Genomic DNA, 57,671 nt, shown 5'->3' on the forward strand with positions numbered 1-57,671 from the left:
CACAATAATAGTGGCTTGACCTAAAAAATTTATAAAAAAGGGCAATCATTCCATCTAGAAACTAAAAGTGCAGCTATGATCCCCCCACTGCTAAATCAACATAGTTCATCAATTATAAAAAAGGCCGCTCCTTAGTCAGTTAAACCGACATATGGAAAAACCTACAATTTCAAATAGATCAAATAAAATCTAAACTTCCTTTAAAAATTTATCAATAATTGAGATTTGCTCATTTGTATTTAAAGCAGGTGCATGACCGACTTTAGGTATTGTTTCCATTTGAAACTTCTGTGTTTCCTTCATTTTTAATGCTACATCAAGTGGCAAGACATCTGAAACTTCTCCTCGAATAAGTAAAATCTTGGACCGAATAGCCTCCCAGTAATTCCACAAAGTTAAATCTTCTGTATGCTGAAATTGCAATGCAATTTTAGGATCATAATCAGGGCCAATTCCACCCTCATCTCTTCTACGGCAAGAATTTTGTGTAAAATCATTCCATTCTTCTTCGCTTGAAACACCAAATGAATAATAAATGAACTTATAGTAATTCTTCAATTCAGTAAATGTTTTAAATTGAGGTGGTGTACCAACATAGCTAATAATTCTTTTAATTCCTTCAATATCTTGTGGCTGGTTTTCTGAAGCTCCTGCCCCAATATCATTTAATACTAAATGAGAAATACGGTTAAGATGTTTCGGTGTGCCAGCAAGTCGCATTCCAATTGCTCCACCCATCGAAGTCCCTACCCAACGAACTTGTTCAATTTCTAAACGGTCTAATAAACCAATCGCTAGATTTACATAGTATTCAAAACAGTAATCTTGCTCAGGAGAAGTACTCCACTGACTTAACCCTCGCCCAATCGTATCTGGACAAATTACATGGTAATCCTTAGCTAAATGACGAGCTAAAATATCAAAATCCCTACCATTCCTGGTTAAACCATGCCAGCAAACAACTGTTGGATTTTTTCTTTCTCCCCATTCTGTAAAATGAAGCTCCATTCCATTAATCGATTCAAACCGAGACTCAGGATAAAAAATGTCAATCACTCCATTCATTTTAGTGTCCACTTTATGTAATATTCGATTTTTATAAAAATATCCCTATTAAAATAACTGTGAAAAAAATGAACTATTCGGGTTTAATTAAATAATAATAAAGACAAATACAGCACAATCATAGATATTAAAAAAGAAAATAGAATTGATACAAGAATAATTGAATTATGTGCTGGTATAAATTTTCCATTTTGAATTTCTTTCCGCTTTTTACTGTACTGAATAGTAGCTAATACCCCAGAAATTAAACCAACAACACATGCATATATGCCAAGAAAAATTGCTAATGTATTGATGAACTGGTTATCACTAATTTTAATTGTAAAATGTAGTGATGTTGTTAAAAATCCTACACCAGTAATTGAGATTGCAGTTCGCAACCATGCTAAATATGTCCTTTCGTTTGCTAGATGCTGTTGTGCATATTTAACACTTTCATCTGATAAATCTTTTACTTTACTTAAAGAAACCATATTAAATTACCCCTATCAAAGATTTATAGAATGATAAACTTGTTATATCTAAGTTTTAGTTTAATCTTTAAGATTTAAGATTTAGTAAAATTGGGATTACGTTTTGTTAAAAATTGAATGGGGTAATGTAAACCTATATTTTTTACTTCGAAATTAGCGGAAGGAGAAATTAACAGAAGACTACTATATAAATAGAACAAATAATGTCATTAGACTTAGCTTTCAAAAATAAAACGGTCAAAAAGATGGTAATTCCGTCCATCTTTCTGACCGTTCAATCTAACTATTTTTCTGTTTGTTGAAATTCTTTTTGAACCTTTTTCAAAAGGTTTTTATCGGTAATTAAACGATAGCCCGTTAGAGCCAATGCTTTTGCCCCCGTTACTAAGGCATGATCACCAAGCGGCGATCTCGCAGCTTCACGGAATTCATTCGTATGAGCAATTAAATCATTAGGTCCTATTTTAATATATGCGTGAGAAGTTGGAACAACATGGCTTACGTTTCCGGCATCAGTAGATCCAAGCCCGCCGCTTTTGCCATTCACTACTTCACCCAATAGGCTTAGTTCTTCACCGACAATCTCATCAAGAGATTGATTGATAATAAAATCATGGACTTCATTTTGGAATCTTTCAATTTTCACAGTACTACCAGTTGCAAGTGCTGCTCCTTCGGCAATATTACGAATCTTAGTAGATACTTCCTCCGTACGCTTCCAAGTACTAGCACGGATGAAAAATCTCGCTGAAGCATACTCTGGAATAATATTTGGTGCATCGCCTCCATGAGTGATAATTCCGTGTATGCGAACATCACTAGAAAGCTGCTGACGAAGGGCATTAATGCCATTGAATAACTGGATTACTGCATCTAAGGCATTGATTCCATGTTCTGGTGACCCAGCAGCATGGGCTGCTCTTCCATAAAAATGGAAGTCTAATGGATCTACTGCCAATGATGGACTCGACAAACCTGTTTTGCCACTTGGGTGGAGCATAAGAGCTGCATCAACACCTTCTAGTAAACCATTTTTTACGAAACTCCCCTTCGCACTTCCGTTTGGTCCACCCTCTTCTGCAGGTGTTCCAAATATGATAACCTCTCCGCCAGTCTCAGAAATGACTTCAGCAAGAGCGATTCCTGCTGCTACACTTGTCGTTCCAATAATATTATGTCCGCATGCATGACCAAGACTAGGTAATGCGTCATATTCTGCTAAAAAAGCGATGGTTGGACCTTGCTTAGATGACGTTTTCCTTGCTACAAAGCCTGTTTCGTGGCCAGCAATATTACGTGTTACATCGAAACCAGCTTCTACTAGAATTTTAGTATGTGTTTCAGATGCAAAAAATTCTTGATTACCAATTTCAGGTTTCTCATGAATTTTGTGGCTAATTTCAAGATAGACTTCCTTCGATTCCTCAATACTTTTCACAATTTGTTCTCTTTGTGTTTCAATTTTGACTGTCATTTAAACTTTTCTCCCTTCCATTCTTTTAAATAAGTATGAACTAGCTTTATAGATTTTTAATTTTATCAATTGAAATGACTACTGGAACTGTAGCACCTTTGTCACGTTTAATAATGTAATCATGAACTTCTTTTGATTGATAAGCCTTTACAATCTTTGCAAAGTCCTTGTCATTTTTATTCTTCGTACGAGATGCAATAACATTGATATACGGCATAGCTGCTTTATCATTAGGATCTTCTTTATAAAGTGGATCCTTTGCAGGGTCTAAGCCCGCTTGAACGGCGAATCCATTATTGATGATAGCCGCTGCCACATCATCCAATGATCTAGCTGTTTGCCCTGCAGCAATCGGTTTGATTTTTAGATGCTTAGGATTTTCTTTAATTTGTTCAATACTTCCTTTAGGATCAAAATTATCTACTAAACTAATTAACTTTGAAGATTGTAATAGTTTAAGTGCACGGCCTGCGTTCGTAACATCATTTGGTATTGTAATAGTTGCTCCATCTGGAATATCACTTAGCTTTTTAAATTTATGTGAGTAAATACCCATTGGCGCAATCACCGTCGAGCCAATCGCAGAAATATCTAAATTATGATCACCTTTAAATTGGTTCATATAAGTAATCGTTTGAAAAGCATTTAAATCAAGACTACTGTCATTAAGTGCTGTGTTAGGCTGAACATAATCTGAAAATGAAATAATTTTCAATTTAATGCCTTCACTTTTTACTTGTTTTTGTACAATATTCCAAAGTTCATAGTCATCACCGTTAATACCAATCTTAACTGTTCTCTCCTTTCCATTACCTGATGATGCATTAGAACCACATGCTGATAATACCGAAACCGTTAATAATAATGCTGCAAAAATAGTAAAAAACTTTTTCATCCTCTTTTCCTCCTTACGTATCTTGACCACGTATTTCCTAAACTTTGTATTATTTGAACTATGACTACTAGTAATACAACAGTAATGATAATAACCAATGTTTCAAAGCGCTGATAACCATATGTAATAGCTAAGTCACCTAATCCACCAGCACCAACAGCACCAGCTGCCGCAGTTGATCCAATCAATCCAATCGTTGCTGTTGTAAATGAAAGAATCAACGATGGAATCGCTTCAGGCAAAATAAACTTCACGATAATTTGAAACTTTGTTGCTCCCATTGAATAGGCTGTTTCCAGCACTCCCTTATCTACTTCTAGCATGGAGTTCTCAATCAATCTAGCCAAATAAGGTCCTACAAAGATCGAAAGCGGAACAATTGCTGCTACTACGCCAATGGACGTTCCCGTCAATAATCTAGTAAATGGAATAATGGCAACTAGCAAAATAATAAATGGTACAGATCGAACAATATTAATAATGGTATTTAACAACGTAAATAAAGGTTTGTTTTCCATTATATGACCTGGCCTTGTTACAACTAGGATAATACCTAGAGGCAATCCTATGATTGTGCCAAAAATAAATGACCCTAAAACAGTTAGAAATGTATCTTGAGTTGCCTGCAAAAACTGCGGCCAAAAGAATTCCCAATTAAGCTCCATTTAACTCAACCTCCCTTACTTCTATCCCCTTTTCCGAAATAAATTTAATAGCTTTTGCGCTTTCCTCTTTTGTTCCTTCTAGTGCCACAAGCAAATTCCCATAAGGTCTTTCTTGTAGCTCTGTGATCGATCCATAAAGAATATTTAAATGAATATCGAATTTTTTAAGAACCTCTGATAATAATGGATTGGCCGCCTTTTCACCTCGGAAGACTAATTGATAATATTTTCCCTTTGATAATGATTTCGATAACTTAGATGGCACCTCATTTTGTAATACTGTGTTAACAAAATTCTTTGTAATACTTTTTTGTGGATTCGTAAATACGTCGTAAACATTACCTTCTTCAACAATTTCACCATTATCAATGACGGCCACTTTATCACATAAATCACGAATTACACTCATTTCATGGGTAATAAGGAAAATTGTAAGATTATAGGATTTATTTACTTTCCTTAAAAGCTCTAATACATTCTTTGTTGTTTCGGGGTCCAATGCAGATGTAGCTTCATCACATAGTAGAAGATCTGGATCTGTTACGAGTGCCCTTGCTATTCCCACTCTTTGCTTTTGTCCTCCCGACAAGTGCCCCGGAAATACATCTTGCTTCCCTGTAAGTCCAACAAATTCAATTAATTCCATTACCTTTTCCTGAACATCCCGTTTCTTTTTTCCTTCAAGGTATAGCGGCATTGCTATATTATCAAACACCGTTTTGGCAGAAAGTAGATTAAAGTGTTGGAAGATGACACCAATTTTTCTACGTGTCTTACGTAACTCTTCATCTTTTAATGTCATTAGGTCCAATCCATCAATGAGAACTGATCCTTCTGTTGGCTCTTCAAGTCTATTTAAACAACGGATCAATGTACTTTTTCCTGCTCCGGAAAAACCAATGATTCCAAAGATTTCCCCTTTCTCAATTTTCATATTAATATTATTTAAAGCTTTAATTGGTGGCCTTCCAGGATAAACCTTCGAGACATTTTTAATCTCAATCAAATTCCTTCCCCCCATGCAAGTTATTCCAATCACAATAACCAAGTAAACACATTTGAAAACTAGGATTTATATCTATATTTCCCCCTTTTTCTCCTATGGCACCTCATCAAAAAACCCCCCTTCTTATCCAATAAGACAGATAAGAAGAGGGGTTATAATATATAAGCCACTTTACTTCTTATCTTTCAAATCGCTTGAACGATTTGCAGGAATTAGCACGGTATTTGTTACGAAACAACAAACCCGTTGCCGAGGTATCGCAGGGCCAGTCCCTCCACCTCTCTGGATAAGTAATAGAATTTATTAAGTTTTTAAATTATTGAGTTCATGTTATCTCTCTTTTTATAATCCGTCAAGAATTATTTTTAAATTTTTTAGTAAAAATTGTGTTTTGAAATAGCATTTTTTTTACGAGCACTGTTTGACGCAGGTCTCAGGTCCTTCATATTCAAATCAAAAAACCTATTTCACAAACCCTTTGGAATAGGTCTATATACTTATTTTTTTGTATTTTATTAGTATTTCATTGAAGAGAAGTACAAAAAAGCAGACTAGGCTTCGATAAAAGAAACCTGTCTGCATATTTGTATTGTGCCTACCATAATCCAGGCTTTACAACCATAAACCATAGCATAACCATCAAAAGAACGATGTAAATCCAGATAGAGCGACGAAGCTTCTGAATCAACATTCTATGGTCATAGGTTGGTTCACTGAATTTCCGAATGGTCGGTGAAAAAGCTCTAGCTAGGAAGAATAATGAGCTCACCAAAAGAAGAATAGTCATCACAATCCAAGATGTCTTCCACGACCAATGGCCCGCTAGTACCAACAATACCCCTGATCCAACCAGTACATGCCCAGCATGCTTTGCCAATCTGACAGCAAACCGGAATACATCCAAATAGCTCTGTTGTATCGCGGACTTTGTAGTATGCAGCTTTTTGAGTATCGGAATCAATACAAAAAAAGGACCAATTGATAAGATTACACTAGCAATATGTATGTAAAGAAGCAGTCTATACAGCATGTAAATTAATCTTGGATGAGACGGAACTCATGAACCCATACCCTCATTTTTGGCAGCCAAGGCATTCCAGGATGGATTGACAGGATCGATTGCTTATACTCTTCTACAGTCGAATAGCCTTCCTGCTTAGCATCCTCATCTGTCAATTCACCAAGGGCTTGAGAGTAAACTTTTTCAACAACATACTGATTATTTTGAAGGGTCATAACTTCCCCAACATCTGCATATCTTCCGTTTCGGCGAGTAGCAGTTTTTTGCCCTGCCAATACCTTTTCAACATCCTCTTGAAGCGTAACAAGGCGTTCAATCGTACATGTTTTTGGCGGTAAAGCGTTCGTTTCATTCTGATTTGTCATTTAAATCATTCTCCATTTCAATTTAATTTTGTAGTAAAGGCAATTAAAAAAAACGACTAGTTCCATTTTAATTAAATTAGTACAAAATAAGCAAATTTTATTTAAAAATATTGCAATAAGAAGCAGAGAAAAAGGACCTTACATGTAGCACCATAATAAAGACCAATAAAAAAACAGAAAAACTCCCAAAATAGTTTTTCTGTTTTTTTTTACAGTTAGTCCTCATTCAGCTAATCCATGATTTTATAATCGTAAACCAAATTTTCAAAGCAGTAAAACCGATTAATACTGCCAGAATCCCTCGTAAAACCTGTGTTTTTGTTTTTTTGCCTATTTTTGCACCTAATGGTGAAGCGATTAAGCTTGCAATAACAACAATAATAGTAGGCAATACTTCAACTTGACCAGTAGAGATTTTTCCGATCGTTACACCAATTGAAGAGATAAATGTTATGGCAAGTGAAGAAGCGATTGTCACACGAGTTGGTATTTTTAAGATTGTTAACATGATTGGTACTAACAGAAATGCTCCTCCTGCACCAACAATCCCTGCACTAGTGCCCACAACAAATGCTAGGCCTGCCGCAAGCCATACATTAATTGAAATTTGACCATCTGTTGACATCTCGACGTTTTTTCGAGGAATAAACATTAAAACGACCGCTATCATTGCTAAAATACCATAAACAAGGTTAATCCCATGTTCTGAAAGTAGATTTGAACCAAATCCACCAAGAAAACTTCCTATTAGTACACTTATTCCCATACTTAATATTACTTTTTTGTTTAAATAACCGCTTTTACGATAGCTTAATACTCCACCTAAAGTCGCAAATACTACTTGGACGGCACTTATACCTGAAACTTGATGTGGTGTGAAAGCAGCAAATCCTAATAATGGAGGAATAAATAGGAGCATTGGATAATTTATAATCGCTCCACCAATTCCTACCATTCCTGAAATAAAGGACCCAAAAAAACCAACTAAGAAAAGTACTAAAATTAAGGTCCACTCCATTTAAAGTCCTCCTATAATAGAAAAGGAGATGCGACTCTTAACTCTCCTTTTCCTATTAATCTATTAGCTTAACCTTTTTTAATCCAAAACTTTAAAACATTGTCTTCTTCGGTATAATTTAATAATTCGTGTCCACCTGATTTAGCCCAAGCTGCAAGGTCGTTTTTAGCACCTTTATCAGTGACATGAATTTCTAATACTTCTCCTACTTCAATCTCTGCAATTGCTTTTCTTGTTTTTACAATTGGAATTGGACATGCTAAGCCTTTTGCATCTAATAATTTTGTAGCTTCCATTCTATTCTCCTCCAAGTCTTATTATCGTACTGCACAGCGATTTGGACCAATTTCCATTTCTCTCTGTTTTTCTTCATTTAATTTAATTTTGCCCATATTAACTTCACGGATTTCTTGATATGAGTTTGGTTGTGGTGGTAAGTTTTCAGTTACTAACTTTCTAAACTCACTTTCACTTTCAATGTTCAATCCATGATTCTGATCAAATAAATATCCTAGTTTTTTATAAACACTTCCATCTTCGTTCAATTCACTAATCACCATAAAATGTGATGGAAGCACGATTAATTCAAGCGATAAATTTCGGTATTTTTTATAAAGGGTTTCGCGTAAGTCCCCTACCCAATCCTCTGCCATACCAGCAAGATCAGGTCTTCCAATTGAATCGATAAATAAAATATCACCAGAAAGTAAGAACTTTTCATCAACAACAAATGAAGTTGATCCAATTGTATGTCCTGGTGAATAAAAAGCCTCAATGCTGATTGCTGTTTCACCAATCATTACCTTATTACCATCTTCTAATGGACTATATTCAAAAGTAAGCTCTTTAGCATCCTTTGGCGGTAACCAGTATGTTGCTCCAGAAATCTCTGCAATTTTTCTTCCACCAGAAATATGGTCTGCATGTAGGTGAGTATCAAATACATTTGTAATTTTTGCGCTCTTTGTATTTGCAAAATCAATATAGAAATCCGTCATTCGAGTAGAATCTATTATAGCAGCCTCATTATTTGAGATAACCATGTAGGATAAACATCCCTTACCGATTCTGACAAATTGATACAGCTCTCCACCATTTTTCAAATCTGCAATTTTTACTGGTTCGAGATGTTCACTCCACTCTTTCATTCCGCCTTTAAGATAAGCTACGTCTAGTCCCTCGTCTGAAAGCATCTCTGCAATCATGATAGAAGATCCTTCTTTAGCACACACAACTAAAACATCTGTACTTGTAGGAATCTTATCTAAAATGTCTTCAACTCCATCAAGTAAATCAAAATAAGGTTTATTTAAATGTTCAAAATTTGAACCTTCTATTTTCCAATCATTATAATCATCAGTATTTCTAACATCTAGAATAAATAGTTCTTCTTTATCAAATATTTTTTTTGTAATCTCTTTTGCAGACATTGATGTGACTGCCATCTTTTATACCCCCCATAGTATATTTTCATTCAAAAAAAATTAGATTAACCTTTTATGCTCGTTGTTTCCCCAGACCACTCAGTCATTCCAGGTATGACATTAAACACGTTAGTAAAGCCGCTAGAAACTAGTAATTGAGCAGCAAGATCACTGCGGTTTCCAGTTCTGCAAACGATATATATTTCATTTTTTTTATTTAATTCTGTCATACGGTTCTCCAATTCACCTAAAGGGATTGATACCGCATTTGGTATATGATTAAATACAAATTCTGCTTCTTCTCTTACATCTAAAACGATTATATTTTCGTTTTGTAGCTTTTGACTTAATTGATCGTTTGAAATGACGTTTTCAAATCTTTTTTCAATTGCATTTTCATCTGAAGATTTTCTTAAATAATGAAGTAATACTTCTCCATTTTCGATTGTTCCTAAGTATTGATTTCCAGTGCTTTCCGCCCAAGCTTTAATGTCTGCTTTTGAACCTTTATCAGTCGCTTGAACCTCGATTACTTGCCCATTATCTAAATCCTTCATTGCTTTTCTAGTCTTTACAATCGGCATTGGACAAGCTAATCCTTTTGCATCTAATTTCATGTTTGTTTTAATGAACTCCATATTATGACCTCCGCACTTAGAATACCACTTGGGGTATTTATTTAATCAAAAAAATTATTCTACATTCCCTTCCCAAGAAAGCATTCCGCCTACCATGTTTTTAACGTTGAACCCTTGAGATTGAAGGAATTCTGTTGCACGGCCACTTCTAGCACCTGAACGACAAACCATAATATATTCTTTTGATTTATCTAATTCGTGTAATCGAAATTCGATTAATCCAAGAGGAATATGAATGGCTTCTCGAATTTTCCCAGCTGCAACTTCATCGACCTCACGAACATCGATAATATTTACTTCTTTTTCAGTTTTTAATTCATTTTCAAGCTCGATCGCAGTAATTTCTTTCATGTTATTCAATCCTTTCTAATTAAATAAATAAGTTAACTTGACCTTCCTCTGCTTCACCAATGTAAGCTGCAACACCAGCATACTGAATATTCTCTAATAACTCTTCGGTTTGTAGACCTAACAGGTCCATTGTCATTGTACATGCTACTAAATTTATATCTTGTTCTTGGGCCATTTCAATTAATTGTGGTAAAGGCAATGCATTATGCTTTTTAATAATATCCTTAATCATCTTTGGTCCAAAACCAGCAAAATTCATTTTAGAAAGTCCCATTTTATCCGCGCCTCTAGGCATCATCTTTCCAAACATCTTTTCAATAAAACCTTTTTTAGTTGCTACATGTTCACCTTTTCGTAAAGCATTTAATCCCCAAAATGTATGAAAAATAGTTACTTCATGATCAAAAGCTGCTGCACCGTTCGCAATAATGTAGGCGGCCATTGCTTTATCATAATCTCCACTAAATAAAATGATATTTGTTTTCTTAGTTGTCATATTCTTTCTCCTTATCGTTTCTTATACCCATTAGGGTATATTACAAAACAAAAAAATATATCTTATATATACTATTACCCCTATGGGTATATGATATTAAAAATAAAAAATTGTGTCAAACCTTATATTATCTACTTTTTACAAGTAAATTTACTGCTTCTTTCACTAAATCTTCGGCATTTTGCCCGTTTTCATTCGCATTTCGGACACAATCAACTAAGTTTGAGCTTACTATTACGCCAATCGTACGATCCAAAGCTGATTTAACTGCTGATAACTGTGTAATGACATCTTTACAGTCTTTGTCTTCTTCCATCATTTTTAAAATTCCACGAATCTGTCCCTCAATTCGCTTTATTCTATTTTTTACTGGATCATCATATTTCATTAAATCACCCCTAACTTATAAAACTAAGCTTAACCATTTTTTTAGAATATATGTGTCATATTCTTACTTGTAATATATACCCCTATGGGTATAATGTCAATCATTTAATTTTATATAAATAAGTCTTCATTTAGTAAGTTAAAAGTAGATATGTAAAAAAAGATCACAATAATGTAATCTTTTTTATGCTGTTGAAAATGGCCTTTGTCAATTAATTTTTTCACTGATAAATAAATAAGTTGTGTCGTATGATTTCCACTACAGGGTGCTCTTTTTCCATGGGGCGAGACCTGAGCCTCCTCGGCCCGGCCTGTGGGGTCTTTAGCCTTCCCGCTAATCCCATAGGAGTCGAGCACCCTTTCGTTCCAATCAGCTTCTTAATAAAAATAGAATAATCTTTAAAACAAAAGAATATTCTATCAAACGAATGAATTTCCCTTTATTAATCTAATTTTAAGTGATAGGTAATCCACGACTTACAAATCATTATTAATAGTGATCCTCAAAAAAGAAATTTATAATAATAATGACGTTAATTATGTTGAACTTTTGCAAGTTAGTTAAAAAAATATTATCAATCAATTGTCTCTCAGGTAAGAGACGATAGATAGATCATCATATTTAAAAATATTATAATATCATCGAAAATCATTTATCGTTTGTATTTTTTATATTGACCACAATATATTTCAGCACTCTGAAAAAAGATCACAATAATGTGATCTTTTTTCGCGTTACCTTAAAATTTTAAGATTTTACAGCCATACCCATCTCAAAATAAGTACCTACTTCCATAACAGCTTCGTCTTTATGAATAAAGTCATTTTTCTCTTTAAGATAAATATAGTCTTTAGACCATTCGCCGATGTTTTGAATAATATCTTTTAAAGCGTTTGTGAATATGACTACTTCTTCATTCGTGGTCGTTGGATGGACACTCATGCGAATCCAGCCAGGCTTTACGCTAATATTGCCATTATCGATTTCATCTGTGATTGCTTTAGACATTTCTCTTGTAATATTCAGTAGCATATGTCCATAAGTACCCGCACATGAACAACCACCTCGTACTTGAATTCCATAACGATCATTTAATAATCTAACTACTAAATTATGATGAATATCTTTTAAATAAAAAGAATAAAAACCTAATCGTGGATTACTTGAATCTTCGAGTAACACTACATTTTCAATTGTTCGAAGCTCATCTAAAACGATGTGTGCCAATTCTTCTTCACGATTTAGGATATTCGTTGTACCCATTGCATTTTTCACCTTAATTGCAAGAGCTGTTCTAATTGTTTGCAGAAATCCTGGAGTACCACCATCTTCTCTTTCACGAATATTGTTAATGTACTTTTTCTCACCCCATGGATTTGTCCATTCAACAGTTCCTCCGCCTGGATGATCTGGAATTTTATTTTGATACATTGAAGAGTCAAATATCAAAACTCCACTACTACCAGGTCCTCCTAAAAACTTGTGTGGAGAAAACAGAATTGCATCAAGTTTTTCCATCGGATCACTAGGATGCATATCAATGTCAACATATGGCGCAGAAGCTGAGAAATCGACAAAACAAACGCCATTATATTCATGCATTAGTCTAGCTAGCTTATGATAAGGTGTAATTAATCCAGATACATTAGAACAAGCACTGAAAGATCCAATTAATTTTCGTTTATTTTTATAAAACTCAAGTCGATTTCTTAAATAATTTAAATCAATTACATTATTAGAACAATTAGGTACAACTTCTACGTCACAAATCGTTTCCAACCACGAAGTATGATTGCTATGATGCTCCATACTTGTTATAAAAACAACTGGTCTTTCTTCCTCAGGTATACTTAAACGGAAGTGGAAATTTTCATGTATTTTTAGCCCTAAAATGCGTTGAAACTTATTCATAACGCCAGTCATTCCTGATCCATCAGTTATGATTGTGTCGGAAGCGCTTGCATTAACATGCTCTTTTATGATCTGTAATGCTTCATGATAACAATTCGTCATCGTGCTTCCAGTTATATTTGATTCCGTATGCGTATTTGCAACATACGGCCCAAAAGTTGAAAGTAGTTTTTCTTCAACTGGTCCATATAACCTACCGCTCGCAGCCCAATCTAAATAAATAATTTTCTTTTCACCAAATGGCGATAAGAATGTTTTTTCATTTCCAATAATCTCTTTTCTAAATTGTGAAAAATACTTTTCTAAATTCAATTTTATCGCTCCTAATGAGAATATGGTTTGTGCTTTTTAATAGGAAGTCTCTGTTTAAGGTAATTAAATAAAACCGAGTATTCCAATACCCTATTGGGTATTACAAAAAATGCACTGAAGCCAGTCCGCTCATGACGGAATGGCTTTTTTAAAGTAATTTATCAATTTTTAAACAGAACCAATTAAAAAGAAAATATCTTGCGTCAAAATCTAAATAGAAAACTTATTTACATATACAAATATATGTCAAATTATTCTGTATTGAAAGAATTTTTTCACTTTTAAAATATTAGTAAAATTTTACACTATCTATTTTATTTAAAAAGAGATCCTTTTTGATAGTACTCTTTCATCATTTTTTCCGGGACCATACTACCACCTGTAGCCCAAATGACATGGGTACTATTTGCCATTTTTTTCATTAAATTATTTTTTAATAAGTAATCTTTGCCCTCTTTAAATAATATCATCGGACCGATCATACCAGCTAGTGCTGACGGTTCTAAATAAAGATCCTCAGTATCAACTAAATCTTTTAACATGGTATATAGTTTTTCATCACTTATTGTGTAGCTACCGCTTAAAAAAGGCTCAATAATTTTTCCTACAAAGCCAGATGGTCTCCCTACAGCTAGGCCATCTGCATCCGTTTTATTATCAATGCCAAAATCTTGTACAGAAACTTGATCGTGAAGTCCTGTCATTAATCCAATCAACATACAAGGAGAATGAGTTGGCTCGGCAAAAAAGATATGAACATTATCTTTAAATAATAGTTTAAGACCAAATGCGACACCACCAGGTCCTCCTCCAACTCCGCAAGGTAAATAAACAAATAATGGATGATTTTCATCAATTGTCATGTCTAATTCTTCAAACTGCTTTTTTAAACGTGAAGCTGCTACTGCATATCCTAAAAATAAATCTTTTGAATTTTCATCGTCTACAAAATAACAATTAGGATCTGCTTCTGCTTGAATTCGTCCTTCTTCTACTGCCTTACTATAATCCGCCTCGTACTCAATAACATTTACGTTTTTACTTCTAAGCAAATCTTTTTTCCATTGCTTTGCATCCGCTGACATATGTACCGTTACTTTAAAACCTAACTTTGCACTAATAATTCCAATGCTCATACCTAAATTTCCAGTGGACCCTACAGCAATTGAGTAGTTAGAGAAAAAATCTCTAAAAATATCACTATCTATTTTTGAGTAATCATCTTCAATCGTTAATAGCTGATGCTTTATAGCAAGGCTTTCGGCATGCTTTAATATTTCATAAATGCCACCTCTTGCTTTAATTGACCCTGATATTGGTAAATGACTATCACATTTTAAAAATAATTCTCCTACTATAGTTTGTTGGAAATTTTTCTCTAAAGATTGTTTCATAGAAGGAATTTGTACTAAAGGAGACTCAATAATGCCATTTGTATCTTTTGTTTCTGGAAAAACCTTTGATATATATGGGGCAAACCTTTTTAATCGTTCATCTGCGTCGTTTACATCATCTTGGGTAAGTGGTGACATTTTCATTGCTTTTTGAAACGTCTCAACATTTGGGTTCAACCAAAGGTATTCCTCAAAGTTCATCAGTTTTTTTAGGATTGGATACTTTTCTATATATGCCTGTATATCAATTCTTTCCATCTATATTCCTCCTAGACTTAAACAGTTTATATGTAGTTTATCAGATATTATCACTAGGTCAGTAATATTGTTTTCAAATAGAGTTTTTAGAATAACTTTGATTGTTAATCTTTTGTAAATTCCCATCAAAAGAGATTGGTTTGAATTTTGTTTCAAACTATACTATTTCTATGTATCAGTTGTTGGAGGGAAATATGGATCCTAATCATAAAAATAATAAGTTATCTCTTTTGTTAGAAATACTTATTGTTTCTACTAAACTAGGCTTAACTTCTTTTGGTGGACCGATCGCTCATTTAGGTTATTTTCGTGAAGAATATGTAAGAAGGAAAAAGTGGATTGACGATCAAAATTATGCTGACTTAGTAGCTTTGTCACAATTTTTACCTGGACCAGCAAGCAGCCAGGTTGGCATTGGTATTGGGGTAATACGTGCAGGTGTCTTAGGTGGCATTGTCTCGTTTATTGGATTTACATTACCATCAGTCATTGCACTTATATTATTTGCATTATTACTACAAGACTTGGATATAAAAAATTCAGGTTGGATCCATGGACTAAAACTAGTTGCAGTACCGATTGTTGCACAGGCTATTTTAGGTATGGTAAAGAACTTGACGCCTGATTTAAAAAGGAAAGCTCTTGCTTTGTTTGCAATGATTGCTACACTAATATGGCAAACGACTTTCACTCAAATTGCTGTTATTTTAATATCTTCAATTTGCGGATATTTTCTATATCAGGATAATGAAAATAGTGATAAAACTACATTAGTTACGAATATATCAAAAAAAATTTCCATCATTTGTTTGGCTATATTTTTTATATTATTAGTTTTATTACCCTTAATTAGTTCATTTACATCTTCAAAATGGATTTCTATATTCGACAGTTTTTACAGAGCAGGATCGATGGTATTTGGAGGAGGCCATGTTGTTCTCCCTCTACTTGAACGTGAGTTTGTTCCTACTGGATGGCTAAATAAAGAAACATTTTTGGCAGGATATGGTGTCACGCAGGCTGTACCTGGACCATTATTTACGTTTGCATCCTATTTAGGAACTGTAATGATGGGCTGGCGAGGAGGTTTAATTGCAACGATTGCCATCTTTTTACCTGCTTTCCTTCTTATTTTAGGTACTCTCCCATTTTGGTCTAGTATGCGTCGTAGTTCGAAATTAAGGAGAGCTTTATTAGGGGTAAACGCAGCAGTAGTTGGGATCTTAATTTCAGCTTTTTTTAATCCAATATGGATAAGCTCTGTATTTTCGATTGTTGACTTTCTAATCGTAGCGGTCTTATTTAGTATGTTAGTAATTATAAAATTACCACCTTGGGTTATTGTACTTGTAGGAGCAATTAGTGGGGAAATTTTATCTAGAATTTGAATATATCTGTTCAAACTTTAGGAGAACAACACCTCGCCATTTTCTAAGAAGGGCAAATCCAATAAAAAAAGCAGAAAAACTCATACAATGTTTTTCTGCTTTTTTATTTTCAATTATTTTAATAATATAGCAATATTTCTTGCAGTTCTTTCAATATTTTCAAATGCGTTTTTCATCACATCTTCAATTGGTAAGATTGCAGGAATCGTAGGAAAAATGGCATCGATTCCGTGTTTATACAATTCCTCTATCCCATCACCAATACTACCACAAATTGCAATTACTTTCGCATTAGCTGGGGCACAAGCAGCCGCCCCAACAGGTGCTTTACCATAAATTGTTTGTCCATCCATTCTGCCTTCTCCTACAATTACGATGTCAGCATCCTTACATACTTCTTTAACATTTAATTGTTCAAGAACCAGTTCAATCCCTTTTTTTATTGAAGCATTTGCGAATAACATTAGGCCTGCACCCATGCCCCCACCAGCTCCACTTCCGGGGATCTCTGAGACGGATTTATTTAGATAATGCTCAGTAATCTGATAGAAATTTCCCATTGCTTCATCCATTGTAGCTAATTGATCCGCAGAAAGTCCTTTCTGTGGTCCAAATATATAGGTTGCTCCATTTCTACCAGTCAATGGATTAACAACATCTGCCGCAATAGTGATTTTCACTTTATCTAATAGTGGTGACTTGTTTTCATTAGAAATAGAAGCTACTTTTAGCAATGCCTCACCATTGCATTCAATTTCCCTACCATTTTGATCGAAGAATTGGTAACCTAACGCTTGAGCCATCCCAATCCCACCATCATTTGTTGAGCTACCTCCAACACCAACAATAAGCTCAGAAGCTCCACGCTCAATAGCATAAAGAATTAATTCGCCAACACCAAATGAAGTAGTTTGTAATGGATCACGTTTTTCAAGCGGTACAAGATGTAAACCACAAGCTTCAGCCATTTCTATAAATGCCGTTTTATTATCCTTAGAAAATGCAATTTTAGCTTGAACAGTTTCATTAAGAGGGCCTGTTACATTAATGATTTCTACTTCTCCACCATTTGATGCGATTAAAGCTTGAACAGTGCCCTCTCCCCCGTCGGCCAATGGTAATAAATGATACTCTGCATTCGGGAATACGGAATGAAAGCCTTTCTGAATGGCTTTAGCTACATTCGATGCATCCAAGCTTTCTTTAAAGGAATCAGGTAATATTACTACTTTCATTTGTCCTCCTCAAAGTGAAGCGGTAATTTGATTTATTAAGTTAAATAATTCACCATTAATTTCAATCGCAACTTCTGTATCAGTATCTTTAGTCACCGTTACAGATTCTTGCGTAATTGAAATCTCAAGATTTGTACCTTGCCAATGGAACGGGAAAGAAAGTTTGTCCCAATTTTTAGGTAAGTTTGGATTAATCTTTAACTTATTTGCTTCCACCGTTATGTTTGCAAAACCAAAGATTGTTGCTAACCAATTAGCACCTAATGATGCTGCATGAATTCCTTCATCTGATGACTTCGGATTAGGTCCTAAATCGATTAAACAAGCTTCTTGAAAAAGTCGATAAGCATTTTCTTTTTCGCCACATCTTGCAGCAACAATTGCATGAATCGCTTTACTAAGTGATGAATCATGAATTGTATGCTCCTCATAATAATGCAAATTCTTTTTGACTACATCTTCTTCAAATAAATTTGGGAATAGATATAGTAACATAACTACATCAGCCTGTTTTAAAATCTGCATCTCATTTACTTCTTGTCTTGAATAATCAAAGAGAATTGCCTGGCTACCTTGTGTCTGTTTATAAATTGATAAATCAATCTCAGGTTTTGATAAAAATGTATCATCCTGTTGAATAATTTTGTCTTCGTTTGGTTTTGGTAAGTAAAGTCGATTTAAAAAGTCATTTCCGCTCTTTACTAGGTCTTCTTCAATTTTATTATATTTTTCCATATAACATAATGCTTGTTGAACATTATAATAAGCCATATAGTTCGTATAAGCATTGTTGTTAATATGTTCTGTATATTCATCAGGTCCAATAACATCATTAATTGAAAGTACTTCATTTTCATCAGTCGTACGACTAATCCAAAAACGTGCAGTTTCCTTTAACAATTCTAAACCTTCATTTGCCATAAATACTTCATCAAGTGTATTTTCATAGTATTGACATACTGCAAAAGCAATGTCAGCAACAATATGATGCTCAGCTATAGCTGAAGCAACCTTTTGACGGGTACCAGTTAATATATTAATAGCTGCATATTCAGGAGTTTCTTCCATTCCAGAGTATGCACTTTCCCAAGGGAAAAGAGCTCCCTCATAACCATTTTTAGTAGCCTTATCTTTTGCTTCTTTTATATGAAGATATCGATATGTTAATAATTTTCTTGCTACTTCTGGTTCGGTAAATAAATGAAAAGGTGCAATAAAAATTTCTGTATCCCAAAATACATGTCCTTTATAACCTTCACCAGTTAAACCCTTTGCTCCTACACTAAAACGTTCATCATGTGATGGTGTCATTATTTCAATATGATAAAGTGAAAAGTCTATTGCGATTTGATCAATCTCTTCCTTTGAAGTAATGCTAACGCGCTTTTGTTCCCAAAAATGACTCCACTTATTAACTGAACTTTCTAGTAGACGATCGTATCCAGCTGATCTATTTTCTTGAACAGCTTGAATACTAGCTTGTGCAGGCTCTTCTTCTACTTTATCAATTGAAGTATAGATTGCACTTATTTTTTCTAATTCGAATGGCTGATCAACGGTTATATCTTGTTTAATGATTGCCATAAGTTGACGATTCTTTGCCACAAAAGAAACATCACTAGTACTTGGCACATTACAAGTTGTTGCTAAAGCGATTGTATGATTACTTTCCGTTGTTGTATATACAGCATGCATTACTTTTTTATCGATTACACGAATGTTTTCTTCTAAAAGGTGTTGCTTTCCAAAATTAGAGGTCTGTGCATCAATACCAGTAGTTATTTTAATTGATGCATCACAATCCAAAGTAGTCACAGTAATTTTTGATGCAAGTAAATGTAAATTATCTTTTGAAACAAACCGTTGAAATTTTAAACAAAAACGATTACCATCTTTGTTTTTCCATACGACTTCTCTTGTTAGTTCACCTTTTTGCATATTTAAAATGCGCTCATAAGAAAGGATTTCACCTGTGAGGACAGAAAAAATCTCACCATTTATTTCAATTTTCATACCAATTAGATCTGGTAAATTTACGATTTCTGTAACATCATTTGATGTGAATTTATTATAAACTCCTGCTACGTACATTCCCCGAGTTTGTTCTGAATAGTTTTCTTCATGACTTGCTCGTAAACCTAAATAGCCATTTCCTAAAGCCATAATCGTTGCGTATTTATTGATAGATTGTAAATCAAATTTATTTTCGTTAATTACATTTACTTCTTTCATAAAGATATACTCTCACCTTTTTCAGCTGATTGATAGATCGCTTCAACAAGTTGTTGGATAGCATAACCTTGTTTTCCATCTGCTAACATGACATTCTTCCCTAAACAACGATCAACAAAAGCAGCCATGCTTTTCGAATGACGGTCAGGATCAGCCTCTTCTCTCTTTAAAAGAGTTACAAGCTCTCCTTTTTCATCTGTATAGATTTCCGCTGGATACATTACAGCACCAGCTTGATCCCCACAAAGTTCTACATTCATTTCTGATTTTTCTTTTATATTCAATGCAAAGGATGTTTCTAATTGAATTAAGCATCCATTCTCTAATTCAATATAAGAAAATAAAGAATCTTCTACTTCAAATTTTGAAGGATCCCATTTACCAAATGCACCTTCATCTTTCTTATGACCAATTTTCTTAAACATTTTTGCTGTTACTTTTTTAACTTTCGGATAGTCCAAAACGTACAGTGCAGTATCAAGCATATGGATTCCTAAATCGATTAGTGGTCCTCCACCTTGGATTTCTTTATTAGTGAAGTTACCCCAACCTGGAATGCCATTTCGTCTTAAAGCCTTCACTTTAACAAAATAAATCTCACCTAATAAACCTTGCTCTATTTTTTCTTTTACGATCGAAACATCATCAGCAAAACGGTGATGAAAATCATAGGCAAGTATGCGTCCCTTCTCTAACGCTGTTTCATACATCTTTCTAGCATCTTCAGCTAAGATAGCAGGTGGTTTCTCACAAAAAACATCACAATTATTTTCGAATGCTTGCATAACACTGTCAAAATGATATTTATTTGGAGTACAAACACTAACAATTTCAGGACTTTCTTTTGCATACATTTCAGTAGCGTCAGTGTAATAGTTAGGAATATTATTACGCTCCGCAAAGCTCCTTAGTGATTCCTCATTTACACCAACTACTGCAACAACTTCTAAATCTTCTCTAGTTTTATAGTAAGCAACGTGAACTTTTTCAGCTATTTGGCCCCCGCCAATAATAGCTACTTTCTTTTTAATCACAATGCTTCTCCTTTTATGTTTAAAGCTTCTTTTATATGATGAAATGCTTTAATGTATTCATCTTCTAAGTTATTTCCTCTTACACGACATTCAAATGTTAAAAAGCCTTCGTATTCATCTTCTTTTAGTTGATCAAAATGCTTTTTAAAATCTAGAGATCCGCTTCCTGGTTGGAAACGGTGGTTATCTGCAATGTGTACATGTTCAACTAAATCACGGTTAGCGTGAAGTGCCTCAGAAATACCATCTTCCTCAATATTCATGTGATAAAAATCTGCAATGATTTTGACATTTTTAAACTGATTATCTTCAATATATTTACGTGCATCAGCTAACGTATTTATCATATGATCTTGATAGCGATTTAAAGGTTCTAAGTAAATAGTCGTTCCAGTTTCACCAGCGACTTTATCTAGAAATACTAGTGAGTCTGTAACTGCTTTACGATCTCCATCTAGACTTCTTGGGGAAGACATAGGCGGTAATCGGAATGTAAACATTCCCCATGCTGCTGGTACAACGATCCCTTTTCCTCCAACTTCTTTTAAGGCTTTTAGAATCTCTTCAATATCTGCTAAACCTTTTAAACGACGCTCCTCAATAAAGTCACCGATCCAACCATAGTAACCACCACAAGCTGTCGTTACAGGTAAACCAGTCTCAGCAATTGCTTCTTTAATTTCTTCTAAATTATCAACTAAAAACTTGCCATCGATTTCAAATCCTTCAAAACCAATTTCTTTTAAGTATTTAAATTTTTCTTTAATATTTTCTGGAAAAAATACTTGATTTTGTGTTCCAATTTTCAACGAAATCCACTCCTAACAGAAGGGAGTGTAATACACTCCCATAATTTTAATGATTGATATTCTTATTATTTTTTAAATTGAACACCCATCTTAATGCTTAGCTCGGGCTTTTGATCAACAAATTCCATATAAGATTCAGCTACTTCTTCAAATGAAACAACTGGTTCAATTAAATCTTCACAATTTAAATAACCATTCATTAATAATTCCCAACAAGTATTTTCGATTCGTTTACGTGACCAACGTGGATAATCCGGGTTTGGTTCACTACTACCTCTTGAAAAGACAATTTTAGCATTGTTAAAATGTGCTTCACGACCAAGATTAAATCCTTCTGGGAAAGGTTTAGCAAAAGCTACATAAGAAATTGTTCCACCGTATGCAATTCCTCTTAGTGCTGCTTGCAGTGAACTTGATACACCACTTGTTTCAATGATTGAATCTGCACCTAATTTATTAGTAATTTTTTTAATTTCATATCCTAAATCGCAGTTTATTGGATCGAAGCAATAATCCGCTCCATTTTTTAACGCAATATCGCATCTATGTTGTAATGGATCTACACCAATTACAATACTAGCTCCAGCTTTCTTTGCTAACTGGATAGCAATTTGTCCAATTGCACCAAGACCTACTACTACTACATAGTCACCCGCTCTAACATTTGCATCTCTAACTCCGCTCATTGCAAATTGTGCTGGATCATAATAAACGGCATTCTTCCATGAAGAGCCTTCTGGCATTTTACGTAATTTATAATTATCTACTGCATTAACGATGACAGTTTCCATTATTGGACCATAAGTACAAACTTGATCTCCTAATTTATACTCAGTTACTTCATCACCGATTTCACAAATGCTACCTACAACCATATTTCCTAATTGAAATTCACCAAATACGATTCCACGTGCAGAACCTTCTTCTCGTGGCATAAACATTTTCCACTCTTCATTGAACTCCTCATCAATAAATGGGCTAAGTCCTCTAAAATCAACTACTTCCGTACCATGCTTTGGTGAAGCAAATTCTACTTTAATTTTTACTTCATTTGATTGTACTGGGCGATCTTCGTACTCGACTAATGCTGCAACTCTTGGTTCAACTGCTACTAATTTTTTCATTTTATTTCATCCTTTCAGTAAAAAATTGTTTCGAATTAACCTTTTACTCCACCTTCAGTTAAGTTCCCTTTAATAAAGTGCTCGGATAATGCATACATAATGACTACTGGTAAAGCAGTAACTAAAGATGCAGCCATCATACGGCCCCACACATAATCTGGTGTACTAAATAAAGTATTTAAACCGATTGGTAACGTAAAGTTTTCTGAACTTGATAAGAAAATTGATGCAAATAAATAATCATTCCATGCAATCATAAATGCATATACGAAAACAGAAACGATTCCCGATATTGATAAAGGAATAATAATATAGAAGATTATTTTTAATCGACTAAGACCATCAATCATAGCCGCTTCTTCTAAATCTTCAGGAATTGTATCGAAATAACTCCTTAACATAAAAATCGCTGTTGGAAGAGTCTGCACAATCATCGTAATGATCAATGCCATTTTTGTATCATATAAGCCAAAGCCAGAAATTATTTTGAATAAAGGTACCACTAGTAAAATCCCTGAAAACATATATACAGTGTAAAAACTAGCATTAATTGTGACTCTTCCTTTAAATTTCAGTTTCGATAATGCGTACGCTCCTAAAATTCCAAGTACAACTGATAATGAAGCTGCTATTATTGAAACGATTAAACTATTTTTGAAGTAGTTTAAATATGGGAAAATTGTTGGATTAAAAATGTCAATATAATGCTGGAAAGTCCATTCATGCGGTAATATTGTTGGATTTGTTGCAATTGCTTCTTTTGAACTTTTTAATGACGTCATTAGCATGATAAAGAATGGAAATAACATGATTCCTAGAATTAGAATCAACACAATGTAGAAACCAGTTTTCTTAATAATTTTGTTTCTTTTGCTACTTACTGCTGCCATTTAAGTTCACCCTCTTTCTTGAAACGATAATTACAATGAATAATATGATGAATAATATTACTGAAATTGACGATGCTTTTCCTAAATTATTGAAAGCAAACGCTGTTTCGTATAAATAAATACCTAAAATATTTACTTTGTTTGTTAATAAATAAACATCTGTAAACATGTAGAACATCCAAATAAATCGTAAAGTTACTACAGTTAGTAATACCGGCATAATCGCTGGTAAAGTTACAACTTTAAACTTTTGCCAAAGTGAAGCTCCATCAATATCAGCGGCTTCGTATAATGACTTATCAATCGTTTGCAAGATTGCTAAAAACGAAATAAACGCATAAGGGAAATACTTCCAAATCGCAAAAACGACTACAACTATAAAACTACTAACTGGATTGTCAAACCATAGTGGTGCAGTTTTAAATAGATGGAAAACATCCGTCCCTAAGTAATTAATAATCCCATATGAGTTATTAAACATATATTTCCAAGCAAAAACTAATGAAATAGATGGCGTTACATAAGATAAGATAATTAAAGATCGAGCAGTTTTACGAAACTTAAATGGTCGATTAAAGAATAACGCAACACCAAGACCAACTACAGTACTACCAACTACAGTTAATACTGTATATAGAATGGTAATTCCTAAAGATTTATAAAACTCAATATCTTTAATAACATCCGTGTAGTGAGATAAACCAACAAACTTAGCTGGTAATCTAGGGTTAATAGGCTGATCAAAAAAACTTATTTTAATATTAGATAACATCGGATAAGCAACTAGTAATAATAGTAGGAAAATACTTGGTAAAAGTAGTACCATGGCTAGCTTTATATCAGATTTTTTTCGGACAATCGGTTTCATACTTCCTCCTAAAAAACAATCTATTCTCTTATTTGATAGATTGGTGATAAAAGAAAAGTTGTTTAAAAAGCAACTTAGCTTGCTTTTCAAGCGTTCGTTCTTCTCAAACAACTTTCAGTAATTAAGGAATCAAATAATTATTACTAGGTAAATTGAATTAAAAAGTAATTATTTTATTACACCTTTTAATTTTTCTCCCGCTTCTTTAATAGCAGAATCTACGCTTTTTCCACCAACAGTCACTTCATTAATTAACTTAGCAACTGCTCCTGAACTTGTAACATCACCCATTTTTAAGAAGTTCTTGTTATCAACAAGACCAAATACTTGAATGTTATCAAACGCGCTTGCGATTTCAGTTGAAAGCTCACCAAATGAATTTACAACTTTATTTTCTTTATATTCTTTGCTTTCTGTTACTTCTTTATTTACTGGTTGAGATCCACCTGGAGACATTAATACTAACTTCGTATTATTTTCAGGTTTTGCCATAAACTCTACTAATTTTTCTGCTGCAGCTTTTTGGTCATCATCTAAACCAGAAGAAATCGTGTAAGCAGATACTGTTCCATAAACTGCTTTTGTTTTTTCAGTTGGAATTACAAATCCAATATTGTTTGTTTTACCTTCCTCATACACTGATGGAAGAATATAAGTTGAATAAACTGCCATTGGAGCAGATCCATTCATGAAAGCATCTTTTACTTCTGTAACATCATTAGAACCTGGCATTGTATATTTTGATAATTCTTTATAGTAGTTTAAAGCTTCTTTCATTTCAGGTGTATTTAATGTTAAATCACCTTTGCTATCGAACATATTTGCATTGTTTGATAAAGCGAATTGTGAGAAGGCTTGCTCAGAAAAACCACCTTCAGCAGTTGGAATTGCAATACCGTATTTTTTACTTCCACTATTCGTAAATGCCTTTGCAATCTTTAAAACATCATCCCAATTTTTAGGTTCTGCGAATCCTTTGTCAGCAAGCATTTGTTTGTTATACCAAATTCCTTGTACCCAACCACTAATTGGAACACCAGTATAATTTTTGCCGTCCTCAGTTTTTAAAAGTTTTAATGCACCTTCATAATAATTATCTTCTCCAACTTTAGAGATAATTGATTTAACTGCATCTTTATCAATTAATTCGTCCTTGTCCATAACTTTTGCATAGTCTTGTCCAACTTCAATAACCGCTGGAAGCTTGCCTGAGCTTGCCAAAGTTACAACTTTCGTATTGTAAGAATCTTCCTCAACTGGAACTTGCTTTACTGTAATATTTGGGTTTGCTTTTTCAAATTTAGAAATTAAATCAGTAATTACTGCTAATCTCTCTTGTTCAACAGAAGAATGCATAAATTCAATCGTTACTTTACCACTCTCTTTTTTACCGCCACCACAAGCTGTTAAACCTACAGCTAACATTAAAACCAAGGACATACTTAAAAGTTTCTTCATTGTTCTTCCTCCTAATTTACTGGTTTTAACCAAAGGAATTGATATGGATCTAAAGAAATGTATTCATTAAATTCTTCTACTTCTCCAGTTAAAATATTCATATACTTTCCATGGAAACCGCATATAGTTTGTTCATTTGATAGATTGTGAAGAATGACGATGCTATCATCTGCATCTTTTCGTTTAATAGCGAATACATTTTCATTCAGATCAAGTACTTCCATTTTTACATTCGGATTAAATAGTTTTTCTTCCTTACGTACTTGAATAATATTTGTAAGCCCTGTGAAAATCTTATTTCTTAATGTTCCTACATCATTTAATTCTTTTTCTATTTCAACAAGTGAATATTTTTGGCGATTAATTGAGCGATTCATACCCGTTTTTTCAACACCTGCATAATCATTTCTAGAACCAAGCATACTTTGGATATAAATTGCTGGTACACCTTGGAATGTTAATAAGATTGAGTGTGCTAACAGGAATTTCTTTACGCGCATATCATCATCTGATGTTTGTTTATTTAAAGCATCTAAGTAAGTTACATTAATTTCATATGGACTTTCTGTGCCATCTGAATTTTTCTTATAATTTACTAATGCTCCTTCTACCTTTAAATCTTCTACTAACGAAAGAATTTCTTCTTCAGGGATAATTCCACGAATCGGATTTAAACCAATTCCATCATGTGAAGCTAAGAAGTTGAAAAAAGTTGTATCTTCTCCAGAACCTTCTAGATTTTTTGCCCAATTTGTTAATACACTACCATTCCCTTTATGAAGTGAATATAAAACTAATGGAGGTAGTGGAAATTGGTAAACCATATGTGCTTCATCATGTCCGTTACCAAAGTAAGAAATATTATCTAAATGAGGTACATTCGTTTCAGTAATCATTACTGTACCCTTAGCTGCTTCATCTAATAAATCACGGAATAATTTAACGATTTCATGTGTTTTTTCAAGATGGATACATGAAGTACCAACTTCTTTCCACATATATCCTACTGCATCCAGTCTTACATATTCCGCACCTTGTTCAAGGTAGAAAAGTAAAACATCAATCATATCTAATAAAACTTGTGGATTGCTAAAGTTCAAATCAATTTGATCGTCACTGAAGGTTGTCCAAATGTACTTCTCTTCACCGGTTGCTAATTTGAATTTTGATAGTAATGGAAGTGCTCTTGGTCTAGTTACAGAGCTTAAATCAACCGAAGGATCCATATCAATGAAATAGTCTTGATATTTTGGATCACCGTTTAAGTATCCTTGGAACCATTCACTCTTACTTGAGATGTGATTACATACATAATCAAACATGATTCTTGCTGATTTCGATAAACTTTCAACATGTGACCAATCTCCTAAATCAGGATTTACTTTCTTATAGTCAACTACTGAAAAACCATCATCAGAAGTGTAAGGATAAAAAGGTAAAATATGAACAAGTTCAAATTTATCTACTAAATGTTCATCAAACATCTTTTTAAAAGTTTCTAATGTTGGAATTCCCTCTTCTTGGAACTGATCACCGTAAGTAATTAAAACTACATCTGATTCGTCCCAATTTTGTTTTCTTTTTTTCGTAATTTTTATTTTAGCTTCTTCAATGCGATTTACGATTGCACTATAAAGTTGATCAATGTCTTTGTTTTCATAAATATAGGCTAATCTTTCTTTAATTTTACTCATAAGATTCCTCCTTGTGGTATCGCTCCCACAGAGATTAAAAAAATATAGAAAATACTTTTGGTACCGCTCCCAAATTCAATATATTATAGAAAGCGCTTACTGTCAATTTAAAAAATTTACTTAAAAAAATTTTTTTGTCAAAAGTTTATTTATTTCATAATAGTATCTATTTATTTAATCATTTTACTATTTTTAGCTATTGATACTTTCTTCTATTATCCATATAATTGCCCTAGTATTATTATTTAACAAGTTATTTTTCATATTCTTTGTTCACAGTCTTGACAAATTTTAAAAAAAATCGATACTATCATTTATATTAAGAACAATTTTTTTCGATTAACCGCTCCTAAATTATTATGTGAAAATAACGTTCCAATATACTCTTTTTTATTTCCACCTCATATTTTTTTAAAATTTATAAACTATATAATGTTAACGGTTAATTTCATAAATCGCTTTAAATTAGAAGAGGAGAATACAAATGGGCCCTACAATTTATGATATAGCTCGTGTAGCCAACGTTTCAAAGTCCACTGTATCTCGCGTACTAAATAATAAAGATAATATTTCAGAAGAAAGTCGTAACCGAGTTTTGAAAGCTATTGAAGAATTAAATTACCAACCTAATAAATTAGCTCGAGCTCTTACATCATCAGGATTTGACGCCATTTTGGTAATGTCTCGTTCCACGAAAACAACCGCGGGAAATACCTTTTTCTCTGAGATTATTCACTCTATTTCAACGAGATCAGAAGTAGAAGATTTTGACGTGATTATACAAACATCAAAAAATAGTAAAGATGAGTTAGATAAGTGTATAGAAAAAATTCGTGGGAGAATGATCAAAGGAATTCTAATGTTGAGTTCACCTGCAAATGAGGATTTTTTTAAAGAATTAGATAAATATGAAATTCCAGTAGTCGTTATTGGAAGAGTTGAAGGAAACTATCAACATATTTACTCAGTAGATACCGATAACTTTAATGACAGTTATCAATTAGTTCAACATTTGATTAATCAAGGGCATACAGATATTGCATGCCTTCATTCTTCACTTGATTATCATGTATCAATTGACAGATTGGAAGGATATAAAAAATGTCTACTTGATAACGGAATTCCACTTCGATCTGATCGTATTATTGATAGTGGATATACAATGGAAAAAGCATATGAAACTTCAGAGTCACTATTGAAATCTAAAGATTTACCTACTGCAATTTTTGCAATAGATGACCTGAAAGTGATTGGACTTTATAATACAACTGCAAAGTTAGGAATATCCATTCCGAAAGATGTATCAGTTATAGGATATAATAATGGGATTTTTTCACCATTGTTCTCGCCACCTTTAACAGGGATTGAAATTCCTGTTATGAAGCTTGGTGAAATTGCTACAGACTTACTTTTTAAGCGAATAAAAAATGTACCTAAAAAATCAGAGCACATTATTGTTCCAACAAAGCTGGTCGAACGAAAATCAGTAGCGAAATTAAATTGAATGAAATTATGGAGGTATCATTTTGAAAAAACAAATTGAAGCATTTATTTTTGATTTAGACGGTGTAATTACTGATACTGCTGAATTTCATTATTTAGCGTGGAAAAAGTTAGGTGAAGACTTAGGAATTCCTTTTGATCGTGAATTTAATGAAACATTAAAAGGTGTAAGCCGAACAGATTCATTAGAAAGAATCCTAACATTAGGAAACCGACAAAATGATTTCACTGAAAGCGAAAAAAATGATTTAGCAACAAAAAAGAATGCACAATATGTGGAACTAATTCGCAATATATCTGAAAAAGACTTATTACCCGGCATTGAATCATTTTTAAAGCAAATTAAAGAAGCTGGTATTAAAATTTCAATGGCATCTGCTTCAAAAAATGCATTAATGGTCGTTAAAGCTTTAGGCATTATTGATTATTTTGACCATATCGTTGACGCTGCAACAGTCATTAATTCTAAGCCAGATCCAGAAGTATTTTTAAAAGCTGCCGAAGCAGTTTCTGCTAAACCTGAGAACTGCATCGGTGTGGAGGACGCGGCAGCTGGAGTAGACGCGATTAACTCGGCTAATATGTACTCAGTTGCGATTGGAGATGCTGCAATTTTAGGCCATGCTAACCTAGTTTTATCATCAACTGAAGAATTAGAACTTAATCGTATTATTGATAAGTATTTAACAGTTTAATATCAAAGAGCATTTTGATTAATTAATAATAAAAAAACGAAAACCTGATTTTCATTTTCTAGGTTTTCGTTTTTTTATTATGAGAATATCTCTTCTTGTTTTCCAACCAACTCAATCTCAAATCCTAAATCTTCTAGCATTGCATGGTCACTATTTGTCTCCTGACCTTCCGTAGTCAAATAATCACCTATAAAAATACTATTTGCAGCATACAGTCCTAGTGGTTGTAAACTACGCAAATTTACTTCACGTCCTCCAGAAATTCGAATTTCTTTCGTTGGATTTATAAAGCGGAAAAGTGCTAATACTTTTAAACAATAACGTGGATTTAATTCATTCACGCCTTCTAGTTTCGTTCCATCAATAGCATGTAAAAAGTTTACCGGAATGGAATCTGCATCCAATTTATGTAATGACCTCGCGATCGAAATAACGTCATGTTTTGTTTCCTTCATACCAATAATGGCTCCCGAACACGGAGATATACCTGACTGTTTAACTTTCTCAACCGTATCGATTCGATCCTGATATGTATGAGTTGTCGTAATATAATTATGGTGCTCAGCTGATGTATTTAAATTATGATTATATCGATCAACACCTGCTTCTTTCAGTTCATTTGCTTGTTGATCTTTAATAATCCCTAAGCAAGCACATACTTTCATACCATATAATTCTTTGATTTCCTTTACTGCATCAGTTACTACATTTACATCTCGATTCGTTGGTCCGCGCCCACTTGCAACAATACAATATGTACCTGCTTTTAATTCAAAAGCACGCTTTGCCCCATCAAGAATTTCTTCTTTAGATAGAAAAGGATATTTCTCAATCGGTGCACTAGAAATTGAAGACTGAGAACAATAACCGCAATCTTCAGGACAATAACCACTTTTAGCATTAATGATCATATTAAGTTTGACTTTTTTTCCATAATAATGTTTCCTTATGATAAATGCACCGTGTAAAAGTGAAAGTAATTCATCATCTTCACATGACAATATACTTAAAGCTTCCTCATTTGAAATTTCTTTACCTAAAATAACCTCTTGCGCTAACTTAGTCCAATTCATATGATCACTCACCATTTCATTGATTTTTTGTTAATAATTGTTGAAATTCCAAAATAGATTCTTCCGTAAAGAAGTCCATCTGCTCCGGTATAAGTCCAAGAATGTTATGACCTGTTAATTTTTCTAGCATGACTAAATTATCTTTTTCCATTTCACCCATAACTGATGGTACTTTATTAATTAATAATCCCATTAGATTAATTTCGTGTGATTTTAAATATTCAGTTGTTAATACAGTATGATTAATTGTTCCTAGCTTTAATGATGTAACAAGGATTACAGGTAAGTTTAATAGTTTTATTAAATCAATCGTTCCAAAATTTTCTTTTAATGGAACCGCAACTCCACCCGCTCCTTCAACAAAAACAACATCATGCTTATTTTCTAATTGCTTATATTTTTCTAAAATAACTTGTTCATCAATATAAACATCTTCTAGTTTACTAGCTAAATGCGGCGAGACCGGTGTTTTCATTGTATATGTACTGTAGTAATCATGCTCTTCTGTTAGTTCTAGTTTCTCTTTATAAAAGGCTGTATCTTCCCCTATGAGGCTATTGTTAATATTAACAACTCCACTTTGTATTGGTTTATAAGGTATTGCATCGATTCCTTTGTTCTGTAAGCAATCCACCATTTGGGCAGTAACATAGGTTTTTCCAATATTCGTATCGATACCAGTAACAAAATATCCTTTTCCCATCTTAAGCAGCCACCTTTTTTTCATTTTCTCTAGCTTTTACAAAATGAGAATGTAGGCGCACCGCCAATACTCCTCCAAAAACAGCTAGTAATAAATCTTGCCCAATACTATATACGAATCCCATCATTAGAACTTGTTTTAATGAAACGGGACTATCTAACCAAGTGTTTAATGAAATATATACATATGTAATGCCTAAAATATAAACAATAATTAACCCTATTACATTAGCAAAAATAAAATTCTTAAGTGTTGGTTTCCTTGTTTTTTCAACGATCGATCCAATTACAAAAGCGGCAATAATGAAACCGATTAAATAGCCAAATGTTGGTTTTAAAACATATTCAGGTCCGCCACCTGAAGCAAATACTGGTATTCCGATTAATCCAATTCCAACATACAGTAGTTGACTCATCATTCCTTTTTTACTTCCTAAAAGGCAGCCCGCTAAAAATACAAAAAGAATTTGAAGCGTAAAAGGAATCACTGGTAAAGGAATCTTAATAAAGGCTCCAATCGATGTTAGTGAGGCAAATAATGATATTACTGTTAATGATAAAGTTCTATTTTGCATTGTATCCCCCCTATTAGTTTATAAGTTTGGCAAATTAGCAAAATTTGACAAACTAACAAAATTAAATTAACATGCAATTGAAATATATGTCAACCAAACAATTAAAATAGGTTAACATATAAAACAAGGGGGAACATATATGAACCATGAACTCTATAAAGATTTATCTAAAAAAAATAAACAGTATCTTTGGCACCCTTTTACTCAAATGAAGGATTATATAAACGAAGACCCGCTAATTATTTCACATGGTAAAGATCGAAAACTATATGATGTATTAGGCAATGAATATTACGACGGTGTATCCTCTATTTGGTTAAATGTTCATGGTCATAATATTCAAGAATTAAACGAAGCCATACATGAACAATTAGAGAAGGTTGCCCATTCAACACTTCTAGGAATGGCTAATATACCTGCCATTCTATTAGCAGAGAGACTAGTCGAAATTTCGCCTAACGGTTTAGAGAAAGTTTTTTATTCAGACTCGGGAGCCACCTCAGTTGAAATTGCGATTAAAATGGCCTACCAATATTGGCGAAACAAAGGTAAATCTAATAAAAATACTTTTGTTACGATGAAGGAAGCTTATCATGGGGATACAATCGGTGCGGTATCTGTAGGTGCAATCGATTTATATCATCAAGCATATAATGAGTTACTGTTTCCAAGCATAAAGGTTTCTTATCCACATCTTTATCGTTCAAAATATGTGGGAACTGAAGAAGAAATAATTAATTCCTATGTAAAAGAGGTTGAAAATTTATTCATCGAAAAAGCTAATTCAATTGCGGCATTAATTATTGAACCAATTGTTCAAGGAGCAAGTGGTATTATTGTCATGCCAAAAGGGTATTTAAAAGCAATTCAGGAATTATGCATAAAGTATGATGTATTGTTAATTGCTGATGAAGTTGCAACAGGATTTGGTCGAACCGGTAAAATGTTTGCTTGTGAGCTAGAAGGAGTTACGCCAGACATTTTAACTTGCGGTAAAGGGTTAACCGGTGGCTATTTACCAGTAGCAGCAACTTTAACGACTAACAGAATTTATGAAGCATTTTTAGGGACATACGTAGAACAAAAAACTTTCTTTCATGGTCACAGCTATACAGGTAATCCCCTTGGATGCGCTGTTGCATTAGCGAATCTAGATTTATTTAATAAAACGAAATTATTACAACATGTCGAAACAATCTCAACTTATGTCCAAGAGAAACTAATGCAATTTAATGAGTTAAATCATGTTGGAGATATACGTCAAAGTGGCTTGATGATTGGAATTGAACTAGTAAAATCAAAGGATACTAAAGAAACTTTCCATTGGAATGAAAGAATTGGTGTGAAAGTAACTAAAAGAGCAAAAGAGCTTGGGCTACTCACCCGTCCACTTGGAAATGTTATTGTATTTATGCCTCCATTAGCTTCAAAGGAATCGGAGCTTGATGAAATGTTAGACATTCTTTATCGCGCTATTTCTGAAGTTACGGAAAACGTGATCTAAGCATTCGTTACATTTTGAATTAGTGTAATTTGATAACTGCACAATTAAAGTTTAACCACTTTAAAAAATTGTTCAAAAATAAAGAATCCCCGTATTGTAGACAGCTTTACTGTATACTACAGGGATTCTCCTTCCAATAATAATCATTTATTTAGTTTACGTTTTTAACAATTTTTCCTCACGCATATTCTCTTTTAAAAGCGAAACAAATCGAAACAACTCCAATGAAAATATAATTCCACTTAACCAAACCGAACTGAATACAAACCCAGCAGCAATATCACTAGGCAATAAGTGGTGCAAATAGACACTGCTAATCGAAAATAATACAACAACAAAGATAAAACAAAAGAACATGATCAAATTAAGCATATAAGCTTTGTTGTGCCGAATTAACATAATAATGAAATAACCTAATACTGTTAAAATCAACATAGACTTTTCATTTGGAAAGTTCTTACCTACATTACTCCCCAACATAAAGTTGAATATCCAAGGAATCCCTATAGATAGGATAAGAATCCCAGCTAAACTAGCGATAAAAAAGAGCAATTCAAGCCATTTATTTTTGTTATTTATCAGGATCACTAAGATTGTAGCAAGTGAAATCGTCAATAAAACCTTCCAAGTCGATAATGAATAAATAAAATTCATACTTCCATGCCAATTTTGATTAAACAAATTAAAAACAATGGTCTCGAATATGGAATTGAATTTAACAAATTCATTGCTAATCGTGTCTTGAATTAACCCGACCATTAAGATAAAAAACGTTACGAAAAAAATTAAACAGATTAAGATGATCAATTTTATTTTCATAAAGCTTTTAAATCTCTTGAAACTTGATTCAAAAATTAATAGTAATGACTCTTTAATTATTTCCTTATTTGCTTTAACAACAAAGAAAGCGAGCACGATAAATCCTAATAATATGCTACCTAATACTAACCACTTTTTAATTTCTACTTGATAGATATCCCATTTAGGTCCCATGGCCTGTCCTAACCAAATAAACGTTCCAATCCAAAGAAATACACCTATATAGGAAAAAATAGCAAAGGATCGATATGGTAATTTAATAATTCCAGAAATAATGCTAGCGAAATGTCTAATCCCAGGAATAAAGAAAGATACTAGTAATAATACCTTCCCATATTTTTCATACCATTTTGACATCTTTACTATCTTTTCAGGACCCATATGGATATAGTGCCCAAATTTGCGAAAAAACGGAGTACCAAGTTTATATCCTAACCAATAGGAGATCGTTACCCCAACAATTCCTCCAAGACCAGCAGAAATAATAGACAAAACAATATTCATTTTCCCATGAAAACATAAAACACCTACATAACTCATCAATGCTTCATTCGGTATAGGAACTATAATCAATTCCAACATTAATGATAAAAATAGGATAATATAGCCATATTCATTTAATAAATGGATGATTTCGTTCATATTAAAACCTCAATTTTCAATACTCTGTACTGATTATTTTCTCTTAATCTCATCTAGTGGAAATACTACCTCTATTTCCGTTCCTACATTTTCAACACTTTTTATATTAATCTTCCCATTATGCAAGCTAATTATATTTTTAGCTATTGAAAGTCCAAGTCCAGTGCCACCACTAGTTTCACGGCTACGCGCTTTATCAACTCGATAAAATCGTTCGAAAATATTTTCTAATTCTTCCTCTCGAATCCCAATCCCATAATCTTTTATTGAAAGAATAGCTGCTTCACTACCACAACTAATGTTTATCTCAATTTTGTCTGAACTGTACTTTATTGCATTATCTAAAAAGATAATAATAACTTGTTTAATTTTAAGTTCATTTCCTTTAATAAATATTTTCTGTTTTTGAGCGTGTAAAGTAATTTCTCGTTTATACACATTTTGGAGCTGTATTAAAGTCGAATTACATAAAGCAACTAGTTCGACTGGATCCATTTCAATATTCTTTAAATTTTCCGATTCGGCTAAAGCTAATAAAGTTTTTGTTAAATCTTGCATACGGTTGGCTTCGGAATAAATCGTCTCAATAGCTTCTGTCGCCATTTCCTCATTTTTAAAACCACGTCTTCTTAATAAGTTAGCAAAGCTACTTATAACCGTAATAGGAGTCTTTAACTCGTGAGATGCATCTGATACAAACTGCTTCTGTTTTTCGATGCTGTCTTGTAGCCTGCTGATCATTCGATTAAATGTGCTTGCCATTTTGTGTAATTCATCTTTCGTTTCATTTTTTATTAAAATCTTTTTTGGAACCCCACTTTTTTCAATATCTTCCATCGTAGTAATCATAGAAGTAATTGGGTTCATTATGATGCGTGTTAACCATCTTCCAGCCATCATTGATAAAATTGCCGAAACACCAGTAACAATTGCCATTATTGTTAGTAACAAATCTTTTCGACCTTCTAGTCCTACTAACAACTCCCCAATTTCGAGCGTTCCAATCACTTTTTGGTCCTGTAAAATTGGTACGCGGACGACAATATTTTGATGCTCACTAAAAGGGATTAGCTTCGTTTCTTCTTTTTTAGTGAACTTAGGATTAATACGATTCAGTAGTTTATCATTACTAATCTCTGTCACAATTTTTGAGGTTGGATCTATGATTCGAATATAAGAATGATTAGACATAAATGGATATAATTCCTCTTCATTCATCTTCAATGTGATTGGAATTTCCTGTTTTTTTAAGATTTCATGAGCCTTTTGACTCACAACATGTTCTTCCATATTTACAGTCGTTTTCATAAACAAATAAAAAACTAACCCGTTAATTAAAACCAGAATGATTAAGATCCATGAAGTAATTAGCAAATTTATTTTAGTCGTTATTTTCATCTTAACCCTTCCTCATTGTGTACCCCACACCTCGTATAGTTCGAATTAAAGGAACGTCAAAGTCCTCTTCAATTTTTTTTCTTAAATGCCTAATGTATACATCAACAACATTTGTTTCCCCTTCATACTCATAACCCCAAACGGTTGTTATGATGCCTTCTCTTGTCACAATTTTATTTTGGTTTGTTAATAAATATACTAATAAATCATACTCTTTTGGTGTTAATGAAATGACTTTATCATTCCTCTTTACTTCTCTAGCTTCTAAATTAACAACTAAATCCTCAATCGTTAAAGTGGGATTTTCGTCTTCGCTTTTCTTAAATTCATGAACCAAATTACTTGATCTTAGACACGAACGTATTCTTGCTAAGACTTCTTCGATTTCAAAAGGTTTCGTAATATAATCATTAGCACCATAATCAAGTCCGATAATTTTATCATGTGTTGCATCTCGAGCTGTTAATAAAATTACTGGCACAAATTGATTTGTTTTTCTTATTCTTCTTAATACTTCGATTCCACTCAATTCAGGTAACATAACATCCAATAAAATTAGATCGACATTATTGCTTAAAGCCGACTCTAAACCAGCTTTTCCATTATGTTCGACTAACACTTCATAACCCTCATATTCTATTTCTAATTTTAAAACTCGAGCTATATTTATTTCATCCTCAATAATTAAGATTTTTTTCATTTAACTCACCTATTTCAATTAATAGTTTTAGTATCTAAAAAAACTCTATTCTATTTTTAAGACTGATTCTAGTTTTAGAAGTTCCTTGTTAAATGCCATTATAGAACTTTTGATTCGTATTTTTTTCATTTTAATCTAATTTTAATTGATTATTCATTAAAGTTTCAGTTAGGAATTTTAAAATGACATGGAGTTGATTTATGAAATAATTTTCAATTTAAAATAAAAATCTTAGGAGGTATAAGATGAAAAAATTTATAGAAGGGACCATGCAAAGAGCAATTTTAATGATTGTTTGCGTCGTAATGATCGTAACTTGGGGTGCTATTTCAGCTTACCAAATGCAACGCGATTATTTACCAGGTATAAACAATTCAACTCTTACTGTAAGCATGCGTCTACCTATGTACCAGGCCGATCAAGTAAAACAAAATATTACAAATAATCTTGAAAGTGCTGTAAGAACAACAGAAGGATTACAAGATATTGAAACTAGCTCCTATGATGGTGGAGTTTTTATGAGTCTGTATTTTCCAATGAATACAGATATGAAACAAGCCGAAGTTGATGTAAATAAAGCTTTAGAAAATGCGGACATTCCTCCGACAATTACATCTAAACCTCTAGTTACTAGACTTACAACTAGTTCATTTCCAATTCTAACTTACAGTTTGACTAGTGATAAATTAGATGATAATACTTTAAAATCAGTAACTCAAATGGATATTGTGCAACACCTTAAAACAGTACCAGGCGTATCTGATGTTTCAGTGTTCGGTGGTGCAAAAGACGGATACGTACTAACTGTTAGAACGAAGGACCTAGTAAAATATAAACTTACTTTAGATGACTTAAATAAAGCTTTAGCTGTATCAGTTCCGTCCTTACCTGAAGGAACGATCTTACAAAATCAATTGTCTATTCCAGTTAAATTTGATGGATGGAATTTAAATGTTAAACAATTAAATGATGTAAAAATCAAAAATTCAGATGGTGAGCAAATTCCACTTTCAGCATTTGCAACTGTTACTCACGCCCTAAATGATGTAAAAACGATTGCAAGAACAGATGGAAAAACAAGTGTTCAATTAAATGTTATTAAAACTCAAAGTGCAAACATTACCGACGTAGCAAAAAATGTGAAGGATAGAATTCAAAGCTTACAACAAGTAAAAGACGGTACTGTAAAACTGACACCTCAATTAGATCGTGAAAAAGAATTAAATGATTCATTAAACGGTTTAATTCGTGAAGGTTTACTTGGATGTCTTTTCTCAATGATTTGTGTATTTTTCTTCTTCCGCAATGTAAAATCAACATTAGTCATTGCAATTTCATTACCAATTTCTTTATTAGCAACAACAGCTATCTTAAAATCAATGGGTATTACACTTAATATTTTAACCGTCTCAGGTTTAATTGTTGCAATGGGTCGTATTGTTGATGATTCCATCGTTATCCTTGATAATATGTACCGTAAAAGAGAACAAAATCCTGATAAATCATTACTATTTTCATTGAGTTCAGCAGTTTATGAAATGACACCAGCAATTTTAGCATCAACACTTACAACAATTGCTGTTTATATTCCAATTGCCTTTGTAGGTGGAGCTATTAGTGCTTCATATAGTGGTTTTGCATGGTCTGTTGTTATCTCTCTAATTATATCGTTCTTTGTAGCAATTCTTGTTATTCCAGCACTTGCGTTAATGGGTTGGAAAAATAATACAAAGAAAACAAAAGCTGTTTCTTTAGAACCAATGATGAAACCGATCTTATTATCATCATTAAAGAAGAAAAAACTTACAATTTTCATTTCAGCTTTAATATTTATTTTCGCAGTAGCGTTTGGTTCGTTTTTACCGGTTTCATTTTTACCAAGTGCTAAAACGGGTCAAGTGGCAATTAAACTTGAATTACCTCAAGGAAGTACATTAATGCAGGTAGATTCTGAGGTTCAAAAGGTAGAAAATCAATTAAAAGATAATCCAAAAATAAAATCTTATATAGCTAATTTTGGATCTACTAATACGCCGCAAAGTGATGATGTATTCGACCAAGGCGGTGGTTTCCTACAAAAACCTAATGTTGCGAATCTTTCTGTTGTTTTAAAGAAGGAAAAGGACTCAGACCAAGTCATTAAAGAACTTGGAAAACAATTGCCGCAATTATCTAAAAATGTAGCTTATACTGTTTCAAGTCAAAGTATTGCTGGTGATGATTCATTGTTGAAAGTCATATTTACTGGCTCTGATCAAGCTACACTAGACAAAATTGTAGATCAAATGAGATCAAAACTTGTTAAAATTGATGGACTAAGTGTCGATGGAAAAGTAGATTTAACATCTGGTCTTCCAAAATATAAAATTACATTTAACCAACAAGCAATTGAACAAAATGGAATTCAATTAACAGATATAACGAAAGTAATTAACCGTTATATGTCACAATCTAAAGATGCTACATTTGTAGTTGACCATATAAGTCTGCCAGTTGATATGTATCTTGATCAAATTAGTAGTGGAAATACTCAAGTTCAATTAAATGCATCGCCAGAAGATGTAATTAATTCGCTTAAAAATGAAACTTTCCTAACAAGCAGTAATAAAACCGTCAAACTTGAACAAATTGCTTCTATTACGAAAGATACTGCTCCTTCAACGATTAATGAACGCAATGGAGAGCCTTACTCAATCGTTACAGGTCAAATAACTTCAAATGACATTAGTAAAGTTTCAAAACAAGTTGATGACGTAATTAGTAAACAAGCTCTTCCTAAAGGAGTAAGTTACTCAATGGGCGGTATCACTCAACAAGTAAAAGAAATGATTTTTGATATGTCAATTGCCGTAGCCTTCTCTATACTTTTAGTTATGGTCATTACTTCTTCATTATTTAAAGGATGGAGAGCCCCAGTTTCAGTATTATTAAGTATCCCACTAGCATTAAGTGGTGTTGTTATCTCTTTAGTAATAGTAGGTGGAGAATGGAACTTAGCAGCACTAATCGGGGTCTTAATGTTAACTGGAATTGTAGTAACAAATGGTATTGTACTAGTTGATAAGATTGAGCGTAATCGTAAAAATGGTATGAATACTGAAGAAGCCGTAATTTCTGGTAGTCTTTCAAGGATTAGACCAATCTTAATTACAGCAGCTACGACAATTTTAACACTATTACCACTAGCATTTTCACATCAGGGTGATACTGTTATTTCACAGACATTAGGAATTGTAGTAATAGGTGGGATGATCACCTCTACTTTAAATAGCTTTTTAGTAATACCAATTATTTATCAATGGTTGCATAAAAAACAAGCAAATAAGAAAGTGATTTCAACTGAGGAAGTTAATTCACTATAATTTTTTAAAGGTAACTCTATTTTTGAGAGTTACCTTTTTCATGCTATTGAAGAATAATCTTGTCAATTAATTATCAAATTTTCGTAAAGGAGTAGAGTGATGTTGATTTCCATTACAGGATACTCGCTTTCCATGGGGCAGGACCTTCTCATTGCGATAAAAAAATTACTATTAATATCAACATTAACAATAAATAAGCAATTTCTCGAGATGAATCTAACTCAAACAAAGGCAAAAAAATAGAGTGAAGAAACCTAGTGTTTCTCACTCTATTTTTACTTATTATAATCGTTTTCCTTTTTTATTGAATTTCCTTTTATTTCTTCTAATGAATTAAAATAAATCTCAATTTCACTCATTTTTAGTTGTATTTCTTTAATTGAATCCTCTAATATTTTCGTTAAATCATTTTGTACTTGTATAATAACTTCATCATTTTCTAGACCATCAAATCGGATAATACGTTTAACTTTTAGCTCTTCAAGTGCCATCTTCATTTCGATCTTAGTAACAATCTCTTTCATTAAACGATTGACGTTTTTTTCAAAGTATTTTTCTTTGGCTTGTCCTATTTCTGTAGTAGTAATTTTTTGTTCGAAATTCAATCCATACACACCTCATCATTAAATTATCCACATATCAATATATGCGAAATTTTAAAAAGTGGTACAAGATGAAATTAAAATCTCATCTATTAATTTCAGTAATTATTTTAGTTACCTTAGACGGAAAAAATGTTACTACTTTTTATTTTGTAATAATAAAAATAATTCTTATATTACTAAATTAATGATTTACTTTGTTTCCTATTTTAACTACTATCAAATTAGTAATTGAACTACTCACCACTTAACACCCTTACAGGTTGTTTGAAGTGGGAGATTCTTGGGAACTGAGCATACTTGCTAGTGTATTTCTTTGCCAGCAGAGGTTTCTCTTATTTGCCAAGCTAACCCCGTAGATTCCTACGGTTCTATGATTAATTATGCCAAAGCTAATGTTCGTAAACCTTCAGCTAGAATATTTTTACTGGCATTTATGTCTCGATCGTGATGTTCATGGCAAAAAGGGCAGGTCCATTCCCTTATTTCAAGAGGTTTCTTGCCATCTTGGTGCCCACAATCGGAACATATTTGACTGGATGGAAACCAATTACTCACTTTCATGATTGTTTTACCGTACCACGTAGCTTTGTATTCTAATTTCGTTACAAAAGCAGACCATGATACATCAGAGATCGATTTGGCTAATTTACGATTACGTAGCATTCCTTTTGTATTCAAGGTTTCAATACAGATTAGATCGTGGTTTTTGATGATTTCTGTACTCAACTTGTTAAGGAAATCGTCACGCTGATTCAATACTCTTTCGTGTAATCTAGCGACTTTTCGTTTTTGTTTCTGATAGTTTTTTGCATCAAGAAGGTTAATCCCATTCTTTTTAGCATGTAACGCACGTCTTGAAAGTTTTCGTTGTTCACGTTTTAGTTTCTTTTCCATTTTGGCAGTAAATTTATTGTTATCAATCTTGCTTCCGTCAGAAAAAATGGCAAAATCAGTGATGCCTATGTCGATACCAATCGATGATTCAGCTTTCACCAGTGGTAGTACGTCTACTTCTACAAGAATGGATACAAAGTATTTACCACTCGGAGTTCGTCTAACGGTCGCATTCAAAACACGACCATGTACTTCGCGACTTTTAGCAAAGCGAACAAGACCAAGTTTAGGTAGTTTCATTTTGTTTCCGACAACGGCAATGTTCCCGTTTGTTTCTTTTGTTGTATAGGATTGAACTCGATTCTTTTTAGACTTAAAGCGTGGTGCGTTATTCTGCTTTTTGAAGAATCGTGAATACGAATCTGCGAGGTTTTTCAGTGAGGATTGAAGAGCAATACTGTCAACTTCTTTGAGCCATACTAATTCTTTTTTCAACTTTGTTAATTCAGCAGAACAAGAATTGTACGTTAATCCTTTGCCAGTTTCTTTGTATGTGTCGTTCCATTGTCCTAAAAAGTGATTGAATACAAAACGACTACATCCAATCGTTTTGGCGATTAGTGTTGCCTGTTCTTTAGTTGGATAGATACGGAATTTATATGCTTTATTGACTAGCATTGTTTTCACCTAAATCATTCCTTGATTTTTAATCTTTTTCTTAACTACATTGATGGGAGAACCACCAGTAGTTAGTAAGCAAAAACTTCTTGACCAAAACATTTCTTCCCATAGCTTTTTTCTAATTTGGTGGAAAGGCACGTTTGATCATGATATGATTATTGCTTTCTAATTTCACTTTAATATCAGCCTTTCTTTTACTTAAGACTGAGCATATCATTGAGTTATGAAGCAGACAACAAAAAAGCCTTTAAGCTTACGCACGCCTAACCGACATTCATCTCCCACCTATTACTGGTGTTATCACACCTTCACGAAATTGAGGAAGGAGTCTTCTGTCGAATAATAATAAAAGAAAGGTAGATTTGATGATATTTCATATTGATCCGTCGTTATTATTAACTTTAATTGTATTTGGATTTTTAGCTGCATTTATTGATACTGTAGTTGGAGGCGGTGGGCTAATTACTTTACCAGTATTATTATTTACTGGTCTATCTCCAGCTGCTGCCGTCGCAACGAACAAATTAGCTGGGTCAATCGGCTCTTTAACGAGCACAATCATGTTCTATCGTTCTGGAAAGCTTGATTTGAAATCTGTCTATAAGTTATTCCCACTCACCTTTATTGGTTCCATTTTGGGGGCTTGGACGGTACATTTAATTGACCCTACAGTTCTTAAGCCTCTTATGCTCGTTATGCTTGCAGCAGTTGCAATATATACTATTTTTAAGAAAGATTGGGGAGATACTACTACTAATAAAAATCTCTCAGTTACTCGTATTATTCTGTTTATGCATTTAATTTTTGGTATTGGTTTCTATGATGGATTCATTGGTCCTGGAACTGGTTCATTCCTAATATTTGCTTTTTTAATGATGGGGTTTGATTTCTTAAAAGCTGCAGGCAACGCAAAGTTTTTAAATTTTGGTAGTAATATAGCTGCATTATTAATGTTTATGTACTTGGGACAAATTCATTATGCCTATGGGTTCGCTATGGGACTTGCACAAATAGCAGGGGCAATTTGTGGTTCAAAATTCGCTATTAAAAAAGGCAGTGGCTACGTTCGAATCCTTTTTATTACAGTAACCTTTATCTTATTAGCAAAAAATACTTTTGATTATCTTCATTAAGATAATCCTTAACGCTCAAACCGGATTAGATCGTTGTAAAAAATGGTAAGCAAATTATTGTAGAATTTGCTTACCATTTTCTTTTTAGTTAGATTATACAGCTTCTATGATAATTGAAACTCCTTGCCCGCCACCTACACATAAAGTTGCTAAACCAATTTGTTTCTTTTGACGTATTAATTCATGTAATAAAGTAACTACAATTCTTGTACCTGAACAACCGATTGGATGTCCTAATGCAATAGCTCCTCCATTTACATTAATAATTTCTTCTGATATATTTAATTCTTTATTTACTGCTAGTACTTGTGCAGCGAATGCTTCATTGATCTCTGCCAATTCTATATCCTGTATCGTTAGATTTGCTCGTTGCAGTGCTATTTGTGTTGCTGGAACTGGACCAATTCCCATAATCGAAGGAGCAACAGCAGCGCTTGCTACCGAACGAATTTTGGCAAGGGGTTTTAAGCCATATTCTCTCACTGCTTGTTCAGATGCAACAATAACAGCAGCTGCACCATCATTTAATGATGAAGCATTTCCAGCTGTCACTGTTCCATTCTCTTTAAAAGCTGCTTTAAGAGTTTGTAGTTTCTCTAGACTAGTATTTTTTATGTTCTCATCTTCTTTAAATAAAATGGGACCTTGTTTAGTTTTAATCGTAATTGGAACAATTTCTTTTTCAAATTTGCCCTGTTCCCTAGCTCTAAACGCTTTTTGCTGACTTTCTAAAGCAAAAATGTCTTGCTCCTCGCGCGATATACGATAGTCTTCAACTAAATTTTCAGCTGTAACCCCCATATGGTAACCTTCTATTGCACAGTGAAGCCCGTCATGAAAAATTGCATCTACCGTCCTTAAATCTCCCATTTTTTGTCCCCATCTTGCATTCATTACTAAATGCGGGACATTACTCATACTTTCCGTGCCTCCAGCAATTACAACATTCGAATCTCCAGCTAGTATTTGATGATAAGCTAATGTAATTGCTCGCAGTCCAGATGCACATTGTTTATCAATTGTAATGGCAGGTATAGAAACCGGTAAGCCTGCATTAATTGCGGCTTGTCTTGCTGGATTTCCTTTAAGCCCTGACTTTAGAACATTACCTAATACTACTTCATCAATACAATCAGCAGATAGACCAGATCGTTGCCATACCTCCTTAATAACTGTTGATGCAAGCTGTACAGCACCTACATCTTTTAATGAACCTCCGAAACACCCAATTGGAGTTCTGAGCGCTTCAACTAAATATACATTCTGCATTCACGATCCCTCTCTTCGTTATATCTTAATCTCAAATATGGTACTTACACTTTTTCCTCGATCATCTTTCGGGTATAAGTAGTTACCCACTTCCTTGGCAGTATTCCAACAGATTTTGCCATCAGTTTATTTTTAAAGCCTGGAATGATCACAGTTTTATTTTTCATTAAGCCTTCGTAACCACACTTGGCAACTGCTTTAGGATCCATTAAATTTTTAATGAAAATTTTTGTTCCTGTTGAAGCAAGTCCCTCAGTAAGTGGTGTCTTTGTTGACGGAGGACATAATACACTAACTTGAACCCCGGTACCTTTTAGTTCTTCGGCTATCGCTTCAGTAAAAGATAAAACATATGATTTACTTGCCCCATACATCGACATCCTTGGAGTTGGTTGAAAAGCTGCTGTTGAAGCAACATTTAAAATTTTACCGTGATTTCGCTTAATCATTTCATCCGCTATAAGTCTAGTTAAATAAGTTAAGGAAATCATATTCAGTTGCAAACATTCTATTTCTTTCTTAATATCTAATTCTGTCATTAACCCTAATCCGCCCGCTCCAGCGTTATTAATCAATATATCAATATTGGTTCCTTCCCTTTTTAGGTATGTATACAAGCTCTCTACAGTTTCATGATTACTTAGATCACCGACAAAAGTATGAACCTCTATTCCGTATTCCTTTTTAAAAAAACCAGCTTGATTCTCCAACATCACCTCATCTCTAGCAACTAAAACTAAATTATAGCGATGACCTGCGAAAATCTTTGCAAATTCCAATCCAATACCTTTTGTAGCGCCTGTAATTAAAACTGTTTCAGCTGGCATATTTAGATGAACCTCCTCGTTTTTAAATATTCTAAATTTTAAAAATACTAACTTATATTTAATTATACTCATAAGTAATAGTTAAATAAAATTAAAGAATTTAACTTACAAGTAAGCCTTGCTTATATACAAAAATCTTAAGATTATTATTCATAAAAAAAGAGAACCCTTTCGTCACTGGACGTTTTTAGATTCTCTTTTCATACACTATTTATTAAAATTTAGTCACATCAACAGGTTCGATACCTTCAGCTGCACAATATTCATAGTATCTATTTAAAAATGTTTCCCAATTATCTCTAGCAAGAATTTCACCATTCTCACCGATATAATCCAATGTTCCTTCTACAATATTAAAGGTAATAACATCATCGTCACCTACTGCTGTAGGTGTATGTTTCGATCCAGCAGGCTCATAAACAACGTCACCTGGTTTAGAAATCCAAGACTCTTCTAGATATCTCCACGTTCCTTGAACAGTATATACAATAACTGTTCCAGGATGGAAATGTGCAGGTAGCTGCATTTTCGCAGGTACATATAATAATGTAAGAGTTTGCCCTGTTACAGGGTTTGCTTTCAGTAATTTAAACTTTGAATCTCCAAAATAAGGAATCCAAGGCAACTCATCTACATTAATATTTCCAGCATGGTGAACTACTACTTCTTTTACATCCTTTACATTACTCACTTAAATCCCCTCTTCCAACTAATGTTTTTTTAAAATTCGTCTATCGTAGTCCCTTACATTAGTATGACAACTTAAAACTACTTCGAATTTATTATTATCAGTATATTTATAATTTTCTGTAAAGTAAAATTAGTATTTCTAACTTGCATTTAAGTTTGGCTAATCTACATTACTAGGTTATATTGATAAAATTTACTTAGCACCCAGGCCTCCATCAAGTACTAATATTTGTCCTGTACAATAGTCAGATGCAGCTGAAGCAAAATATAGGGTCGCACCTACTAAATCGTGATCACTACCTAATCTTCTAAGTGGAACTTGAGTAGCAATGAATGGACCTGCTTTATGTACAAGTGTTCCAGGTATTTCTGGGTTATTCATTCCTGTAGTGAAAACTCCTGGAGCAATTGAGTTTACATTAACGCCGTGGCGCCCCCACTTAACTGCTAAGTCCTTCGTTAAAGTCATTACGGCTCCCTTACTTGTTGTATATCCAACAGAATCTACAGCTTCAGGGTCAACACCTTTAAAGCCTATACTAGAAGAAATATTGATAATTTTTCCATATTCGTTATTAATCATATGTTTGCCGACTGCCTGACACATTAAAAAAGTTCCTGTAACATTCGTGTTAAGCATGGATTGCCATTGTTCTAAAGGCATTTCTACAGCTGGCGTTTCATAAACAGTTCCACTACTATTTACTAAAATTTCGATGGTTCCAAATTTGGAAATAGCTTTTTCCAATCCTTTTTCAATTGATTCGGGACTAGTTACATCTAATGATATCGCTAACGCTCGTCTGCCTAATACCTCTATTTCTTTCACGACTTCCTCGCAAACTTCTAAACGTCTAGAACAAACTACCACATTTGCCCCCGCTTCTGCTAATGCTATTGCCATTACACGACCTAACCCACTTCCGCCTCCTGTTACGATCGCTGTCTTTCCCGTTAATTCAAATAATTGTGCTATTGACATTCTTCTCTTCCTCCTAAAATTAAGAATATTCTAATTTTTTTAAAATCTTATTGATATTGATTATACATATAAATTATAATGAAAAAAAATTAAAGATTTTAATGTGTAAGTTAGTATCATTAATATTCAAAAAAAGGGGACAACCATGAATATTGAGCAATTAATCTATATTGTTGAAGTCGCAAAATACAGTTCCTTGTCAGTGGCTGCACAAAATTTACATGTTACACAATCAACAATTAGCCAGTCCATAACAAACTTAGAAAAAGAGCTAGAAATGAAAGTATTTAAACGTTCACGTGGACATGGCGCGGTTCCAACTGATGAAGGAAGAGCCATTTTAAAACTTGCCTATGAGGTTCAAAAGAAACTTGAGGAAATAAAGGAGACAGCTAACTTATTTAACTCTACCGAGGTGGGTGAGCTTAATATATCTTCTTTACCTGGTTTAATGACATTTCTTGTTAAAGCAATCTCTATTTTCAGTCATGATTATCCTCATGTAAATCTTGAGATTACTGAAAAAAGTGGTACATCAGTGATTGATGATGTTAGACAGCATAAGACTGATTTTGGCCTAATTACATATTCAAATGATTTAGGGGTAAATATGGAAGGGATCGCTTTTGAAGCACTCCTTGATGGAAAGCAAAAAGTATACGTTTCAAAGCATTCTCCTTTAGCCATTCTTGGTTCTGTTACTCCAGAAGACATTTTCGATCAAACGCTCGTCATATATAAAGGCGAATTAATGCAATATTTTATCCAAGATTTTTTTAACAAATATAAACCTTTGAAAATCCTATTTACAACAAATAATATGGCCGGTCTTCTCCAAGCCGTCAATGAAAACCTGGCAATTACATTTGCCCCTGATTTTGTCATGCAAAATTATCCATCAGTTATTAATGGTGATATTATTCCAATCGATTTAGTGAACCATAGTACTGTTAACATTTCTTTAGGATTAGTTCGATCAGAAGATAAACACTTATCTACATATGCTAACAAATATATTCATTTTCTAAAGTCGGAAATTATGAATAGCTAAAAAAAGAGAAGCAACTGCGTTCAAAGTGGACGCGAAAGCTTCTCCTTTTATTCGAAACTATTAGTTATCCTGAACTAATATTTTGCTTTAGTTTTAACTTCTTTTTCCAGATCGATATGGTCATCAGCGTAAGTTTCAGTTATTTTATCTTGGCAACTCCAGCAGTTACTACGATTTCTCTCCATAATAGATAATTCTTCATTACATTCTACACAGCAATCGATTCCATCAAAGACTTTTCTATTTTTACACATGGTCTTTCCTCCTCGATTAGTACATACTTTTTATATAATGACTTGTTCCTCTACCTTGATTGTAGTGCTTGCTTGCTTAGCAGGACGCACGGCGATCCAAAATATTAATCCGAAAACAAACATGACTAAAGACGTCACTAAAAATCCGTATCCATATCCTAAAGACTCACTTCCTGCCTTTTCAATAAAATTACCAAATATAACAGGAGCAATAATACTCGTTGAACTTGATATAGCAACATATGTTCCTTGAGCTTTCCCAATGTTTTTAGGTGAAAAGAACTCCATTAACATTGCTGGTGCTAGTGAAAGAATGACAATTGCAAAACCAGGTGCAAGGATGAAGAATAAGATGGAAATTGCACTTGAATTTGCGACACTTCCAATATATAAACAAATAGCGGATGACATCATTGAAATTCCTGCAAGATTTATTCTTGCTTTACGAATATCCTTTGTTTTGCGGTAAATGCGGTCTGAAACTAGGGCAAATGCAATTTGGCAAATAGCTGCAAAGAGAAAAGGTAAAGATACTGCCATTTTTAATGTTTTACCATCAAAATGTTGAACTTTCGAAAAGTATGCCGGAAACCAAACCGCTTGGACAGACAATAACCAATATGCACAGCCTGCGCAAACAGCGGTGAAAATAAAATTCTTAGAAAAAATATGAGGAAAAAACTGCTTCCATGAAACCTTATTTGGTATCACTGTGTTTTTATCCTCTTGCTCATATGTAGGGATCCCAATATCTTTTGGGCTCTCTTTTCCAAAAATCATCCATAAAAGTAGAACAATACATCCGACTGCTCCCATCGCTACAAAAGCAGCTCTCCAACTATATTGATTAATTAATGAGATTAATAGTGGAGAAGCAATTGCAGGTCCGATTGTAGCTCCAAAGAGCACTGCCCCAAAACCAATACCATGTCTATGTTTAGGAAACCATTTTCCAATTATTGAAGTTGAAATAGAAATAGCCGGTCCTTCCCCTGCTCCTAATAGCATTCTTGAAAACATTAATAGAGATAAACTAGATACAAAAGGTGTTGTAAATTGAACGATTAACCATATTAACATAATCCAAGTAAACATCTTCTTCGTGTTTTTAGAATCAGCCATGCCACCAAGAATGAAAGAAGAGATTGTAAAGAACCAGAAAAACGAGCTTCCAACTAATCCCCATTGCGATGGACTTAAATGTAATTCTTTCATTAACGGAACCGAAACTAAACCTATGATGATTTTATCAACTTGATTGACCATGCCAGAAGCAACTAGAATTAATAAAATAATCCAAGAGTATTTTGGTGTGTTCAAAAAAATCTCCCTTTCTTTCCTTCTAATTATTGAACATCTCTAAAAAGCAACCTGTTTTCTAACTTAAACATTTATAACAAATTAACAATTCTCCCATTCTGGTAAAGCGCTTACAAAATTGTTCGATCACCTTCTCTACCAAATGACAAGGATGCCCTTCCCCCCTTTATTTACATAGATTCATTTCAAAACTTTAATCACATTACAATATTCTTTATATTTATTATATTCATAATTTTCAGTTAAATAAAATTAAACATTTTAACTTACATGTAAATATTACTAATATATGAAATACGTACCATTATATCAAAGGAAACTAAACACCACGATATATTAGCACAACTAAATTACAAATTAAAATCTTTAATTTTATATAATTATTATTTATAGGTACAATTAAGATAGATATGAGTAAATACTAAATCATTCAATTTTTCGTAGTACTATTGAATTGAACTGGAGGCTGAACAATGGACTTAAAATTACAAGGAAAAAAAGCACTTATTGTTGGAGGTAGTCGAGGGATTGGTAAAGCTGTTGCCCGCCAGCTAGCTCTTGAAGGTGTAGATTGTACGATTTGTTCAAGAAATGAATCCACGCTAAAGATTGCAGCAGAGGAACTGGCACACGAAACAAATCGAAATATTTATCCAATTATAGCTGACACTACCGATCCAGACTCCATCTTAAATCTTGTAGAAAAATCAGCAGCAGTAATGGGGAGCATAGATATATTAATTAATAGTGGAGCCCGTGTTGGGGGACATGAGCCAGAGGACTTTAATAGTATAAAAGAAGAACTTATTATAAAGGATTTTGAAGAAAAATATATGGGGTATTTTCGTAGCATTAGAGCCGTTGCACCACATATGATTGAAAACAAGTGGGGACGAATTATTAATATCAGTGGACTAGCTGCTAGGATTGGCGGCAATTACTTTAGCTCTGGTCCTCGTAACGCATCTGTCGTCCATTTAACAAAATCTGCATCAATGGAATTAGGAAAGCACGGAATAAACGTCAATGCAATATATCCTGGAATTGTTGATACCGAAACTTTTAGAGACAAAGTAACGAATGAGGAAGCAATTCAACAAGTTAAATCACTAAATTCTCTCGGTCGCTTGATTACCCCAGAGGAGATTGCTTACGTTGTTACTTTCCTAGCATCTCCTTTATCAGCATCAATTACTGGAGAAGTAATACCAGTAACTGGCGGGATCGGAAATACCGTTTATTTCTAATATACTTATTTGAAATGGTTATATGATTTCATAGTTTATAAGTTAATAGTTCAAAGAAATAGAGCCTCACAATTTTTGAGGCTCTTTAAGTGTGTACAAATTCCAAAAAATTGATTCTCACACTGATTGCAAGCGTTTGTCACATTCTGATCGTAAAAATTGATCGATCTTAGAAACCGTCGATTCAATATTGCTCGAAAAGATTGCCATATGTGCAAAAAAACCGTGGATCATACCAGGTTCACACGCATATTCAACTTGTACTCCAAACTTTTTCAACCGATTGGCATAGGCTGCTCCTTCATCTCGTAGTACATCATTTTCTGCCGTAATGATTAATGCTTTCGGAAGGCCACTTAAGTCTTTTGCTATTAACGGAGAAGCGTATTCATCTTTCTTATCCACTTCATTTCTTAAATAATGCGTTCGGAACCAAATTAGCTGTTCTCGATCTAAACCAAATCCTTTTGCAAACATTTGATGTGATTCTGTATTAAACTCAAGATTTGTTGGGGGGTAGATTAAAACTTGTCCAGCAATGCTAGGACCTTTTCTGTCCCTTGCAATCATTGTAACGACTGTTGCGAGATTTCCACCTACACTATCTCCACCAACGATCAATCTAGAGACATCCCCATTAAAGGAAATACCATTTTCATAAACCCACTCCAAAGCTGAAAATGCATCTTCCACTGCTGTCGGAAACTTGTATTCTGGTGCAAGGCGATAGTTTACGGATACAACAATGCTCTTCGTTCTATTAGCAATTAAGCGACAGCTTGCATCCGTTGATTCAATATCCCCAAGAACCCATCCCCCACCATGGTAGTAGATGAATATTTGGAAGGGACCTTGACCTTTTGGCATGTAAACTCGACAATTAATTACTTCTTTATTACTTACTGGAATCATAAAGTCCTCTACTTTTGATAATTCTGCTAAATTTACAAGAGGACGAGGTGACTTTGATAGCATTTCTCTTACAATTTTGGGTTCCAGTTCATGAATAGGTGGCATCTGTTTTAATGCAATTAAAAACTTCTCCGCTTGCGGATCTAACTTTGCCAAACAATATCAACCTCTCTCATTTAAATTACATTACTTAAACTTTTATCCAGACAATTAGTCAGACTAAATGATAAATTGGTGATCTTATTCATGTTATTCCTTGAATAAAATCACCAATTACTTAATAAGCTAAATTTTCACTTGTTCTTTAGCTATTTATGGGTGCCCCACCAATATAAAACTCAAAACCTGGAGCAATTTTACGACCATTTGGCATCATAAGCCATAATCTTAATAAATGACGTTTTTTATCCTCTTCCTCAAAATCTTCAAAATGAGTACGTGAATGGAAAACAGTATAATTATTAACGAATTGCATGTCACCTGGTTCCATCATCATATCGATATGGAAGTTTTTATCATGCGTAAGGGAATCAATAAAATCAAATGCTTCAATTTCCTCATCCGACAAAAGGATACCTGTTTTCGTTTGTGCTGATTGGACATACTGGCGAATATATCTGCAGCTTAATTTACCATCGAAATAGCTAAAGATTGGTGATTGAACGACAGGTGATTGACCTGGCGTTTCCTCTCCACGAAGGTCATGGGCAAATGACCGATAGAGAATATCAAGATATTCTGGGTGTTTTTCCAGAATTTCATTATAAATAGACATCGCACTTGCGATACTACTTAAACCTCCAGATTTTGCTTTACGAAGACATAGTAATCCAACCACATCAGCAAGATCTGTATGATAATCAAGATGTACATTCGTTTGATAACCTCGTACTTTTGTATTATCGTTAAAGTCCTTGCCTACATTTTTAATTTGACCTAGGAGTTCCCCATTTTTACTTTGAATGATTGGCAGTCCTAAATGAAGTCCAAGCCCCCAGTAAATGATACTTGCTTCCTCATCCGTATATCGATCCATTGGCAATCCACGGATTAAAAGAAAACCTCTTCCATTCTCTAGTTCTTCAACAAAGTACTTAATTTCGTCAGCTAGATCAGGAATTGGAAAATCTTCCTTTTTAAAATCAGGTGCTTTTAACCCCCTTTGTTGAACATTTAATACTGCCTTCTCAAGTGCAGCAATTGTTGTGTCGGTTAAAAAATAAATCCATGATTCATCTTTAGCAAGATCAATACCTTTCCAAGCAGATCTCCCTTGAATTTTTTCATTTAAAATGATTGACATTAAAACTCCTCCTTTGAAATTGAAGATTACTAATTTAATAGCCAAATAGTTAAAAATGTTATTTTCAACTCATATTTCTAAGTACTTGCAGATTGTTCTTTAACTACTCAATTGCTCCCCTGACTCATTTATTGCGTTTCTTTGATTTGCGGGATGTACACCAAGCCAAAATACGATTCCTATAATCAGCATTCCTAATGAAGAAAAGCCAAACGCGTAATGATAACCAATTGCTTCAGTTAATGCATGTTGGATAAAGTATCCGAAGACTAGTGGAGCAATAATACTAGCTATACTTGCTAGAGCAATGAATGCTCCCTGTGCTTTTCCAATGTTCTCCGGAGAAAAGAACTCCATCAATATAGCAGGAGCAAGTGAAAGAATTACATACGCAAAACCAGGTGCGAGTATAAAGAAAACAATAGACATCGTAACTGAATTCACACTAATCGCTAGATATAGACAAATAGCAGATAACATCATCATGAGACCCGCAAGATTAATACGGGCTTTACGAATATTGCCTGTTTTACGGTAAAGTCGATCAGATAGCATAGAAAATCCAATTTGGCAAAAAGCTGCAAAAAGAAAAGGCAAGGATACCGCTAGTTTTAAAGTCTGAGAGTCAAACTGTTGAATTTTTGTAAAGTAAGACGGGAACCATACTGCCTGAATGGATAATAACCAATATGCACAGCCACCGCACAAAACGGTTAATATAAAGTTTTTAGAAAATAGATGCGGAAAAAACTGTCGCATTGAAACTTTAGGCAGGTTAGACTTGTGCTCCGTTTGAAGAATGGCTGGTAGGCCAATTTCGGTTGGACTTTCTTTACCGAAAATTAACCATAAAACTAATACGATCAGTCCAAGAGCACCCATCACTAAAAATGCTGATTTCCATCCATGTTTATCGATTAATGATATCAATAATGGAGAAGCAATAGCCGAACCCCCGGTCGTTCCTAAAAGAACCGCACCAAAACCTATACCATGCCTATGTTTTGGGAACCATTTTCCCATGATTGCTGTAGAAAGAGCAGGAGCTGGACCTTCACCTAATCCTAAAATCATTCTTGTTATCAAAAGCAAAGTTAGGCTAGAAGCAAAAGGAGTTGCAAACTGAACAATTAGCCAAACCAATGATAGCCATGTCAACATTTTTTTCGTATTTTTCGAATCAGCCATTCCTCCAAGTATCATTGAAGAAAATGTAAAAAACCAAAAAAATGAACTTCCTACAACTCCCCATTTTGTTGGACTTAAATGTAATTCTTTCATTAAAGGAACAGAAACCAAACCAATGATTATTTTATCGACTTGGTTGATCATACCAGTAAGAACTAGAAATAATAAGATTACCCAAGCGTACTTTGGAGTTTTTGACATACAAGTATATCCTCACTTTTCACTATTTAAGGAACACCTTTTCCCAAAAAGGAAAAGGTGCTCACACTCATTCTTACTGAAGTAAAATTACTTTAAAGTTTCAACAATACCGCCCGCTGTTTTATTGCGTGCAGGTACACCGCCACGACCCGGTTTTCCAGTATTTTCGTCAAAAAACATTGCGAAATCCGGAGAAATTTCACGGCCATTTGGCATCGTGAGCCATAATCTTAATAAATGGCGTTTTTGAACTAGTTCTTCATAATCTTCGTATTGAGTTCGTGAATGAAGAACCGTGTAATTATTTACAAACTGCATATCGCCTGGCTCCAGCATCATATTGAAATGTAAATTTTCATCATGAAGAAGAGAGTCCAGTAAATCTAATGCTTCAATTTCAACTTTTGATAACTGGATCCCCGTTTTCGCTTGTGCTGACTCGATAAATAAACGAACATATCGGCAACTTAGTTTTCCATCATAGTAACTAAAAATTGGTGATGTAAAAATTGGCGATTCTCCTGGCCCTTCTTCTCCACGGCGATCAAAGTTAAAAGGACGACAAAGTATTCCTAAATATTCAGGGTTCTTCTCTAGAATCTCATTGTAAACTGCCATCGAGCTTATAATGCTACTCTCCCCCCCTGATTTCCCTTTTCGTAGACTTAACAAACCTACTACATCAGAACCATCAGCGTGAAAAGGAAGATGCAATTTCGTTTGGTAACCGCGAACGTTTGAACTTTCTAAACTAAGACCTTGATCTCTAACGTGCCCTAAAAGTTCACCATTAGCATTTTGCGATACAGGAGTACCCATATGAAGGCCAAGACCCCAATAAATGATGCTTGCTTCTTCATCTGTATATCTTTCAATTGGTAAACCTCGAATTAATAGAAATCCTCTTCCATTCTCAAGTTCTTCAACAAAGTAATCAATTTCATTTAAAAGATTTGGCACTTGGAAGTCTTCTTTGTTAAAGTTTGGTGCTTTTAAACCCTTTTGTTTAACATGGGCTAGTGCGTTTTCAAGCTCAACAATTGTTTCCTCAGATAAGTAATAAATCCAAGATTTATCTTTTGCTAGGTCTGTACCTTTCCAAGCTACTGGCCCTTTAACCTTTTCCTTTAAAATTGTTGACATAATGAATCCTCCCTTTATGAATGATTTATTTGTTTACTTTACTTCAGTCAATTCTCTTAACTCTCTACGCAAAATCTTTCCAGTTGAATTCTTTGGTAGCTCTTTAAAAAATTCTACATATTTAGGAAGCTTGTATTTAACTAGCTTATCTTTACAAAATTGAATAATATCGTTCTCTGTAAACCGTTCATCTTTAACTACGACGTATGCTTTTACACTTTCCCCGTATTCTTTATTAGGTACGCCCACTACTGCTGCCTCTACAACTGCGGGATGTTGATATAGTACTTCTTCCACTTCACGAGGATAAACATTGTAACCTCCAACAATAATCATGTCCTTCTTTCGGTCCACAATGTAGATATATCCATCTTCGTCCATTGTTGCGAGATCACCGGTGTAAAACCACCCGTTTTTAAAAGCGGCCAATGTAGCTTCCTGCATCCCTAAATATCCCTTCATTACATTTGGTCCTTGAACAACTAATTCCCCAACCTCACCTCTTGGCAATTCTTCTCCAAATTTATCTACTACTTTGCTTTGAACAGCTGGAATATTTCTACCGATTGAACCTGATTTCCGAATTCCTTTTAACGGATTAATTGCAACAAGTGGCGCTGTTTCCGAAAGTCCATATCCCTCTAATATAGGTACATTGAACTTATTTTCAAAATTTTGCAGAAGCTCTACAGGAATCGAAGCACCACCTGAAATACATATACGGATGGAGTTGAAATGCTCTGACGAAGCTTCAGGTAATTGATTGATAAAATTGTACATCGTAGGTACTCCTGCAAATACAGTGGCATTTCTTTTTTGAATGGTACTGACTACATCGACAGGACTGAATTTAGGCTGAATTAAAACTGTTGAGCCACAAGCAATCGGTGCGTTCAAACAAACTGTTATACAGAAAACATGAAACATTGGCAGTACAGCAACTACTCGATCGTATTCATCCAGTTCAAGCAATTTTGAAATAGAATCTGCATTCGATGCCAAATTTCGATGTGTTAACATGGCACCCTTTGGTTTACCTGTAGTACCCGAAGTGTACAGAATAACTGCTAGATCTTCTTGATCAACGAATGGAATTCCACTTATATTTGCACTCGATTTCAAAAGGTATTCCCATGTCAATTCCTGTTTCTTTGCTCCTGTATAAATAACTA

53 protein-coding genes, 1 pseudogene and 1 riboswitch (1 of these 55 running past the window's edge) are annotated in these 57,671 nt (G+C 33.8%); of the genes and pseudogenes, 8 read left to right on the forward strand and 46 right to left on the reverse strand.

Annotated features, from left to right (window positions below):
• Positions 1-189: 189 nt before the first annotated feature.
• From CN946_RS19380 to CN946_RS19460, 17 genes are all read right to left on the reverse strand, one after another.
• Positions 190-1,065, reverse strand: coding sequence for an alpha/beta fold hydrolase (locus tag CN946_RS19380; protein ID WP_098862589.1), 876 nt, complete (start codon positions 1,063-1,065; stop codon positions 190-192).
• Positions 1,066-1,148: 83 nt separating this feature from the next.
• Positions 1,149-1,538, reverse strand: a complete 390-nt coding sequence (locus tag CN946_RS19385) for a YidH family protein (protein WP_098862590.1) — start codon at positions 1,536-1,538, stop codon at positions 1,149-1,151.
• 283 nt (positions 1,539-1,821) lie between these two features.
• Entirely contained in the window at positions 1,822-3,012 is a 1,191-nt protein-coding gene (locus CN946_RS19390; protein WP_098862591.1) for a M20 family metallopeptidase, read from the reverse strand.
• A 46-nt stretch (positions 3,013-3,058) separates the two neighbouring features.
• Positions 3,059-3,907, reverse strand: coding sequence for a MetQ/NlpA family ABC transporter substrate-binding protein (locus tag CN946_RS19395; RefSeq protein WP_098862592.1), 849 nt, complete (start codon positions 3,905-3,907; stop codon positions 3,059-3,061).
• Complete coding sequence (locus tag CN946_RS19400) at positions 3,904-4,572, reverse strand: methionine ABC transporter permease (RefSeq protein WP_098233178.1); 669 nt, start codon at positions 4,570-4,572, stop codon at positions 3,904-3,906. Before CN946_RS19400 ends, CN946_RS19395 begins: the two co-directional genes overlap by 4 nt.
• Positions 4,562-5,578 (reverse strand): methionine ABC transporter ATP-binding protein, encoded by a 1,017-nt coding sequence (locus CN946_RS19405; protein WP_098862593.1) that lies wholly within the window; start codon positions 5,576-5,578, stop codon positions 4,562-4,564. The genes CN946_RS19400 and CN946_RS19405 overlap by 11 nt, the downstream gene beginning before the upstream one ends.
• 175 nt (positions 5,579-5,753) lie before the next feature.
• Positions 5,754-5,871: riboswitch (SAM riboswitch) on the reverse strand.
• A gap of 302 nt (positions 5,872-6,173) precedes the next feature.
• Positions 6,174-6,608 (reverse strand): hypothetical protein, encoded by a 435-nt coding sequence (locus CN946_RS23885; protein WP_098862594.1) that lies wholly within the window; start codon positions 6,606-6,608, stop codon positions 6,174-6,176.
• Between the two features lie 5 nt (positions 6,609-6,613).
• Positions 6,614-6,964 carry an ASCH domain-containing protein gene (locus tag CN946_RS19415; RefSeq protein ID WP_098862595.1) on the reverse strand — a complete coding sequence of 117 codons (351 nt, stop codon included), beginning with the start codon at positions 6,962-6,964 and terminating at the stop codon, positions 6,614-6,616.
• Between the two features lie 226 nt (positions 6,965-7,190).
• Positions 7,191-7,982 carry a sulfite exporter TauE/SafE family protein gene (locus CN946_RS19420; RefSeq protein WP_098862596.1) on the reverse strand — a complete coding sequence of 264 codons (792 nt, stop codon included), beginning with the start codon at positions 7,980-7,982 and terminating at the stop codon, positions 7,191-7,193.
• Positions 7,983-8,050: 68 nt separating this feature from the next.
• Positions 8,051-8,278, reverse strand: coding sequence for a sulfurtransferase TusA family protein (locus CN946_RS19425; RefSeq protein ID WP_098862597.1), 228 nt, complete (start codon positions 8,276-8,278; stop codon positions 8,051-8,053).
• 21 nt (positions 8,279-8,299) lie between these two features.
• Positions 8,300-9,427 carry an MBL fold metallo-hydrolase gene (locus tag CN946_RS19430; RefSeq protein WP_098862598.1) on the reverse strand — a complete coding sequence of 376 codons (1,128 nt, stop codon included), beginning with the start codon at positions 9,425-9,427 and terminating at the stop codon, positions 8,300-8,302.
• 44 nt (positions 9,428-9,471) lie between these two features.
• A complete protein-coding gene (locus tag CN946_RS19435; protein ID WP_098862599.1) occupies positions 9,472-10,044 on the reverse strand; it encodes a sulfurtransferase TusA family protein in 573 nt (190 codons plus the stop codon).
• Between the two features lie 54 nt (positions 10,045-10,098).
• Positions 10,099-10,395 (reverse strand): rhodanese-like domain-containing protein, encoded by a 297-nt coding sequence (locus CN946_RS19440; protein ID WP_098862600.1) that lies wholly within the window; start codon positions 10,393-10,395, stop codon positions 10,099-10,101.
• 19 nt (positions 10,396-10,414) lie between these two features.
• Complete coding sequence (locus tag CN946_RS19445) at positions 10,415-10,891, reverse strand: DsrE/DsrF/DrsH-like family protein (RefSeq protein ID WP_056467677.1); 477 nt, start codon at positions 10,889-10,891, stop codon at positions 10,415-10,417.
• A gap of 127 nt (positions 10,892-11,018) precedes the next feature.
• On the reverse strand, positions 11,019-11,279 hold the full coding sequence (locus CN946_RS19450) for a metal-sensitive transcriptional regulator (RefSeq protein WP_098862601.1): 261 nt from the start codon (positions 11,277-11,279) through the stop codon (positions 11,019-11,021).
• Between the two features lie 747 nt (positions 11,280-12,026).
• Positions 12,027-13,502 (reverse strand): aminotransferase class V-fold PLP-dependent enzyme, encoded by a 1,476-nt coding sequence (locus CN946_RS19455; protein WP_098862602.1) that lies wholly within the window; start codon positions 13,500-13,502, stop codon positions 12,027-12,029.
• 314 nt (positions 13,503-13,816) lie between these two features.
• Positions 13,817-15,154, reverse strand: a complete 1,338-nt coding sequence (locus tag CN946_RS19460; protein WP_098862603.1) for a D-serine ammonia-lyase — start codon at positions 15,152-15,154, stop codon at positions 13,817-13,819.
• A gap of 194 nt (positions 15,155-15,348) precedes the next feature.
• On the opposite strand from CN946_RS19460, the gene CN946_RS19465 reads away from it, so the two are divergent.
• On the forward strand, positions 15,349-16,542 hold the full coding sequence (locus tag CN946_RS19465) for a chromate transporter (protein ID WP_098862604.1): 1,194 nt from the start codon (positions 15,349-15,351) through the stop codon (positions 16,540-16,542).
• A gap of 113 nt (positions 16,543-16,655) precedes the next feature.
• Here the strand turns inward: CN946_RS19465 and CN946_RS19470 are convergent, their stop codons facing one another.
• The 9 genes from CN946_RS19470 to CN946_RS19510 form a co-directional block, all read right to left on the reverse strand.
• On the reverse strand, positions 16,656-17,777 hold the full coding sequence (locus CN946_RS19470) for a glycerate kinase (RefSeq protein WP_098862605.1): 1,122 nt from the start codon (positions 17,775-17,777) through the stop codon (positions 16,656-16,658).
• A 9-nt stretch (positions 17,778-17,786) separates the two neighbouring features.
• Positions 17,787-20,009, reverse strand: coding sequence for a glycoside hydrolase family 65 protein (locus CN946_RS19475; protein ID WP_098862606.1), 2,223 nt, complete (start codon positions 20,007-20,009; stop codon positions 17,787-17,789).
• Positions 20,006-21,040, reverse strand: coding sequence for a Gfo/Idh/MocA family protein (locus tag CN946_RS19480; protein ID WP_098862647.1), 1,035 nt, complete (start codon positions 21,038-21,040; stop codon positions 20,006-20,008). Before CN946_RS19480 ends, CN946_RS19475 begins: the two co-directional genes overlap by 4 nt.
• Positions 21,040-21,852 (reverse strand): sugar phosphate isomerase/epimerase family protein, encoded by an 813-nt coding sequence (locus CN946_RS19485; RefSeq protein ID WP_098862607.1) that lies wholly within the window; start codon positions 21,850-21,852, stop codon positions 21,040-21,042. Before CN946_RS19485 ends, CN946_RS19480 begins: the two co-directional genes overlap by 1 nt.
• A 65-nt stretch (positions 21,853-21,917) precedes the next feature.
• The gene (locus tag CN946_RS19490) at positions 21,918-22,976 is read right to left on the reverse strand and encodes a zinc-dependent alcohol dehydrogenase (RefSeq protein ID WP_098862608.1); all 1,059 of its coding nucleotides are present in this window, start codon (positions 22,974-22,976) and stop codon (positions 21,918-21,920) included.
• A gap of 35 nt (positions 22,977-23,011) precedes the next feature.
• Complete coding sequence (locus CN946_RS19495; RefSeq protein ID WP_098862609.1) at positions 23,012-23,866, reverse strand: carbohydrate ABC transporter permease; 855 nt, start codon at positions 23,864-23,866, stop codon at positions 23,012-23,014.
• Positions 23,850-24,734: a carbohydrate ABC transporter permease gene (locus tag CN946_RS19500; RefSeq protein WP_098862610.1), complete on the reverse strand. Its 885-nt coding sequence runs from the start codon at positions 24,732-24,734 to the stop codon at positions 23,850-23,852. Before CN946_RS19500 ends, CN946_RS19495 begins: the two co-directional genes overlap by 17 nt.
• 168 nt (positions 24,735-24,902) lie before the next feature.
• Positions 24,903-26,192, reverse strand: coding sequence for an ABC transporter substrate-binding protein (locus tag CN946_RS19505; RefSeq protein ID WP_098862611.1), 1,290 nt, complete (start codon positions 26,190-26,192; stop codon positions 24,903-24,905).
• An 11-nt stretch (positions 26,193-26,203) separates the two neighbouring features.
• Positions 26,204-27,886 carry a sugar phosphorylase gene (locus tag CN946_RS19510; protein WP_098862612.1) on the reverse strand — a complete coding sequence of 561 codons (1,683 nt, stop codon included), beginning with the start codon at positions 27,884-27,886 and terminating at the stop codon, positions 26,204-26,206.
• A gap of 484 nt (positions 27,887-28,370) precedes the next feature.
• On the opposite strand from CN946_RS19510, the gene CN946_RS19515 reads away from it, so the two are divergent.
• Both CN946_RS19515 and pgmB read left to right on the forward strand, forming a co-directional pair.
• Positions 28,371-29,390, forward strand: coding sequence for a LacI family DNA-binding transcriptional regulator (locus CN946_RS19515; protein ID WP_098862613.1), 1,020 nt, complete (start codon positions 28,371-28,373; stop codon positions 29,388-29,390).
• Between the two features lie 22 nt (positions 29,391-29,412).
• Positions 29,413-30,084: a beta-phosphoglucomutase gene (gene pgmB, locus CN946_RS19520; RefSeq protein WP_097976754.1), complete on the forward strand. Its 672-nt coding sequence runs from the start codon at positions 29,413-29,415 to the stop codon at positions 30,082-30,084.
• Between the two features lie 77 nt (positions 30,085-30,161).
• On the opposite strand, the gene bioB is transcribed toward pgmB, so the two are convergent.
• From bioB to CN946_RS19535, 3 genes are read right to left on the reverse strand one after another with little or no spacing between them, the layout of a single operon-like run.
• Positions 30,162-31,157 (reverse strand): biotin synthase BioB, encoded by a 996-nt coding sequence (gene bioB, locus CN946_RS19525; protein ID WP_098862614.1) that lies wholly within the window; start codon positions 31,155-31,157, stop codon positions 30,162-30,164.
• A gap of 16 nt (positions 31,158-31,173) precedes the next feature.
• Positions 31,174-31,860 carry a dethiobiotin synthase gene (gene bioD / locus CN946_RS19530; protein WP_176547381.1) on the reverse strand — a complete coding sequence of 229 codons (687 nt, stop codon included), beginning with the start codon at positions 31,858-31,860 and terminating at the stop codon, positions 31,174-31,176.
• Between the two features lies 1 nt (position 31,861).
• On the reverse strand, positions 31,862-32,434 hold the full coding sequence (locus tag CN946_RS19535; protein ID WP_098862616.1) for a biotin transporter BioY: 573 nt from the start codon (positions 32,432-32,434) through the stop codon (positions 31,862-31,864).
• 139 nt (positions 32,435-32,573) lie between these two features.
• Between CN946_RS19535 and bioA the strand changes: the two genes are divergently transcribed.
• The gene (gene bioA / locus CN946_RS19540) at positions 32,574-33,938 is read left to right on the forward strand and encodes an adenosylmethionine--8-amino-7-oxononanoate transaminase (protein ID WP_098862617.1); all 1,365 of its coding nucleotides are present in this window, start codon (positions 32,574-32,576) and stop codon (positions 33,936-33,938) included.
• A gap of 156 nt (positions 33,939-34,094) precedes the next feature.
• On the opposite strand, the gene CN946_RS19545 is transcribed toward bioA, so the two are convergent.
• The 3 genes from CN946_RS19545 to CN946_RS19555 are packed head-to-tail and all read right to left on the reverse strand — an operon-like array spanning position 34,095 to position 37,497.
• Entirely contained in the window at positions 34,095-35,399 is a 1,305-nt protein-coding gene (locus tag CN946_RS19545) for a VTT domain-containing protein (protein WP_098862618.1), read from the reverse strand.
• A gap of 33 nt (positions 35,400-35,432) precedes the next feature.
• Positions 35,433-36,797: an ATP-binding protein gene (locus CN946_RS19550; RefSeq protein WP_098862619.1), complete on the reverse strand. Its 1,365-nt coding sequence runs from the start codon at positions 36,795-36,797 to the stop codon at positions 35,433-35,435.
• Between the two features lies 1 nt (position 36,798).
• The gene (locus tag CN946_RS19555; protein WP_098862620.1) at positions 36,799-37,497 is read right to left on the reverse strand and encodes a response regulator transcription factor; all 699 of its coding nucleotides are present in this window, start codon (positions 37,495-37,497) and stop codon (positions 36,799-36,801) included.
• Positions 37,498-37,742: 245 nt separating this feature from the next.
• Between CN946_RS19555 and CN946_RS19560 the strand changes: the two genes are divergently transcribed.
• Entirely contained in the window at positions 37,743-40,859 is a 3,117-nt protein-coding gene (locus CN946_RS19560; RefSeq protein WP_098862621.1) for an efflux RND transporter permease subunit, read from the forward strand.
• A gap of 275 nt (positions 40,860-41,134) precedes the next feature.
• Here the strand turns inward: CN946_RS19560 and CN946_RS19565 are convergent, their stop codons facing one another.
• The 3 genes and pseudogenes from CN946_RS19565 to CN946_RS19575 form a co-directional block, all read right to left on the reverse strand.
• On the reverse strand, positions 41,135-41,464 hold the full coding sequence (locus CN946_RS19565; protein ID WP_098862622.1) for a hypothetical protein: 330 nt from the start codon (positions 41,462-41,464) through the stop codon (positions 41,135-41,137).
• A 378-nt stretch (positions 41,465-41,842) separates the two neighbouring features.
• Entirely contained in the window at positions 41,843-42,976 is a 1,134-nt protein-coding gene (gene tnpB / locus CN946_RS19570; protein ID WP_098862623.1) for an IS200/IS605 family element RNA-guided endonuclease TnpB, read from the reverse strand.
• 9 nt (positions 42,977-42,985) lie between these two features.
• Positions 42,986-43,111 (reverse strand): annotated as a pseudogene (locus CN946_RS19575) (transposase); the annotation flags it as partial.
• A gap of 233 nt (positions 43,112-43,344) precedes the next feature.
• Between CN946_RS19575 and CN946_RS19580 the strand changes: the two are divergent.
• Positions 43,345-44,112 carry a TSUP family transporter gene (locus tag CN946_RS19580; RefSeq protein WP_098862624.1) on the forward strand — a complete coding sequence of 256 codons (768 nt, stop codon included), beginning with the start codon at positions 43,345-43,347 and terminating at the stop codon, positions 44,110-44,112.
• 93 nt (positions 44,113-44,205) lie between these two features.
• On the opposite strand, the gene CN946_RS19585 is transcribed toward CN946_RS19580, so the two are convergent.
• The 4 genes from CN946_RS19585 to CN946_RS19600 form a co-directional block, all read right to left on the reverse strand.
• On the reverse strand, positions 44,206-45,381 hold the full coding sequence (locus CN946_RS19585) for a thiolase family protein (RefSeq protein WP_098862625.1): 1,176 nt from the start codon (positions 45,379-45,381) through the stop codon (positions 44,206-44,208).
• A gap of 44 nt (positions 45,382-45,425) precedes the next feature.
• Positions 45,426-46,208: an SDR family NAD(P)-dependent oxidoreductase gene (locus tag CN946_RS19590; RefSeq protein ID WP_098862626.1), complete on the reverse strand. Its 783-nt coding sequence runs from the start codon at positions 46,206-46,208 to the stop codon at positions 45,426-45,428.
• Positions 46,209-46,422: 214 nt separating this feature from the next.
• Positions 46,423-46,899, reverse strand: a complete 477-nt coding sequence (locus CN946_RS19595) for a 2,4'-dihydroxyacetophenone dioxygenase family protein (RefSeq protein ID WP_098862627.1) — start codon at positions 46,897-46,899, stop codon at positions 46,423-46,425.
• Between the two features lie 192 nt (positions 46,900-47,091).
• Positions 47,092-47,880 carry an SDR family NAD(P)-dependent oxidoreductase gene (locus CN946_RS19600; protein ID WP_098862628.1) on the reverse strand — a complete coding sequence of 263 codons (789 nt, stop codon included), beginning with the start codon at positions 47,878-47,880 and terminating at the stop codon, positions 47,092-47,094.
• Between the two features lie 145 nt (positions 47,881-48,025).
• Here CN946_RS19600 and CN946_RS19605 point away from each other — a divergent pair, with 145 nt between their 5' ends.
• Positions 48,026-48,931: a LysR family transcriptional regulator gene (locus CN946_RS19605; RefSeq protein ID WP_098862629.1), complete on the forward strand. Its 906-nt coding sequence runs from the start codon at positions 48,026-48,028 to the stop codon at positions 48,929-48,931.
• A gap of 74 nt (positions 48,932-49,005) precedes the next feature.
• Here the strand turns inward: CN946_RS19605 and CN946_RS19610 are convergent, their stop codons facing one another.
• Positions 49,006-49,185, reverse strand: coding sequence for a hypothetical protein (locus tag CN946_RS19610; RefSeq protein ID WP_098862630.1), 180 nt, complete (start codon positions 49,183-49,185; stop codon positions 49,006-49,008).
• 30 nt (positions 49,186-49,215) lie between these two features.
• On the reverse strand, positions 49,216-50,505 hold the full coding sequence (locus CN946_RS19615) for an MFS transporter (RefSeq protein ID WP_098862631.1): 1,290 nt from the start codon (positions 50,503-50,505) through the stop codon (positions 49,216-49,218).
• Between the two features lie 473 nt (positions 50,506-50,978).
• Between CN946_RS19615 and CN946_RS19620 the strand changes: the two genes are divergently transcribed.
• Positions 50,979-51,752, forward strand: coding sequence for an SDR family NAD(P)-dependent oxidoreductase (locus CN946_RS19620; RefSeq protein ID WP_098862632.1), 774 nt, complete (start codon positions 50,979-50,981; stop codon positions 51,750-51,752).
• A 117-nt stretch (positions 51,753-51,869) separates the two neighbouring features.
• Here CN946_RS19620 and CN946_RS19625 read toward each other — a convergent pair whose 3' ends face one another.
• From CN946_RS19625 to CN946_RS19645, 5 genes are all read right to left on the reverse strand, one after another.
• Positions 51,870-52,820: an alpha/beta hydrolase gene (locus tag CN946_RS19625; protein WP_098862633.1), complete on the reverse strand. Its 951-nt coding sequence runs from the start codon at positions 52,818-52,820 to the stop codon at positions 51,870-51,872.
• 148 nt (positions 52,821-52,968) lie between these two features.
• On the reverse strand, positions 52,969-53,967 hold the full coding sequence (locus tag CN946_RS19630; protein WP_098862634.1) for a TauD/TfdA family dioxygenase: 999 nt from the start codon (positions 53,965-53,967) through the stop codon (positions 52,969-52,971).
• Between the two features lie 99 nt (positions 53,968-54,066).
• The gene (locus CN946_RS19635; protein ID WP_098862635.1) at positions 54,067-55,356 is read right to left on the reverse strand and encodes an MFS transporter; all 1,290 of its coding nucleotides are present in this window, start codon (positions 55,354-55,356) and stop codon (positions 54,067-54,069) included.
• Between the two features lie 87 nt (positions 55,357-55,443).
• A complete protein-coding gene (locus CN946_RS19640) occupies positions 55,444-56,499 on the reverse strand; it encodes a TauD/TfdA family dioxygenase (RefSeq protein ID WP_098862636.1) in 1,056 nt (351 codons plus the stop codon).
• Between the two features lie 33 nt (positions 56,500-56,532).
• A protein-coding gene (locus CN946_RS19645) for a long-chain-fatty-acid--CoA ligase (RefSeq protein ID WP_098862637.1) crosses the window boundary here: on the reverse strand, positions 56,533-57,671 show its 3' portion. Its footprint extends 370 nt past the window's final position; 1,139 of the gene's 1,509 nt are visible here — the last part of the coding sequence; its start codon lies off the right edge, out of view — the gene reads right to left on this strand; the stop codon is at positions 56,533-56,535.

Source organism: Bacillus sp. AFS053548 (assembly GCF_002575105.1).
Taxonomy (GTDB): domain Bacteria; phylum Bacillota; class Bacilli; order Bacillales; family Bacillaceae_G; genus Gottfriedia.

What these genes read in the sequence shown, in the direction of transcription:
- CN946_RS19380 (WP_098862589.1), bottom strand. Translation starts at nt 1,065, where the DNA reads ATGAATGGAGTGATTGACATTTTTTATCCTGAGTCTCGGTTTGAATCG.
- CN946_RS19385 (WP_098862590.1), bottom strand. Translation starts at nt 1,538, where the DNA reads ATGGTTTCTTTAAGTAAAGTAAAAGATTTATCAGATGAAAGTGTTAAA.
- CN946_RS19390 (WP_098862591.1), bottom strand. Translation starts at nt 3,012, where the DNA reads ATGACAGTCAAAATTGAAACACAAAGAGAACAAATTGTGAAAAGTATT.
- CN946_RS19395 (WP_098862592.1), bottom strand. Translation starts at nt 3,907, where the DNA reads ATGAAAAAGTTTTTTACTATTTTTGCAGCATTATTATTAACGGTTTCG.
- CN946_RS19400 (WP_098233178.1), bottom strand. Translation starts at nt 4,572, where the DNA reads ATGGAGCTTAATTGGGAATTCTTTTGGCCGCAGTTTTTGCAGGCAACT.
- CN946_RS23885 (WP_098862594.1), bottom strand. Translation starts at nt 6,608, where the DNA reads ATGCTGTATAGACTGCTTCTTTACATACATATTGCTAGTGTAATCTTA.
- CN946_RS19415 (WP_098862595.1), bottom strand. Translation starts at nt 6,964, where the DNA reads ATGACAAATCAGAATGAAACGAACGCTTTACCGCCAAAAACATGTACG.
- CN946_RS19420 (WP_098862596.1), bottom strand. Translation starts at nt 7,982, where the DNA reads ATGGAGTGGACCTTAATTTTAGTACTTTTCTTAGTTGGTTTTTTTGGG.
- CN946_RS19425 (WP_098862597.1), bottom strand. Translation starts at nt 8,278, where the DNA reads ATGGAAGCTACAAAATTATTAGATGCAAAAGGCTTAGCATGTCCAATT.
- CN946_RS19430 (WP_098862598.1), bottom strand. Translation starts at nt 9,427, where the DNA reads ATGGCAGTCACATCAATGTCTGCAAAAGAGATTACAAAAAAAATATTT.
- CN946_RS19435 (WP_098862599.1), bottom strand. Translation starts at nt 10,044, where the DNA reads ATGGAGTTCATTAAAACAAACATGAAATTAGATGCAAAAGGATTAGCT.
- CN946_RS19440 (WP_098862600.1), bottom strand. Translation starts at nt 10,395, where the DNA reads ATGAAAGAAATTACTGCGATCGAGCTTGAAAATGAATTAAAAACTGAA.
- CN946_RS19445 (WP_056467677.1), bottom strand. Translation starts at nt 10,891, where the DNA reads ATGACAACTAAGAAAACAAATATCATTTTATTTAGTGGAGATTATGAT.
- CN946_RS19450 (WP_098862601.1), bottom strand. Translation starts at nt 11,279, where the DNA reads ATGAAATATGATGATCCAGTAAAAAATAGAATAAAGCGAATTGAGGGA.
- CN946_RS19460 (WP_098862603.1), bottom strand. Translation starts at nt 15,154, where the DNA reads ATGGAAAGAATTGATATACAGGCATATATAGAAAAGTATCCAATCCTA.
- CN946_RS19465 (WP_098862604.1), top strand. Translation starts at nt 15,349, where the DNA reads ATGGATCCTAATCATAAAAATAATAAGTTATCTCTTTTGTTAGAAATA.
- CN946_RS19470 (WP_098862605.1), bottom strand. Translation starts at nt 17,777, where the DNA reads ATGAAAGTAGTAATATTACCTGATTCCTTTAAAGAAAGCTTGGATGCA.
- CN946_RS19475 (WP_098862606.1), bottom strand. Translation starts at nt 20,009, where the DNA reads ATGAAAGAAGTAAATGTAATTAACGAAAATAAATTTGATTTACAATCT.
- CN946_RS19490 (WP_098862608.1), bottom strand. Translation starts at nt 22,976, where the DNA reads ATGAAAAAATTAGTAGCAGTTGAACCAAGAGTTGCAGCATTAGTCGAG.
- CN946_RS19495 (WP_098862609.1), bottom strand. Translation starts at nt 23,866, where the DNA reads ATGGCAGCAGTAAGTAGCAAAAGAAACAAAATTATTAAGAAAACTGGT.
- CN946_RS19500 (WP_098862610.1), bottom strand. Translation starts at nt 24,734, where the DNA reads ATGAAACCGATTGTCCGAAAAAAATCTGATATAAAGCTAGCCATGGTA.
- CN946_RS19505 (WP_098862611.1), bottom strand. Translation starts at nt 26,192, where the DNA reads ATGAAGAAACTTTTAAGTATGTCCTTGGTTTTAATGTTAGCTGTAGGT.
- CN946_RS19510 (WP_098862612.1), bottom strand. Translation starts at nt 27,886, where the DNA reads ATGAGTAAAATTAAAGAAAGATTAGCCTATATTTATGAAAACAAAGAC.
- CN946_RS19515 (WP_098862613.1), top strand. Translation starts at nt 28,371, where the DNA reads ATGGGCCCTACAATTTATGATATAGCTCGTGTAGCCAACGTTTCAAAG.
- bioB (WP_098862614.1), bottom strand. Translation starts at nt 31,157, where the DNA reads ATGAATTGGACTAAGTTAGCGCAAGAGGTTATTTTAGGTAAAGAAATT.
- bioD (WP_176547381.1), bottom strand. Translation starts at nt 31,860, where the DNA reads ATGGGAAAAGGATATTTTGTTACTGGTATCGATACGAATATTGGAAAA.
- CN946_RS19535 (WP_098862616.1), bottom strand. Translation starts at nt 32,434, where the DNA reads ATGCAAAATAGAACTTTATCATTAACAGTAATATCATTATTTGCCTCA.
- bioA (WP_098862617.1), top strand. Translation starts at nt 32,574, where the DNA reads ATGAACCATGAACTCTATAAAGATTTATCTAAAAAAAATAAACAGTAT.
- CN946_RS19545 (WP_098862618.1), bottom strand. Translation starts at nt 35,399, where the DNA reads ATGAACGAAATCATCCATTTATTAAATGAATATGGCTATATTATCCTA.
- CN946_RS19550 (WP_098862619.1), bottom strand. Translation starts at nt 36,797, where the DNA reads ATGAAAATAACGACTAAAATAAATTTGCTAATTACTTCATGGATCTTA.
- CN946_RS19555 (WP_098862620.1), bottom strand. Translation starts at nt 37,497, where the DNA reads ATGAAAAAAATCTTAATTATTGAGGATGAAATAAATATAGCTCGAGTT.
- CN946_RS19560 (WP_098862621.1), top strand. Translation starts at nt 37,743, where the DNA reads ATGAAAAAATTTATAGAAGGGACCATGCAAAGAGCAATTTTAATGATT.
- tnpB (WP_098862623.1), bottom strand. Translation starts at nt 42,976, where the DNA reads ATGCTAGTCAATAAAGCATATAAATTCCGTATCTATCCAACTAAAGAA.
- CN946_RS19580 (WP_098862624.1), top strand. Translation starts at nt 43,345, where the DNA reads ATGATATTTCATATTGATCCGTCGTTATTATTAACTTTAATTGTATTT.
- CN946_RS19585 (WP_098862625.1), bottom strand. Translation starts at nt 45,381, where the DNA reads ATGCAGAATGTATATTTAGTTGAAGCGCTCAGAACTCCAATTGGGTGT.
- CN946_RS19590 (WP_098862626.1), bottom strand. Translation starts at nt 46,208, where the DNA reads ATGCCAGCTGAAACAGTTTTAATTACAGGCGCTACAAAAGGTATTGGA.
- CN946_RS19600 (WP_098862628.1), bottom strand. Translation starts at nt 47,880, where the DNA reads ATGTCAATAGCACAATTATTTGAATTAACGGGAAAGACAGCGATCGTA.
- CN946_RS19605 (WP_098862629.1), top strand. Translation starts at nt 48,026, where the DNA reads ATGAATATTGAGCAATTAATCTATATTGTTGAAGTCGCAAAATACAGT.
- CN946_RS19610 (WP_098862630.1), bottom strand. Translation starts at nt 49,185, where the DNA reads ATGTGTAAAAATAGAAAAGTCTTTGATGGAATCGATTGCTGTGTAGAA.
- CN946_RS19620 (WP_098862632.1), top strand. Translation starts at nt 50,979, where the DNA reads ATGGACTTAAAATTACAAGGAAAAAAAGCACTTATTGTTGGAGGTAGT.
- CN946_RS19630 (WP_098862634.1), bottom strand. Translation starts at nt 53,967, where the DNA reads ATGTCAATCATTTTAAATGAAAAAATTCAAGGGAGATCTGCTTGGAAA.
- CN946_RS19635 (WP_098862635.1), bottom strand. Translation starts at nt 55,356, where the DNA reads ATGTCAAAAACTCCAAAGTACGCTTGGGTAATCTTATTATTTCTAGTT.
- CN946_RS19640 (WP_098862636.1), bottom strand. Translation starts at nt 56,499, where the DNA reads ATGTCAACAATTTTAAAGGAAAAGGTTAAAGGGCCAGTAGCTTGGAAA.